Annotated in this window: 39 protein-coding genes, 1 tRNA gene, 3 rRNA genes and 1 pseudogene (2 of these 44 only partly in view); 27 read left to right on the forward strand and 17 right to left on the reverse strand. The window is 44.9% G+C overall.

The features are described 5' to 3' along the window. Positions 1-47, forward strand: partial view of a hypothetical protein gene (locus JJQ94_RS06755; RefSeq protein WP_099031169.1) — the final stretch only. The gene continues 616 nt to the left of window position 1, outside the view; 47 of the gene's 663 nt are visible here — the last part of the coding sequence; the start codon falls outside the window, past its left edge; it ends in the stop codon at positions 45-47. Here the strand turns inward: JJQ94_RS06755 and JJQ94_RS06760 are convergent. Beyond that, positions 24-515, reverse strand: a complete 492-nt coding sequence (locus JJQ94_RS06760; protein WP_236596556.1) for a hypothetical protein — start codon at positions 513-515, stop codon at positions 24-26. The genes JJQ94_RS06755 and JJQ94_RS06760 overlap by 24 nt on opposite strands. Positions 516-701: 186 nt before the next feature. On the opposite strand from JJQ94_RS06760, the gene JJQ94_RS06765 reads away from it, so the two are divergent. Beyond that, entirely contained in the window at positions 702-1,799 is a 1,098-nt protein-coding gene (locus JJQ94_RS06765) for an ISAs1 family transposase (protein ID WP_099030799.1), read from the forward strand. A gap of 375 nt (positions 1,800-2,174) precedes the next feature. On the opposite strand, the pseudogene JJQ94_RS06770 reads toward JJQ94_RS06765, so the two are convergent. Continuing rightward, positions 2,175-3,475: pseudogene (locus JJQ94_RS06770) on the reverse strand (IS5 family transposase). A 247-nt stretch (positions 3,476-3,722) separates the two neighbouring features. Between JJQ94_RS06770 and JJQ94_RS24420 the strand changes: the two are divergent. After that, positions 3,723-3,797, forward strand: coding sequence for a hypothetical protein (locus JJQ94_RS24420; RefSeq protein WP_442960337.1), 75 nt, complete (start codon positions 3,723-3,725; stop codon positions 3,795-3,797). A gap of 137 nt (positions 3,798-3,934) precedes the next feature. Here the strand turns inward: JJQ94_RS24420 and JJQ94_RS06780 are convergent, their stop codons facing one another. After that, entirely contained in the window at positions 3,935-4,303 is a 369-nt protein-coding gene (locus JJQ94_RS06780; RefSeq protein WP_099032059.1) for a nuclear transport factor 2 family protein, read from the reverse strand. Between the two features lie 470 nt (positions 4,304-4,773). Between JJQ94_RS06780 and JJQ94_RS06785 the strand changes: the two genes are divergently transcribed. Beyond that, positions 4,774-5,871: an ISAs1 family transposase gene (locus JJQ94_RS06785; RefSeq protein ID WP_201435445.1), complete on the forward strand. Its 1,098-nt coding sequence runs from the start codon at positions 4,774-4,776 to the stop codon at positions 5,869-5,871. Between the two features lie 1,238 nt (positions 5,872-7,109). Here the strand turns inward: JJQ94_RS06785 and JJQ94_RS06795 are convergent. Further along, positions 7,110-8,117, reverse strand: coding sequence for an extracellular solute-binding protein (locus JJQ94_RS06795; protein ID WP_201435446.1), 1,008 nt, complete (start codon positions 8,115-8,117; stop codon positions 7,110-7,112). A 129-nt stretch (positions 8,118-8,246) separates the two neighbouring features. On the opposite strand from JJQ94_RS06795, the gene JJQ94_RS06800 reads away from it, so the two are divergent. Together JJQ94_RS06800 and JJQ94_RS06805 are read left to right on the forward strand one after the other, a co-directional pair. Further along, positions 8,247-10,904: a putative bifunctional diguanylate cyclase/phosphodiesterase gene (locus JJQ94_RS06800; RefSeq protein ID WP_236596557.1), complete on the forward strand. Its 2,658-nt coding sequence runs from the start codon at positions 8,247-8,249 to the stop codon at positions 10,902-10,904. 141 nt (positions 10,905-11,045) lie between these two features. Further along, positions 11,046-11,876: an arylamine N-acetyltransferase family protein gene (locus JJQ94_RS06805; protein ID WP_099031887.1), complete on the forward strand. Its 831-nt coding sequence runs from the start codon at positions 11,046-11,048 to the stop codon at positions 11,874-11,876. 48 nt (positions 11,877-11,924) lie between these two features. On the opposite strand, the gene cysQ is transcribed toward JJQ94_RS06805, so the two are convergent. The 6 genes from cysQ to cysG are packed head-to-tail and all read right to left on the reverse strand — an operon-like array spanning position 11,925 to position 18,843. Further along, the gene (cysQ, locus tag JJQ94_RS06810; RefSeq protein WP_010376240.1) at positions 11,925-12,695 is read right to left on the reverse strand and encodes a 3'(2'),5'-bisphosphate nucleotidase CysQ; all 771 of its coding nucleotides are present in this window, start codon (positions 12,693-12,695) and stop codon (positions 11,925-11,927) included. A 3-nt stretch (positions 12,696-12,698) separates the two neighbouring features. Beyond that, a complete protein-coding gene (cysC, locus tag JJQ94_RS06815; protein ID WP_010607813.1) occupies positions 12,699-13,295 on the reverse strand; it encodes an adenylyl-sulfate kinase in 597 nt (198 codons plus the stop codon). An 11-nt stretch (positions 13,296-13,306) separates the two neighbouring features. After that, complete coding sequence (locus tag JJQ94_RS06820; RefSeq protein WP_172439990.1) at positions 13,307-15,031, reverse strand: SLC13 family permease; 1,725 nt, start codon at positions 15,029-15,031, stop codon at positions 13,307-13,309. 33 nt (positions 15,032-15,064) lie between these two features. Beyond that, positions 15,065-16,480, reverse strand: coding sequence for a sulfate adenylyltransferase subunit CysN (gene cysN / locus JJQ94_RS06825; RefSeq protein ID WP_099031885.1), 1,416 nt, complete (start codon positions 16,478-16,480; stop codon positions 15,065-15,067). Beyond that, complete coding sequence (cysD, locus tag JJQ94_RS06830) at positions 16,480-17,379, reverse strand: sulfate adenylyltransferase subunit CysD (RefSeq protein ID WP_010376235.1); 900 nt, start codon at positions 17,377-17,379, stop codon at positions 16,480-16,482. The genes cysN and cysD overlap by 1 nt, the downstream gene beginning before the upstream one ends. A 42-nt stretch (positions 17,380-17,421) precedes the next feature. After that, positions 17,422-18,843 (reverse strand): siroheme synthase CysG, encoded by a 1,422-nt coding sequence (gene cysG, locus JJQ94_RS06835; RefSeq protein WP_099031884.1) that lies wholly within the window; start codon positions 18,841-18,843, stop codon positions 17,422-17,424. A 365-nt stretch (positions 18,844-19,208) separates the two neighbouring features. On the opposite strand from cysG, the gene deoC reads away from it, so the two are divergent. The 18 genes from deoC (at position 19,209) to rrf (ending at position 43,610) form a co-directional block, all read left to right on the forward strand. Further along, positions 19,209-19,958, forward strand: coding sequence for a deoxyribose-phosphate aldolase (deoC, locus tag JJQ94_RS06840; RefSeq protein ID WP_099031883.1), 750 nt, complete (start codon positions 19,209-19,211; stop codon positions 19,956-19,958). Further along, positions 19,942-20,442: a hypothetical protein gene (locus JJQ94_RS06845; protein WP_099031882.1), complete on the forward strand. Its 501-nt coding sequence runs from the start codon at positions 19,942-19,944 to the stop codon at positions 20,440-20,442. Before deoC ends, JJQ94_RS06845 begins: the two co-directional genes overlap by 17 nt. 96 nt (positions 20,443-20,538) lie before the next feature. Continuing rightward, positions 20,539-20,615: transfer RNA gene (locus tag JJQ94_RS06850), tRNA-Trp, on the forward strand. A gap of 133 nt (positions 20,616-20,748) precedes the next feature. Then, a complete protein-coding gene (gene secE, locus JJQ94_RS06855; protein ID WP_010376231.1) occupies positions 20,749-21,126 on the forward strand; it encodes a preprotein translocase subunit SecE in 378 nt (125 codons plus the stop codon). Between the two features lie 4 nt (positions 21,127-21,130). Next, positions 21,131-21,688: a transcription termination/antitermination protein NusG gene (nusG, locus tag JJQ94_RS06860; protein WP_010376230.1), complete on the forward strand. Its 558-nt coding sequence runs from the start codon at positions 21,131-21,133 to the stop codon at positions 21,686-21,688. Positions 21,689-21,855: 167 nt separating this feature from the next. Then, on the forward strand, positions 21,856-22,284 hold the full coding sequence (rplK, locus tag JJQ94_RS06865; RefSeq protein WP_010376229.1) for a 50S ribosomal protein L11: 429 nt from the start codon (positions 21,856-21,858) through the stop codon (positions 22,282-22,284). 6 nt (positions 22,285-22,290) lie between these two features. After that, entirely contained in the window at positions 22,291-22,995 is a 705-nt protein-coding gene (gene rplA, locus JJQ94_RS06870) for a 50S ribosomal protein L1 (RefSeq protein ID WP_010376228.1), read from the forward strand. A gap of 337 nt (positions 22,996-23,332) precedes the next feature. Continuing rightward, the gene (gene rplJ / locus JJQ94_RS06875) at positions 23,333-23,827 is read left to right on the forward strand and encodes a 50S ribosomal protein L10 (protein WP_010376227.1); all 495 of its coding nucleotides are present in this window, start codon (positions 23,333-23,335) and stop codon (positions 23,825-23,827) included. Between the two features lie 71 nt (positions 23,828-23,898). Continuing rightward, entirely contained in the window at positions 23,899-24,261 is a 363-nt protein-coding gene (rplL, locus tag JJQ94_RS06880) for a 50S ribosomal protein L7/L12 (protein WP_010376226.1), read from the forward strand. A gap of 350 nt (positions 24,262-24,611) precedes the next feature. Further along, on the forward strand, positions 24,612-28,637 hold the full coding sequence (gene rpoB, locus JJQ94_RS06885) for a DNA-directed RNA polymerase subunit beta (protein WP_010607819.1): 4,026 nt from the start codon (positions 24,612-24,614) through the stop codon (positions 28,635-28,637). Positions 28,638-28,746: 109 nt separating this feature from the next. Next, complete coding sequence (rpoC, locus tag JJQ94_RS06890; protein ID WP_010607820.1) at positions 28,747-32,928, forward strand: DNA-directed RNA polymerase subunit beta'; 4,182 nt, start codon at positions 28,747-28,749, stop codon at positions 32,926-32,928. A gap of 350 nt (positions 32,929-33,278) precedes the next feature. Then, a complete protein-coding gene (rpsL, locus tag JJQ94_RS06895) occupies positions 33,279-33,653 on the forward strand; it encodes a 30S ribosomal protein S12 (protein ID WP_010367657.1) in 375 nt (124 codons plus the stop codon). A gap of 101 nt (positions 33,654-33,754) precedes the next feature. Further along, complete coding sequence (gene rpsG / locus JJQ94_RS06900; RefSeq protein ID WP_099031881.1) at positions 33,755-34,225, forward strand: 30S ribosomal protein S7; 471 nt, start codon at positions 33,755-33,757, stop codon at positions 34,223-34,225. A 27-nt stretch (positions 34,226-34,252) separates the two neighbouring features. Continuing rightward, positions 34,253-36,367: an elongation factor G gene (gene fusA, locus JJQ94_RS06905; protein WP_010607821.1), complete on the forward strand. Its 2,115-nt coding sequence runs from the start codon at positions 34,253-34,255 to the stop codon at positions 36,365-36,367. A gap of 57 nt (positions 36,368-36,424) precedes the next feature. Continuing rightward, the gene (tuf, locus tag JJQ94_RS06910) at positions 36,425-37,609 is read left to right on the forward strand and encodes an elongation factor Tu (RefSeq protein WP_201435444.1); all 1,185 of its coding nucleotides are present in this window, start codon (positions 36,425-36,427) and stop codon (positions 37,607-37,609) included. Positions 37,610-38,599: 990 nt separating this feature from the next. Next, positions 38,600-40,132, forward strand: a 16S ribosomal RNA gene (locus tag JJQ94_RS06915). A gap of 267 nt (positions 40,133-40,399) precedes the next feature. Next, a 23S ribosomal RNA gene (locus JJQ94_RS06920) occupies positions 40,400-43,378 on the forward strand. 118 nt (positions 43,379-43,496) lie between these two features. Continuing rightward, positions 43,497-43,610 (forward strand): 5S ribosomal RNA (gene rrf / locus JJQ94_RS06925). The 16S, 23S and 5S rRNA genes sit together here, the layout of an rRNA operon. Before the next feature lie 844 nt (positions 43,611-44,454). Here rrf and hemN read toward each other — a convergent pair. Together hemN and JJQ94_RS06935 are read right to left on the reverse strand one after the other, a co-directional pair. After that, entirely contained in the window at positions 44,455-45,825 is a 1,371-nt protein-coding gene (gene hemN, locus JJQ94_RS06930) for an oxygen-independent coproporphyrinogen III oxidase (protein ID WP_099029076.1), read from the reverse strand. A 109-nt stretch (positions 45,826-45,934) separates the two neighbouring features. Continuing rightward, positions 45,935-47,965 carry a methyl-accepting chemotaxis protein gene (locus tag JJQ94_RS06935; protein WP_099028922.1) on the reverse strand — a complete coding sequence of 677 codons (2,031 nt, stop codon included), beginning with the start codon at positions 47,963-47,965 and terminating at the stop codon, positions 45,935-45,937. A gap of 127 nt (positions 47,966-48,092) precedes the next feature. Here JJQ94_RS06935 and JJQ94_RS06940 point away from each other — a divergent pair, with 127 nt between their 5' ends. Beyond that, positions 48,093-48,875, forward strand: a complete 783-nt coding sequence (locus tag JJQ94_RS06940; RefSeq protein WP_099028923.1) for an NADP-binding protein — start codon at positions 48,093-48,095, stop codon at positions 48,873-48,875. Between the two features lie 6 nt (positions 48,876-48,881). Here JJQ94_RS06940 and hutH read toward each other — a convergent pair whose 3' ends face one another. The 3 genes from hutH to hutC all read right to left on the reverse strand — a co-directional run bounded on the left by hutH (position 48,882) and on the right by hutC (position 53,015). Next, positions 48,882-50,414: a histidine ammonia-lyase gene (hutH, locus tag JJQ94_RS06945; protein WP_099028924.1), complete on the reverse strand. Its 1,533-nt coding sequence runs from the start codon at positions 50,412-50,414 to the stop codon at positions 48,882-48,884. A gap of 2 nt (positions 50,415-50,416) precedes the next feature. Further along, positions 50,417-52,096 (reverse strand): urocanate hydratase, encoded by a 1,680-nt coding sequence (gene hutU, locus JJQ94_RS06950; protein ID WP_099028925.1) that lies wholly within the window; start codon positions 52,094-52,096, stop codon positions 50,417-50,419. Between the two features lie 157 nt (positions 52,097-52,253). Beyond that, on the reverse strand, positions 52,254-53,015 hold the full coding sequence (gene hutC, locus JJQ94_RS06955; RefSeq protein ID WP_010368955.1) for a histidine utilization repressor: 762 nt from the start codon (positions 53,013-53,015) through the stop codon (positions 52,254-52,256). A gap of 111 nt (positions 53,016-53,126) precedes the next feature. Between hutC and hutI the strand changes: the two genes are divergently transcribed. Together hutI and JJQ94_RS06965 are read left to right on the forward strand one after the other, a co-directional pair. After that, a complete protein-coding gene (gene hutI, locus JJQ94_RS06960; protein ID WP_099028926.1) occupies positions 53,127-54,350 on the forward strand; it encodes an imidazolonepropionase in 1,224 nt (407 codons plus the stop codon). Positions 54,351-54,374: 24 nt separating this feature from the next. Then, positions 54,375-56,159 (forward strand): EAL domain-containing protein, encoded by a 1,785-nt coding sequence (locus tag JJQ94_RS06965; RefSeq protein ID WP_099028927.1) that lies wholly within the window; start codon positions 54,375-54,377, stop codon positions 56,157-56,159. 43 nt (positions 56,160-56,202) lie between these two features. Here JJQ94_RS06965 and JJQ94_RS06970 read toward each other — a convergent pair whose 3' ends face one another. Both JJQ94_RS06970 and rraA read right to left on the reverse strand, forming a co-directional pair. Continuing rightward, complete coding sequence (locus JJQ94_RS06970) at positions 56,203-57,258, reverse strand: formimidoylglutamase (RefSeq protein WP_099028928.1); 1,056 nt, start codon at positions 57,256-57,258, stop codon at positions 56,203-56,205. Positions 57,259-57,276: 18 nt separating this feature from the next. Then, positions 57,277-57,671: the 3' portion of a ribonuclease E activity regulator RraA gene (gene rraA, locus JJQ94_RS06975; protein ID WP_010607046.1), read on the reverse strand. 109 nt of this gene lie beyond the right edge of the window; only the last 395 of its 504 coding nucleotides appear in the window; its start codon lies beyond the right edge, outside the window — the gene reads right to left on this strand; its stop codon occupies positions 57,277-57,279.

The raw sequence follows: 57,671 nt of genomic DNA on the forward strand, positions 1-57,671 counted from the left end.
CAGTGCCTGTATTTAACTGTGACTTACAAGTGATCTTTGCTGAGTGAGTTGATAACTCGCTGGGCTCGTGACACTTGCTGCAGGCCGAGTTTCACCTGTTTCGTGGCGGGAACAAATGGAGTAGGAGCCGTTTTCGAGCTCTGAATCACAGGATATTCATGAAGCAAATTAGCATACATGGACTGAGTACTCGGTTTCAGCAAGAAATCAATAAATAACTCGGCATTGTGTGCATTGGGTGAGTGCCTTGCTATCGCAACCGTGGTGGTAGAAATAGGTGTTTTTCCCGAGTGCATTTTCAGAAAGTGGATCTCTAGCTGTTCGGCAAGTGCCTTATCGCGCTTATTTTCGGAGTGCTGCATCATGCTCCAATAATAGTGATTCGCCAGCGCAAATTCACATTGACCTTGTGCAAGCGCTCGCAGTTGATCTCTATCTCCTCCCACAGGGCGTTTTGCTAAATCCGAAAAGTGCTCAGGCAACGGTGTATCGTGAGTTAAAATGAAACTAAACATTCAGGGGGGTTAATGCTTTCAGAGCGCTCACACTTATGCTACTAGCAGGCGTAAAGTAGCTCTCTGAGCGCTTTGAATATGTGCGCTTATTGCTCAGTATCGATTCAGGACGAGATCGTACTTTAAATTGACGAATATTGGTGTTTTATGATCTGATTGCGCATCGCAATTTTTTAAGTCGTTACAATGAGCATCATCACACATTTAGAGTGGATTGAAGATCCTAGAACTGATGTCAACATCAAACACAATCTTGTCGACGTCTTGTTTTTAACTTTGAGTGCCGTGCTTAGTGGCGCCGACGGATGGAAGTCAATTCAAGAGTTCGGTGAGTTGCAACTGGATTGGCTAAGACAGCATCGTCCTTTTGAACATGGCATACCCAAACGTCACTGCATTGCGAACATAATCAAAGCTTTAAATACAGATGATTTGCTTAAGGCTCTGCTAGATTGGATTAATTCTCGTCGTGAAGAAGCTCAAAAGCCACACATTGCGATTGATGGTAAAGTGCTTCGAGGTTGTTGGAAAGACAATGTGTACAATGCGCTAAATGTGGTTAGTGCATTTGATGTTGATAATGGCCTAGCCTTGTATCAACAAGCTGCGAAAAATAAAGGCCAAGAAGGTCAAATTACCCGTGATATCATTGACATATTAGCGTGTAAAGGTTGCATTGTGACGCTTGATGCTCTGCATTGCCAAACGAAAACGTTGGAGACGATTGTAAAGAATAAGGGCGACTTTATTATCCAAGTCAAAGCCAATCAGCGTAGTTTACACAATGCTATCGCTGAGCACTTTAAAACTCACTATGACAGCATGGGCTCACACGAAGAAGCACAAAGCAATGGTAATGCTCATGGCCGAGGTGAAAGTCGTCTAGTTATGCAGCTACCGATTAAATTACCACAGAAACTCAAAGAGAAATGGCCTCATGTCAAAACGGTGATTGAGGTTGCAAGAGGTCGTAAATTAGGCGACAAAACCAGTTATACCTCCCACTTCTATGTCAGTTCATTGGCGGTAGAGCCAGAGTTAGTGGCAAAAGTAATACGCGAACATTGGCACATAGAGAATCGACTTCACTGGGTCTTAGATGTTGTTTTCAAAGAAGATAAATTAAAGGTAGCAGACCCTGACGGGGCGGCACACATCGCTTTGTTCAACAGGGTATGCTTAAACATAATCAGGCAACATCAAGGTAAGAAAGACAGTTTAGCAGCGAAACGAAGAGGAGCAGCTTGGAACGGTGATTTTAGGACGGAGTTACTCTTTGGTTAATCTATAAGCAAAGTGGAATCCCACCCTGACCCCTTGCGAGAACGTGAAAGGTTAAGGGTAAATGTAAAAATGGCTAACTACTTGGAAGCTCTGAAGTGTAGTTATAATCATTATTAATGACGGATTCTATCATTTTGGAACTTATGGCTTGGCTTTGATTGCTTCTAAGAAAAACAGTGGCTACACTAAAGAAGAGCAGGATATATTGCGTAAGATAACTGATTTGATAATTCTAAAATCAGATTGGAAAAAGTTTATTTAAGTTTTTTGGGATGATAAATAGTCGGCCCTAAATATTGACGTTTTGATGCTCAGACTGGCTGAACCATATCAGTAATCAGTCCAGACTGAGTATTCTCTTTATCGACAGTTCTGTTATTGCACTGCGCTTTTTACCGCTAATAGCTGATATAAAATCCAGGCATAAAAAAGCCGCAGTTGGGCTAGAACTTTACGGCAGTTTTGGCCTACACCCGCAAGCACCGCATTCAGTTTGTCACCGAGCTTTCCTTTTAAGCAGTTAAGCCCTAAGTGACCGTCTTGTTTCATGTGCCCGATGATTGGCTCTATGGCATTGCGTCGCTTGAGCTTCTTTTTAATGCTCGGTGTCACACCGCGCTTTTGCCCTGCAATATACACATCATAACGTTCTGCAAAATGCCCGCGATAACCTCTATCTACAAAACAGCTGTATGGCCTTTTATCTGTGACGTTTTCTACTATTCTCAACGTTTCCCATAACGTGTCACCATCGTAGGGGTTACCGTGCATTGCATGAGCGCAGACCACAAACTGCTCTTTCAATGTTGTCGCGACACTCACTTTGACACCAAACTCATACGGGTTCGCGCTTTTTCCCTTGGAGATACATTCAACATCGGGTTCATGTAGGCTATAGAGTTTGTTTTTACTCGCTTTTTCTTGCTTTAACAGCCGCTCGGCCTGTTCTAGGGCATGGATAAACGCCTGGCTTGGCTGCTCAGTGATTTTTCTCAAGATGTCTTTCATCACCCGTCTGAGATAGTTTTTCTGTTTTTTTAATGTTTTCTTGATGCGTTTAAATTGCTTGGCATGGGCATAGCGCGCTACTTTTTGCGCGGTCTTAGGGCCAACTCGTTCATAACTTTGTCTAAGTCGAATACCGGCTTGCTTAGCGAAACCAACCAGTTTATCACGGCATTTTTCTAGTAGTTTACTGTCTGTTGGATGGGCGATATTTTTCTCCATGACAGGTGCTGTCTACGACTACTTCTCGCAAGCTTGATGGTATTACTTTTAAGGCCCGCATCTACCGTGAGTGACAGCATTAACTCAACCCCATCTTCGCCAATTCGCTTACGAAAGCGTGTCATTGAACTTGGGCAGCAAGGCGGTTCATGCGTAAAAAATTGCATGCCACAAAAATATTGCCAATACGGGTTTTCGCACCACATGGCTACCGTATTTTCGTCAGACAATTTGTGAATTTGTTTCAGGTATTCGAGGCCCGCAAGTAAACGGATAGGCTTGGCGCCAGCGCCTTTATCGCCATAATGCTGTTTAAATTCAACCTCTAGGCGCTGCCAATCAATGAGTTTTGCTAGCTTCACTAGCTCATGACGGGGTGAAACAATATCAATAAGCTCGATTTGAAACTGGTGCTTTTGTGGTGTTTGCGCGGTTGGTTTTGGTTTCATTTTTACACTCAAATTGCAATGTTTTGGTTGTGTGATTCAAAAGAGCTGCAATTAGAGGGTAGTAAGATCGTTTAGATCTTCAAGTAATTCAATAAATTAAATTGGTTTCAGGGGCGACTAAATAAGGTAGGGATGTTGCCTTAGCTAAGACCTTATTTCAGATAATAAGTGCGACACTCATGGGATCGCGTAGAAGAGGAAGCTCGAAACAGCCAGAGCAAACGGCCACACCCCATTCGACTATGTGATGTATTGCTTAAACAAATTAGCCCAGCTACAGTGCGATATCGACAGTTTACTGCCCTGGCATGTTAGCCTCTAGGTGTAGTTCGCTGCACGCTTACTGAGTTTTAAGCAGCCAGCTGTGGTATTCAAAGAAATGACGCAGGCTGCTTAATTTTGGAAAGAGTGTCGCACTTCAGAGTTGAATTCGGGAATAACTTAATACCAGAATCGTAATTATATGTTAGCGTTGGATGTGTGTATCTGATTTATTTTCCATCCTTCATTAATCTTTATCCAAATTTCGGAAAAGAATATTCGACGTATTGTAGAGTCTTTTGATCTAATCTCTCCAAGCCCTGTAATGATGCATGTATCCCCTAACTCTAGGATATCTAGGCTAACATCTGACGCATATACACTGCTTTTGAACCACCGACCGTCAGAAACTCTTTTATTTATAGTAGAGTATCTGGCATCTCTACATTCTATACCTAATTCATTTACAGCTTTAAATGAAGGCATTTCTATATCCTTTAATATTTCAACATCTCCTCTAAGAAAGGAATTATGCCAATTACTTCTAATTTCACTTAGTTGTTTCATAGTTTCGTCCAAATTTAGATTTATTTTTTGATATCTCTTCTGTAATTCGTGAAGCTGATAGAGCTTCGGCTAAAATAGAGAGAACTTTTTTAATATTCGAATCATTATTTAAACTGGTAATAGGCTCTCTTAATTCAGGATACATATGCATGTTATCACTCATTTCTTTTATTAGTTCGTAGATCTTTTTAATGTTTATAGAAAATGATATTAATATTGAAGGTGACTTGGCTGTTTCTACATTATGCCAGAATCAATTTGGTATATAAATAAACTCGCCCTCACTGATGGTTTTTTCCAATAATGGTTTTCCCGATGGTTTATTAAAAAGAAAACTCTTCTGATGCTTTGTTGGTTTTTGCACAGTAGGTTCGTATACCACGGCGGGATCACACTTTGTAAAAAGGCTTTAACACTCGGTCTTTTTCTGATCTAATAACGCCCACATTATCACTATCTACTTGTTAATTATGTCGTTATTTAGCCACCTTGAACTTGTTGAAGATAAGCGTTCTTCTATCAATCAACATCATGATCTTACTGATGTTTTGTTTCTTATCATCTCGGCGGTTTTATCTGGTTGTGAAGGCTGGAAAGATATCGAGGTGTTCGGGCACAGTAAACTGCCTTGGCTCAGGCAGTTCAGAGCATTTAAGCACGGTATTCCAATGCGACATAGCATTGCACGTATTCTTAAAACAGTAGAAACTGACTCTCTGGTTTTGGCCTTGTTCAGTTGGGTCAACGAACAGCGCTCTCAGTCTGGTAAGCCAATCATTGCGTTTGATGGTAAAACTCTGCGCGGTGCCAGTAAAAAGCGTGAGGATAACTTACATTTGGTGTCTGCTTTTGATTGCGAGTCTGGTTTAACTTTGTATCAGCGAACGGTAGAAAATAAGTCCAATGAGATACCGGCAGTTAGGGCCTTATTAGATGTGCTCGATATTTCAGATTCTATCGTCACACTAGACGCACTACATTGTCAGAAAGCGACACTTTCAGCATTGATTTCAAGAGGGGCTGACTATCTGGTTCAGGTCAAAGCAAATCAGAAAACACTCTATAAAGCAGTCACTTCATGTTTTGAAACAGCCTTTGAAGAAGAAAAGAATTTGCCTGAAGATGTACAAGTCAGCAATGGTCATGGACGTCAGGAAACACGCATCACTTATGTTCTGAAGGCCGACAATCTGCCTGAAGAGATAAGAGAAAAATGGCCTGGGCTTACTTCGCTGATCGCGGTTGAAAGACACAAAAAATCCGAGTCGATAACAAAAATAGACACGCACTTTTATGTCACTTCAGTTGAGCCTGATGCACAGATGTTACAAAAAGCTATCCGCCACCATTGGCACATCGAGAACCAGCAGCATTGGGTACTGGATGTGGTGTTTAAGGAAGATGCTTGCCAGATCAGTGAGCCGATTTCGGCGGAAAACATGGCGCTGTTCAGACGGGTCGTTCGCAACTTGGTAAAACAGCACACAGGTCGTAAAGATTCGATACGTGGTAAGTGCGTTCGGGCCAGTTTTGACGATGAATTCAGGGCAGAGCTTATCTTCGGTTAATGGTCGTTAACGAAGTATGCTCTCACCCTGGTTCGTATACGACCCAGTTTTTTCACCCAATACCTGATAAGCAATACCGTCTATACTGTCGAAGTGAAGGCCAAAGCTTGGGTTTTTGTCAGTAGAATAATAGAGGTTGGCATTGACTTTTTCAAAAAAAACACTCTCTATTTTCTTACACAAGTCAAAGATTTCCGGGAAAAAATGTTGACATCGATCTATTATCATCGTATTCCCGTCGTCCAATAATCTATTAATCATACGTATATTTAGTTGTGGAACGACGCCATTATGACCCTGAATTTTGTAATCTACGAAGCCTTTGAACCCTTTTGATAAGGGTACTCCTTCACCACAGAACCTTATTCTTGGGTAATCTAATAAATCACTTTCGAGCAAACGAAATAGCCTAGAACTTATAGTGCTTTTTAGTTCACATCCTATAACCTCTCCGAAATGGATAGAATCACGACTTTTTGAAATTGAGGAATTCGAGGCCGCGTATGCTGCGCCGAGGAGCACTCAGGAACTCACGCGCTTGATAACAGATATTCGGTCAAATACATTGCTAACATCATGAAAGCGGTGAGTTGTTTCATGTAACGGCAAGGTCTTCAATTACGGAGTGCCATGCATCGATGATATACAATGTCTCGGACGTCTTGCTTTGCAGGAGCCTCTCGGCGAAAGGACTGAATCACAAATGGGTAATGGGCATTACCTGTGTCCGTGTTCAAAAGTAGTGGCTATATTTCGCGATTGTAATGGACTTGTATACCCGAAAAAATCATAGGCTTGAGCCTGGGGGTTACATGACCGTTCAACCTATACAGATGGTCATAAGTGCAAGGGGAGTAAAGTCAGAGGTACTCATTCATCCAGGCTTTGGCACGTAATATCGTTCAAATCACTAGGTGGCGAAGGTGTTCCCCAATAAATGCTGAACTTCATATAACAAAATATAGTAACATAAGAGGAGCGCCAACTGGCCATGTTCACTCGCGACCAACGTTCCGAGGTACACGCTTCATAATAAGATAAGGCTTAATCTTTGCAGATAAAGTCAGACTAGAATATTGATGCTGTTTGGCTATCGATACACAGAGGCCTCTCAGTCATAAATCGAAAAGGGGCAGAAACTTGTTAGCTGAGGCATGATCTGGCCACAATCGCAGAGTACCAAAATGGTTTCCCGCCAGCAGCTTTTTGATGGACCAGTGCCAGTATTTAACTGTGACTTACAAGTGATCTTTGCTGAGTGAGTTAATAACTTGCTGGGCTCGTGACACTTGTTGCAGGCCGAGCTTCACCTGTTTCGTGGCGGGGACAAACGGAGTAGGAGCCGTTTTCGAGCTCTGAATCACAGGATATTCATGAAGCAAATTAGCATACATGGACTGAGTACTCGGTTTCAGCAAGAAATCAATAAATAACTCGGCATTGTGTGCATTGGGTGAGTGCCTTGCTATCGCAACCGTGGTGGTAGAAATAGGTGTTTTTCCCGAGTGCATTTTCAGAAAGTGGATCTCTAGCTGTTCGGCAAGTGCCTTATCGCGCTTATTTTCGGAGTGCTGCATCATGCTCCAATAATAGTGATTCGCCAGCGCAAATTCACATTGACCTTGTGCAAGCGCTCGCAGTTGATCTCTATCTCCTCCCACAGGGCGTTTTGCTAATAGCGTATTAGCTTGGTTGAGCCACGAGGAGTCATTGTTATTTGAAGAAGCATAGAGGCTCGATGCTAACGTCAAGTTATAACTATGAGACCACTGGCGAATGCAAAACTTACCCTGGTAAAGCGTTTTATCTAAATCCGAAAAGTGCTCGGGCAAGGGTGTAGAAACGCCTTTTTTACGGAATAATGCGCGTGTTCTTATCGAAACACTGATCCACCGCTTATCATCATCCTTGAGTTCATGATTTACTGCTTGCCAATTTGTGATCTTGTCGATAGGGCGCAGTAGTGTTTTGTAATCATGCAACTGAATTAGATCGGAGGTGAGCAACACATCGGCCTTTGAGTCGGCGCCATCGCTTTTGAGACGCTCAAGCAGTTGTGCTGATTTACCATTTACTAGGTTTACGGTGATCCCAGTCTCTTTTTCAAATGCCTGGAGGACAGGTTGAATTAATTCATATTTTCTAAATGAATAGACGTTTACTTGCGAGGTGTGGGGCTGCTTCGCAACCGCTTGACCAAAATGTACCCAAAAGAGCAAAAAAAGGAAAAGTTTACTTTTATTCATTGCAAATAAGAATTATTATCGAATGGGTGTAGCATACAATGTTCGATGAAGATGTCCAGAATTAAACGACGCGTTTTTACAAATGCCATTCTCCAGAGTACTCAACAGGTTTTTAAGCGAAGGCTTCCTGTGTTGGGGTTCATCTTGTTGTTCGCCTGTTTGATATATGTTGGTTTGATAGCGAATGTTTACTACCAAAACCAATCAGAAAGCAAAAGCGCCCAGGAGTTGACGCGGTTAGAGTACTTACTGGATAGTAAGTTGCAACACGTTGCCCACCTACTGTATTCGATAGACGCCTACCTCAACACTCATCAAGATGCAGACTTTTATAAGATAGCGCAATCACAGCTTACCACGGCGAATTTAGGGTTGAGTATGGAAACATACGCAGTGGTTTCACCTGAACAATTCTCCATATTAGAGAAAGTGCAGCGTGAAAGAGGGTATTTTGACTTTAAAGTTAGAGGCAATCTAGATAAACAGGCTAACCAATGGCTGGTGGTTACCCGTGCCGCACCTGTGTCTGAAGTTGGTCAGACCGTCGGGCAGGCGGAGGTACTTGAGAGAGATATTTTTGCAGAGCGGGATGAGAATGACTTAACGACCTATGTCTGGCCAAATAGGCAAAAACTCAGTGTATTGATTGAGCAACCGGGTTTTGGAGAGTTTAAAACGCTACTGGGATTAAGTTTTGAGTTACCTTTTTTATTGGATTCACTATTTGGCCAACTATATCAGCAGCGCAAGCAACACTTATTGGTCTCTTCAAAAAAAGAAATTATTTATAGCTCCGATTGGCAGAAGCGCTTCGACCTTCAGAGTTTAACGCCAAGTGCGGTACACACCATTAATTTTTATGGTTTGCCCATTACTATGCAGTTGTATGATGAGGCGTGTTTACATCCAAGTTGGTTAAATAACCATAGCGTGCTTATTGTACTCTTTTTAAGTATTTTGGCCGCCTGTATTTTATTGGTGTGGCTCCAGCTAAGGCAACTGAAAAACCGCAATGACACCGTCAATAATTTAGTTGTTGAAAGAACTAAAAGCTTAGAGGTGTCTAATCACAGGTTACAAGTCGAATCTAATAAGCGGTTAGGGGCTTTGCAGCAACAGGTTGCTGCAGAGCGTAAGTATAAAAGTTTATTCGTTAATAGTCATGAAGGTTTATTTGTACTAAATCGCCGGGGCTACATCATTGACTCCAACCCCGCTTTCAATGCGTTACTTTTTGGTGGGCGTATTCCTTCGCCAAATACAGACTTTAGTGCACTTATGCAAGACTCTGAGTGTCATGAGCAGTGGAACCAGATTGTTGCCACTAAGCAAGCTCACCAAGAAATGGAGTGGTTAGCAAAAGCAGAATCGGGAGAGCATATCTGGCTTAGACATTCTGGGCATTGGTTGCATCAACCGGATAGTTGCCTGTATGAGGGGAGAGTGACGGACATTACTCAGGCTAAACTGTTCCAAGAACAATTGCGATATAAAGCGCAACATGACAGCTTGACCGATCTGCTAAACCGTCAGAGCTTTGTGTCTTTGGTTGATAAGCTCCGTGAGCGTAAACGCGCCAAGTTTACTTTGCTATATATTGACTTAGACCGCTTTAAGCTAATAAACGATACCTTAGGCCATCAAGCCGGCGATAAGCTGCTTATCGAATTTGCAACAAGAATGCGTATGCTGCTTAGTAGCTATGCCGATGTTGCCCGGCTTGGCGGTGATGAATTCGCCGTCCTTATTTACGACGAGCATCTACATGAACCAATCGAGGGTGTGCTTGAAGATATTCTTGCGCGGATCCGAGCGCCATTTCTGTACCAGGGTAACAGTCATTGTGTAAGTGGTAGCGTTGGTGTACGTCACTTTACCGTTCCGTGTTTACATTGCGATGCTGAGAAACTACTGCATGATGCCGATATTGCAATGTATGAGGCAAAGAAGCGAGGCAAGAACACTTATCATATATTCACTAATGCAATCGCTTGCGAAGCAGGTCGAAAGATCCAGATTGAGCAAGCGCTACAGGCAATAGTCATGTCTCGCGAACTAAGCTTGAATTTGCAACCCGTTTATTGTCAAAAAGGGCAGAACCTAAAAGGGTTCGAAGCACTACTACGCTGGAATAGTCCAACGCTCGGAGAAGTAAGTCCCGCGGAATTTATTCCCATAGCAGAACAATGCGCGAAGATTTCAGAGCTTGGTCGCTGGGTATTTGATCAGGCGCTCAATTTTATCAATGCCGTAGGAGACAGCACCCTCTTTGTCGCGGTTAATGTTTCTCCGTTGCAACTCCAGTCGCAGGAATTTATCGATTGGCTAGTGTCTCGTTGTGAGGATGAAAATGTTGCGATGAAACAAATTAAGCTTGAGTTGACGGAGTCTGCAATGATGGCAGAGGAAAACATGCTTATTGGGCCGCTTGAGCAACTTCATCAAGCGGGATTTGGCATCTATATTGATGACTTCGGCACAGGTTATAGCAGCCTTGCTCGGCTCAATCATCTTCCTGTGGATGGCATTAAAATTGATAGAGCTTTTATGTCCGGCATTGAACAGGGCGGTAAGGCAACGCAACTCATTGAAGCGATTTGCGCGATTGCGCACAGCTTTAACCTTGTAGTGACAGCCGAGGGCATTGAAACGGCAGCGCAGCTGGATACGTTATCAAGGCTTTATTGTCATCAAACGCAAGGCTATTTTATGTCGAAGCCACTTGTTGTGGCTGAAGCCAAACGCCTCGTTTTGCCGCACAAAAAAGTACATCAGTTATTTGCCTAGTTAAAAAAATAACCAGAGGTTTGGATAACAAAGTGACATCTTATTAGGTGATAGAAATAATGGCTGAAAAAGTAAAAATACCTATTGACCTTAACATGGGTTGAGGTTTTAACCTGCCTCCATCAACTTTAGGAGTCAGTCATGGAATTAGAAGCGAATATTAATCAATATCTTAGCAGCTTATCGTTACAGCACTTTGCTGGGGTTGAGCTGATCACCGAGTTACAACAAAAACACCTCTCTCGCTACGCCTTCTCAAGTATTAATGCCATGTATGGTGAGCGTCTGTTGCTTGACCCGTTACCACTATTTAGCCGTTTAGTGACCAACAAACAAGGAGGCTACTGCTTTGAGCATAACAAGGTGGCATTTATAGCACTGCAACAGCTTGGGTTTACAGTAAGGCCGGTTCTTGCGAGAGTAATGCTAAATGGTAGCCTCTCCAATCCTCGTTCTCATCGGATGACATTGCTTAACTTGGACGGCGAGCAGTATTTGGTTGATGTGGGGTTTGGAGTGAAGTCTCCTCGTGTACCGATTAACATCAATCAGGCCTTAACTATCCAAGGCCGGCAGACTTATCAGGTACAAAAAACAGCAGACACAGTCAAAGTGACTTTGTTAGAGGAGGGAGAAGCACCGCTCACTTTATATCATGTCGACCTTGCTGAAGTGTTCGAATCCGATTGTGAAGTGGCACACTTTTATTCTCACCAACATCCTGATGCGGCGTTTGTGAATAACTTAGTGGTCTCTCGCATTACAGATTGCCACCGTTATTTACTGCGTAATCAGAGTTATTTCGAATGGCACGAATGCGATGGCAGTGTTACTGAAACTAAAGTGGAGAGCTTTGCTCAGCTGGAGCAGTTAGTAAAAGAGACATTTTTGCTTGAAACGCCAAGAGCGGTTTTAAAAAGCGTACACGATAAAGTCCTAACTCGTGCCGCAAATAAACCAGTCGAACGTTAATTCGACTGGTTTTATGTGAATTAGTTTACGGTATTACCACCTTCTAGCTTAATCTTCCAACCTAGAAACCACAAAATAGGGGTTAAGATACTCGGCTTTTTGATTGTAGCGCAGAGGCTCGCCATTCACTTGGCTGACCTTTGCCCCAGCGATACTCGCCACTGCGTGTCCGGCTCCGGTATCCCACTCTGAAGTTGGGCCAAGGCGAGGGTAAACATCGGCTTTACTTTCTGCCACTAAGCATAACTTAAGTGAACTGCCTTTAGGTACCATGTCGACTTGCTCGAAGCGGGTAAGGTACTCCGCTAAATCTGGTGAAGGGTGTGAGCGCGAGCCAACTACTTTGATTAAACCTTGATTGGGCTTGGTGGTGACTTTTAGTTCTATGCGAGCTTCACCCGTTTGCTTGAACGCGCCAATACTTTTTTCTGCAAGGTAGCTTTCATTAAGTGCTGGAGCATGAACAACACCAAGAATGGGTTCACCGTTATTGATAAGTGCAATATTTACCGTAAATTCGCCATTTTTCTTGATGAATTCCTTGGTGCCATCAATGGGGTCAACCAGCCAATATTCTTGCCATTGTTGGCGCTCTTGCCAATCTATTCCCGCGCTTTCCTCGCTTAATATCGGCATTTCGGGAGTGAGGGTTTTAAGGCCTGCAACAATAATTTTATGTGCAGCGAGATCTGCCTCAGTGACGGGACTTTCATCTTCTTTATATTCAACATTAAAGTCCTTGGCATAAATCTCCATAATCGCTTCACCAGCGCGAATACTCAGATTTAATACTTCTTCCAGCAGATCCGTATGATTCATGACTTACCCTATTAAATTCTTTGACAGTAGATAGTGTATTAGCTGCTGGACAGATTCTTCCAGCGACTGCTCGGAAGTATTTAAACATATTTCTGGGCTAATTGGGGGCTCATACGCCGAATCAATACCAGTAAAATGTTTTATTTCTCCAGCACGCGCTTTTTTATACAAACCTTTAGGGTCTCGTTGCTCGCAAACTGCAAGCGGCGTATCTAGATATACTTCAATAAACTCGCCGCTTGCGACTAAATTACGCACCATGTCTCGTTCTGCTTGAAAAGGAGAGATAAAAGCAGTGAGTACCATTAGCCCCGCATCGACCATGAGTTTGCTGAGTTCACCCACTCGACGAATGTTTTCGACGCGGTCTTCATCGCTGAACCCTAAGTCTTTACACAGTCCATGCCTGACATTATCCCCATCAAGGAGGTAGGTATGTATGCCTTTTGCTTGCAGTGCATGCTCAAGTGCATTGGCCACGGTGCTTTTACCTGAGCCTGAAAAGCCTGTAAACCAAAGCACGCAAGGCTTATGACCTTTTAATTCGCTACGTTTTGTTTTATCTACGGCATAGTTATGCCAAACAATATTTTCGTCCATACTTTGCTCTATTAAAATGGAAAGACAAATGGAATAACAGTCAGTACCGTCGCTGAATAAATCAACGACAAGGGCAGTCCCATGGTGACGTAATCACGAATTCGATAGTTGCCTGCGCTATACACCATGAGGTTAGTTTGATAGCCAAAAGGTGAGATAAAGCTCGCGGATGCGCCAAAGGCTACCGCCATTACAAATGGCAGTGGATTTACATCAAAACCACTTGCCAGCGCATAAGCCACTGGGAATGAAAGTGCTGCCGCGGCATTGTTAGTGATGAGCTCGGTAAATATCACAGTCATCACAAAAATGGCGATAAATGCGCCGTAAGGACCAAAATCCCCTAACAACCACAATAAGCTCGAGGAAATCTCTGCTGCCAGTCCGGTTTCAATCATTAACTTAGCCAGTCCTATCGCACTGCCAACAATAGCGACAAGCTCAATAGGAAAGCGACGTTTCATCTCAGGGACTTTGATTGTACCAAGCACTACAAGTGCGGCGAGTAACACAATTAACCCTTTTACCAGCGGCACAACCCCAAAGATGCTAAGGCCAACTACTGTCGCAAAACTCGCAAGTACCGTGTTGGACTTATTGCGAGATAGATGTGTTTGTAAATCTAGGCCCGAGATATACACAAATTCGCGTTTGAGATTGGGGAGTGCATAAAAATCGCTGCTTGGGGCTAGTATTAAAGAGTCGCCCGCTTGTAATTCGACCTGACCTATCCCACCTTGCAGGCGATCATGACCACGACGTATCGCAATAATAGCGGCATGAAACTGCTCTCTAAAGCGGATCTCTTTAATGGTTTTTCCAAGAAAGCGCGAAGACTGACTGACGACCACTTCCACCAAGTGCTCAACGTCTTTCTCGTGTTTATCATGGACTATCTTTAATCCATCGAAACGCTGTAACAGTGGCACTGAGTTGATGTCGCCCACAAATAGCAGAACATCACCAGCAAGAATTTCTTGTTGTGGCGTTACGGCGCAGATCCGTCGTTCACCGCGAATGATTTCAGCAAGAAATAAGTCTTTGAGGTCGCGTAGGCCGTTTTCTTCAACCGTGCGACCAACTAGCTTGGAGCTTGGCTCAACTTTTCCTTCTAAATAGAACGGCACGACCTCATCATTATTTTTGCCGTTGTCGGGCAAATATTTGAGCATAATCGTGATGGTCAATAAACCAACACTCAGGACGGCGAGACCAACTAAGGTAAAGTCAAAAAAGCCCAGCGGCGCCATCCCTGCTTCTACGGCAAAGCCATTAACAATAAGATTGGTAGAAGTACCTATCAACGTTAACGTACCACCTAAAATAGCGGTATAAGAAAGCGGTAATAGCAGTTTAGAAGGCGCATGTGTTTTGCTCTCTTTAACGGTCGTGATCAGCGAAGCAACCACCGCCGTGTTATTGGTAAAAGAAGACAAAAAGGCAGTGGATAAGCCCAGTTTAATTACGGCTTTTGCGAGACTACCTTGTGCCATTGAGTGGGCGAGTTTTTTGACTAAGGTTGTTTTTTCAATCGCAATGGAAACTAGGATAAGTAGCACCAGCGTGATTAAAGACGGGTTCGCATAATTCACCAACATCGATTCAAGATCGATGAGGCCAGTCAAATAACTGGTGGCGATTGCGCCTGTGAATAGCCATGCAGCGTTAATGCGTGTGGCAAAAAGACACACGACTAACGCTAGCATAATGCCTGTTAAAATGACTTGTTCCATAATGACGTCATACCTCGACTAACAGGCTAAATTGCATTATTTTAACTTCGAAATATCAAGCGCTTGCCAATGAGGGAAGTGCTTGCGAACTAATGCATTAAACTCAATCTCAAATTCACTAAACTGACTTGAGGACGTTGCTGTTGCTGCTTGAACCGTTTCCACCATACCCGCACCTATGGTTAGGTTAGATAGGCGATCAATTAAGATAAATGAGCCAGTTTCACGATTATTTAAATACTCATCCGCAACGACATTTTCCGTAAGCTCGATGGTCACGATAGCAATTTCATTTAGTGACAATGAATCGGCTTGGCCGTGCTCAAGTGTATTTACATCGATTGTGTGCTCGATATTTTTCACGATTGCCGCAGTTTTCTTGCTACCCAATTTAAGGTTATAACTTTTACCCAGCTGGAGTGGTGTTTCGTGCATCCATACCAGCTTAGCAGTGATCTGATTCGTCACCTGAGCAGTAGACTCTGCAGGCACAATCACATCGCCACGACTCACATCGACTTCATCTGCTAGGGTGATAGTGAATGCTTGTCCGGTTTCCACTTGGGTTAGATTGCCATCAAAAGTCACGAGTTCTTTAATGGTTGAAGTCTTACCTGATGGCAATACTTTAACCGCTTGGCCAACGCTTAAACTACCAGAGGTTAATGTGCCTTGGAAACCGCGAAAGTCTAGGTTAGGACGCACCACATATTGCACCGGGAAACGCGCTTCAAAACCATGGTTAGGCTCTGCTGCAGGAGAATCCTCCAGCAGTTCCAGCAATGGTTTGTCTTGATAATAAGGTGTTTTTTCTGAGCGGTTTACAACATTGTCACCTTTAAGTGCTGACATTGGCACAAAGCGAATATCTTGTACATTCAGTTGCTCAGCAAACTTCAAGTAGTCGGCCTTTATGCGCTCAAATACGGCCTCATCAAAGTCGACAATATCCATCTTGTTTATCGCGACAACGAACTGTTTGATACCCAGTGAATCACAGATAAAGCTATGGCGTTTAGTCTGAACTTGAACACCATAACGGGCATCGACAAGGATAATAGCCAAATCACTGGTCGAAGCTCCCGTAACCATATTTCGTGTGTATTGCTCGTGTCCCGGCGTATCGGCAATAATAAATTTACGCTTCGCTGTCGAGAAATAGCGGTAAGCCACATCAATGGTAATACCTTGCTCACGCTCCGCTTGTAAGCCATCAACAAGTAACGCTAAATCAAGATCTTCACCCGCATTGCCGACTTTTTCATTGTCTTTGTGTAGCGCAGCTAATTGGTCTTCATAGATTTGATGACTATCGTGTAGCAAACGGCCGATCAGCGTTGATTTACCATCATCTACGCTGCCGCAGGTCATCATACGCAACAAGCTCTTGTCTTGCTGACGCGCTAAGTAGGTTTCTATGCCTAATTCTTTCACTTCATTTGCTGTTGACATTAGAAATACCCCTCGCGCTTTTTCTTCTCCATTGATCCTGATGAATCATGATCAATCACTCGTCCTTCACGTTCTGACGACGTAGATAACAACATTTCTTCGATAATTCCAGTGAGCGTATCGGCTTCTGATTCAACTGCACCCGTTAGTGGGTAACAGCCAAGCGTTCTGAAGCGTACAGATTTCATTTCAGGCACTTCACCTTCAGCAAGTGGCATACGGTCATCATCGACCATAATTAACGTTCCGTTACGCTCGACAACCGGTCTTGGCTTCGAGAGGTAGAGCGGCACTATCTCAATACCTTCTTGGTAGATATATTGCCAAATATCGAGCTCTGTCCAGTTTGATAACGGGAAAACTCGAATGCTTTCGCCAGGGTTCACTTGGCCGTTATACGTATTCCATAACTCCGGACGTTGGTTTTTAGGATCCCAGCGATGGTGCTTATCTCTAAATGAATAAACCCGTTCTTTCGCGCGAGATTTTTCTTCATCACGGCGCGCACCACCAAAGGCCGCATCAAAGCCATATTGATCTAACGCTTGCTTAAGGCCTTGTGTTTTCATGATATCGGTATGCTTAGATGAACCATGAACAAATGGACTTATGTTCATCTCTAGTCCTTCTGGATTTTTGTGCACAAGCAGTTCAAATCCATACTCTTTTGCTAATCTATCGCGAAACTCGATCATTTCTCTAAATTTCCAATTGGTATCAACGTGGAGTAGAGGAAACGGGATCTTCGCAGGGTAGAAAGCCTTACGAGCAAGGTGAAGCAGTACCGACGAGTCTTTACCAATCGAGTACAGCATTACCGGGTTTTCAAACTCTGCGGCAACCTCTCGGATGATCTTTATGCTCTCAGCTTCGAGTTGCTGGAGATGGGTTAAAGCCATGATTAATGTCCTACTTATAAATTTAACTATCTTGTACTTTAATTACGCGACTTGCGTAATAGGTTGAGCGAAGCTACTGATTTGATTATTCTTATTAAACCAAGCTAATTGCTCATGTAATGCTGCCACTTCACCAATAATCAATAGTGCTGGCGACTGAATATCATGCGCAGTAATAGTCTGTGCAAGTTGATCTAATTGTGTTCTTACGACACGCTGAGATTTGCGCGTGCCATTCTCAACAATTGCTACAGGTGTATTCGGCGAGCGCCCATGAGTGAGTAATTGCGCCTGAATATGCGGCGATTTAATCACTCCCATGTATACAGCAAGCGTTTGATTCGCCTTAGCTAAGCCTTCCCAGTCGAGTTCTTGTCCATCTGGCTTGCAATGCCCAGTAACGAATTGAATAGCTTGAGCATGATCTCTATGAGTTAATGGAATACCAGCGTATGCGCTGCATCCTGCTGCTGCAGTAATGCCAGGAACAATTTGATATTTCACGTTATTTTCGGCCAATACTTGTACTTCTTCGCCACCGCGACCGTAAATAAATGGGTCGCCGCCTTTTATCCTACAAACCTTTTTACCTTGTTTGGCTAAATCAACCAAAATCTCATTGGTGTGTTCTTGTTTAACACTATGATTACCGGCTTTTTTGCCCACGCAGATTAAATCAGCGTCACGACGTACAAGATCCATGATTTCGTCAGATACCAGATAATCATACACTACCACATCGGCTTGTTGCATTAGTTGTAATGCCTTAAGCGTCAGTAGCTCAGGGTCGCCTGGACCTGCACCGACTACATAAACCTCGCCTTCAGGTGAAGGAGTGCTTTCTAGCATGGCTTCAAGTTGAATTTGTGCATTTTCATTGTTACCAGCTTGTACTTCACTTACCACATTTGAATCAAAGACGGATTCCCAAAACTGACGGCGGTCAGCAAAGTGTTTAAAACGTGCTTTCACTTTATGTCTGAATTGACCAACAAGCGTTGCCAGCGGACCAATATGCTGTGGAATAAGGGTTTCTAACTTCTCTCGTAATCGTCTTGCAAGGACGGGCGCAGTTCCAGCACTAGATATGGCAATCGTTATAGGGTTTCTATCCACGATTGAAGGAAAAATAAAATTACACTTTGGTTGGTCGTCGACTACGTTAACGAAAAGGTTACGCGCTTCAGCAAGCTCTGCCACCTCTGCATTTACTGCTTCAATATCCGTTGCCGCAACGACTAACATGGCATTGTATAGGTCTGATACGTCAAATGGCTTATGTCGAAGTGCAACGCTTGAATCTGCTGCTAGTGATAAAAGCTCAGCGCAAAACTCAGGTGAAACCAAAGTGACTGCTGCATTGGCTTTTAAAAAGGCGCGGCACTTTCTCAGCGCAACCTCACCACCACCTACAATCAATACAGGTTTATTTTCTAGTTTGGTAAAAATTGGCAAGTATTGCACGATAACCTCTGCTAAACATCACGACGGTTGATATCAATATTGATTGATATCAATATTGATTGATATCAGTAATAGAGCGCAGCATATAGAGTTGCAAATGTGGGAAAAAATAATTTAAACCGCCCCCATATAACCAAAAGTTATAAAGAAGGCGGGTAAATATCAGTTTCTTTTTATTTCATGGGGTTAACTTAAGTTTTTGCTGTGATTTGACGATTATAGTGTTTGGTTATGAGATATTCATTTAATGAACAATAGTAAAAACCGTATCCGACAGGTAATTGTATGCGGACATTTGTCCTATTGTTGGTCCTGCTGTATGCATTTAACTAGGCTTATTACATAGAGTGAAAAGGAACACGGTAATGACTTTACAATCTGATGCTCGGTTGTCGCTGAGTTTAATGGATTTGACCTCTTTGAAAGAGGACGATACGCCGGCAAGTATTCTCGCGTTATTGAATAGCATTAACCCTGATATCGGACTACCAGCGGCTATTTGTGTGTATCCGCAATTTGTGACGTTAGTAAAAGAAGAGTTGGAAAAGCGTGAGTGGTCGCAGATAAAAGTAGCCACGGTGACCAACTTCCCATCTGGAGAGCAAAAGCTCCAGCAAGTCCTAACACAAACTCATTCAGCAATCGCGGATGGTGCCGACGAAATTGATCTTGTGCTTCCTTATCAGCAGCTGATGGCGGGTGACCCAGATACGCCTTGGCAATATGTGCATTCGAGTAAGCTTGCTTGTCAAGGTAAAGCAAGACTCAAGGTCATCATCGAAAGTGGTGTATTGGCCAAGCCAAAGCTCATTGCGGAAGCCGCGCAGCTTGCCATTATGGCGGGCGCGGACTTTGTTAAAACAAGCACAGGAAAGGTTGCTGTCAATGCTACACCAGAAGCTGCAGAAGTTATCCTTAAGACAATCAAAAGCAGCGGTAAATCGGTTGGATTTAAAGCGGCCGGTGGAGTAAAGTCAGTAGTTGAAGCGCAGCGATATTTACGATTGGCTGAAGAAATTATGGGGGCTGAATGGCTCAATGCCAAGAACTTTAGATTCGGTGCTTCAAGCCTATTGAGTGATGTAGCAGTGGTTGTGAATGGACAGAGCGAGTGAAGCAGAAAAAATAAAACTTGAGCATGACGCGGCTAAACTGTTTTTACGTAGTTATGAAAAGCAGTTTGCAGTGCATATGCGCCATATTTGGCACAATGAGCCCAATAAACCAGACGTCAGTTGCTATCAGGGAGAAATACAGCTGGATATAGAAATAGCCCATTTTTATGCCAGTGAGAAAGAAGCCATGGCTGTGCTTGGGCGTCCGCTGTCTCTCTCCACGCAAAGAGAGTTGGCAGTAATGAGTCAAGCCGCTGACTCCGATCAACTGAGTATCGGTTTGCAGCGGCTGCTCAATCAAAAAGCCAAAAAACACTATGATTCACAACGTGTTTGGTTGTTAATTCGAAATGCCAGCCCCATTTATCATCTTGACGATTTTAAGCGCTTAAAAGCGACTTGGGAGATCCCTGATTGTCACCCATTTGAGCAAGTTTGGGTGCTTTGTGATTTTTATCACGGAGATTTATTGCGTCTTTTCTGAAGACGTCGCAAAACCAAGTTTAGACAAAATGTTACTTTGCATATCTTTTACACTTGTTTTCGTTTGCTTCGTCAGTATAATGGGCATCCACTTTGCAGGGGCGTAGTTCCAATTGGTAGAACAGCGGTCTCCAAAACCGATGGTTGCGGGTTCGAGTCCTGCCGCCCCTGCCAATTCAGCAACAAGTCCACATTTAAAATAACGTGACCCAAAACCACTTAAGTCGCTTATTTGTAAATTTGGATTGAATGGATTTACCCTGTTCTATGCAGGGTCGTTGTGTCTGTATTTAAGGTAAAATTGATTATGAGCACTAATGTTGAAAACTCGTCAAGCTCGATGGACACGGTAAAGTGGCTAGCTGCTATTGCACTTCTAACTGGTGCCGTAGTTGGTAATTATCTATATGCCGATTTATCTGTTTTAGTACGCGCTGTTGGCGTAGTTGCAGCTATCGCTGCGGCTTTGGGCATTTTGGTAACGACTGAAAAAGGCCGTACCTTTATCGCTTTTGCTAAAGAATCGCGTATTGAAGTACGTAAAGTTATCTGGCCAACGCGTCAGGAAGCGACTCACACTACTTTCATCGTGATCATTGCAACGGTGATTATGGCATTAATCCTATGGGGATTAGATGGTATACTTTTCCGTGCAGTAGGCTTTTTAACTGGATTGGAGATCTGATCCCATGTCGGATGAGAACAAAGAAAAGAAATTACGTTGGTACGTGATCCAAGCGTTTTCAGGTTTTGAAAAACGCGTAGCACAAACCATTATCGAGCATATTAAAATCGAAGGGTTAGAAGACCTATTCGGTGAGATCCTTGTGCCGACTGAAGAAGTGGTTGAAATGCGTGCAGGTCAGAAACGTAAATCTGAGCGTAAATTCTTCCCTGGCTATGTATTAGTTCAAATGGTGATGGACGATGCGTCTTGGCACTTGGTAAATAGCACACCTCGTGTAATGGGCTTTGTTGGTGGTACGTCAGACCGTCCTGCACCAATCAGTCAAAAAGAAGCGGATCGTATTCTTAACCGTCTGCAAGAGAATGCTGAAGCACCGAAACCTGCTACTTTATTTGAGCCGGGTGAAGTGGTTCGTGTTACAGATGGTCCATTTGCTGACTTCAACGGTGTGGTTGAAGAAGTGGATTACGAAAAGAGTCGTCTGAAAGTTTCGGTACTTATTTTCGGTCGTTCAACACCTGTAGACCTAGAGTTTGGTCAGGTTGAGAAAGACAAATAAATTCTAACTTGAAAAAGTTGTCAAAGGCCGCTGATTAATCTATAATCAGCGGCCTTTTTGTTGTAAGCAAAAATATGCGGCAAAAAGACTGAATTTTTTAACTGGGAAGCCGTTTGAGTACGCGTCCTCGCGCGCACGAGGCAAAGACCCACAATTGAGGTATTATCATGGCTAAGAAAGTTGAAGCTCTAATCAAGCTACAAGTTGCTGCTGGTATGGCTAACCCTAGTCCTCCAGTAGGTCCTGCACTAGGTCAACACGGTGTAAACATCATGGAATTCTGTAAAGCGTTCAACGCACGTACAGAGTCTATCGAAAAAGGCGCACCTGTTCCTGTTGTTATTTCTGTTTACAGTGACCGTTCTTTCACTTTTGAAATGAAGACTCCACCTGCGGCATACCTTCTTAAGAAGGCTGCTGGTATCAAGTCTGGTTCTGGTCGTCCTAACACTGAAAAAGTTGGTACAGTTACTCGTGCTCAACTTGAAGAGATCGTTGAGACGAAACGTCCAGATCTTACTGCTGCTGATATGGACGCAGCTGTACGCACGATTGCAGGTTCTGCACGTGCAATGGGCTTGAACGTAGAGGAGTAATTGAGAATGGCTAAATTAACTAAGCGTATGCGTACTATCCGCGAGAAAGTGGATGCGACTAAAGAGTACGAAATCAACGAAGCTGTTGCTCTTCTAAAAGAACTTGCTACTGCTAAGTTCGTTGAAAGTGTTGACGTTGCTGTAAACCTAGGTATCGATGCTCGTAAATCTGATCAAAACGTACGTGGTGCAACTGTACTACCTCACGGTACTGGTCGTGATGTGCGCGTAGCGGTATTCACTCAAGGTGCAAATGCTGAAGCTGCTAAAGAAGCTGGTGCTGATTTAGTAGGTATGGAAGACCTTGCAGAGCAAGTTAAGAAAGGCGAAATGAACTTTGACGTTGTTGTTGCTTCTCCAGATGCAATGCGCGTTGTTGGTCAACTAGGTCAAATCCTAGGTCCACGTGGTCTTATGCCTAACCCTAAGACAGGTACTGTAACACCTAACGTTGCAGAAGCTGTTAAGAACGCTAAAGCTGGTCAGGTTCGTTACCGTAACGATAAGAACGGTATCATCCACACTACTATCGGTAAAGTAGACTTTGACGCTAACCAACTTCAAGAAAACCTTGAAGCGCTAATCATCGCGCTTAAGAAGGCTAAGCCTTCTACTGCAAAAGGTACTTTCGTGAAGAAAGTAAGCATCTCTACTACGATGGGTGCTGGTGTTGCTTTAGACCAAGCTACTCTAAATACTCAAGTAGTATAATTTAGAGTTTAGCGTTTACATGGCGTAAAAATTAGACTATAATTTTGCGCCATTTTGTAGAGAAGTGTGCTTCTTTGCAAAGTAAAGAATTCGGGTTGAAGCGCATAATTTCGAAAATTGTTTCCATCATGGTCTACAATGAATCGATAAATTGCGCTTCCGTCCAAGACCGTAGGTGGCTTCGGCCTTAATCGTCCTACGTAGACGGTGTGAATCCCAGCTAGATTTTCCTAATCTTCTGGCTCTCGCCGTAAAAAGCATCTCTGCTAAAGTTTTTAGCAGGGTAGAGTAGAACTGAAAAACATGTTTGTTTTTCTATAAACCAGGAGTAACACCCATGGCTTTAAATCTTCAAGACAAAAAAGCAATTGTTGCTGAAGTCAACGAAGCTGCCAAAGGTGCTCTTTCAGCAGTTGTTGCTGATTCTCGTGGTGTAACAGTAGGTGCAATCACTGCTCTTCGTAAAGAAGCTCGTGAAGCTGGTGTATGGATGAAAGTTGTTCGTAACACCCTAGCTAGACGTGCGGTTGAAGGCACTGATTACGAATGCCTTAACGAATCACTAGTTGGTCCAAGCCTAATCGCTTTCTCTTCAGAGCACCCTGGTGCTGCTGCGCGTATCTTTGCAGATTTCGCGAAAAAGAACGAAGCATTTGAGCTTAAAACTGCTGCATTCGAAGGCAAAATCGTTGACGTAGATATGCTTGCTAAGCTACCTACTTACGACGAAGCTGTTGCACGCTTAATGAGCGCTATGAAAGAAGCGTCTGCTGGCAAATTGTGTAAAACAATTGAAGCGGTACGTGTACAGAAAGCTGAGCAAGCTGCTTAATCTAAGCAACGCTCCTTTCTTTAATAAATTTTTTGAACCGCATGGGTTCGTAAATAATTAGGAAATTTGAAATGTCTGTAACTAAAGACCAAATCCTTGACGCTATTGCTGAAATGTCAGTAATGGAAGTTGTTGAACTAGTTGAAGCTATGGAAGAGAAGTTCGGTGTAACTGCAGCTGCTGCTGTTGTTGCTGCTGGTCCTGCTGAAGCTGCTGAAGAAAAGACTGAGTTCGACGTAATCCTAGCTGCTGCTGGCGGTAACAAAGTTGCTGCAATCAAAGCGGTACGTGGCGCAACAGGTCTAGGCCTTAAAGAAGCTAAAGCGCTAGTTGAGTCTGCTCCTGCACCTATCAAAGAAGGTGTATCTAAGGAAGAAGCTGAAGCGCTTAAGAAAGATCTTGAAGAAGCTGGTGCTCAAGTTGAGATCAAGTAATCTAGCTCCCGCTAGGTTCGCTGCCTGAGAAATCAGGCAAGGGCTGGTGATTATTTAATCACCGGCCCTTTTGCGCTATAGAGATATACATTTCTATAGTGCATAAACCTTCGAATTTCACTGTAATTTTCAATAACTTAGAAGTTTTTGTTGAAAATCGCAATGGCATTTGAAGTAACACTGATTTGATGACATTAACGATTTGAATATAGCCTGAATTGTGCTCATTTAAGCCGTTACTTAAGCAAGTTAGTGTGACAATTTAGATGTTGTTATCATGGCTTAGATGCCAGTGAAGTCTGTTCAATTTTGGACAGGTTGGGTCAAAGATCAGCAAGCTGAGGAACCCCATGGCTTACTCTTATTCTGAAAAGAAACGTATCCGTAAGGATTTTGGTAAACGTCCACAGGTTTTGGACATACCTTTCCTACTGCAAATGCAGTTGGAATCGTTCGATAAGTTCATTGCGCCTGATGCCGATGGCGATACTGGATTGGAAGCTGCTTTCCGTTCTGTATTCCCTATCAAGAGCTACTCGGGCAACTCTGAACTTCAATACGTCAGTTATCGTATTGGCGAGCCAGTATTTGACGTTAAAGAATGTCAAATTCGCGGTGTGACATATTCTGCTCCACTTCGCGTTAAACTACGTCTTGTGCTAATGGACAAAGATGCACCTGGCACAGTCAAAGACATAAAAGAGCAAGAAGTTTACATGGGCGAAATCCCGCTCATGACAGACACCGGTACTTTTGTAATCAATGGTACTGAGCGTGTTATCGTTTCTCAGCTACACCGTTCACCTGGTGTATTCTTTGATAACGACCGTGGTAAATCACACTCATCTGGTAAAGTGTTATATAACGCACGTGTGATCCCTTACCGTGGTTCATGGCTTGACTTTGAATTCGACGTTAAAGATAACCTTTACGTTCGTATTGACCGTCGCCGTAAACTACCAGCATCTATCATCTTACGTGCACTAGAGTTCACTTCAGAAGAAATCTTGGCACTATTCTTTGAAACGACAAGTTTCGAAGTTAAAGATGGCAAAGTGTTGATGGAACTTGTGCCTTCACGCCTACGTGGTGAAACCGCTGCATTTGATATTAAAGATGCAAACGGTGACGTATTGGTTGAAAAAGGCCGTCGTATTACTGCACGCCACATTAAGAGCATCGAAAAGCAAGGCATCGACACTCTTGAAGTACCGCATGAGTACATCATCGGTCGTGTTGTTGCTAAAAACTATATCGACGAATCAACAGGCGAAGTGATTGCAGAAGCGAACACTGAACTATCACTAGAGCTTATGGCTGAATTGGTGAAAGCGGGTCACTCAAAGATCGATACGCTTTACATCAACGAAGTAGACAGCGGTGCGTACATGTCAGAGACATTACGTGTTGATTCTACTAACAATCGCCTAGAAGCATTGGTAGAAATCTATCGCATGATGCGCCCTGGTGAGCCACCAACAAAAGAAGCTGCAGAAGCGTTATTTGATAACCTATTCTTCTCTGAAGAGCGTTACGACCTTTCAACGGTTGGTCGTATGAAGTTCAATAGCCGTGTTGGCTATGATTCAGACGAAGGTGACGGCACGCTATCTAAAGAAGATATCGTGAGCGTGATGAAGGTATTGATCGACATCCGTAACGGTAAAGGCGATGTTGATGACATCGACCACTTAGGTAACCGCCGTATCCGTTCTGTAGGTGAAATGGCTGAAAACCAATTCCGTGTAGGTCTTGTACGTGTTGAGCGTGCAGTACGTGAGCGTCTAAGTCTTGGTGACCTAGATAACGTTATGCCACAGGATTTGATCAACGCTAAGCCAATCTCTGCAGCAGTAAAAGAATTCTTTGGTTCTTCACAGCTTTCACAGTTTATGGACCAGAACAACCCGCTTTCAGAAGTAACGCACAAGCGTCGTATTTCTGCATTAGGTCCGGGTGGTCTAACTCGTGAGCGTGCTGGCTTCGAAGTACGTGACGTACACGTAACGCACTACGGTCGTGTTTGTCCTATCGAAACGCCTGAAGGTCCAAACATCGGTCTAATCAACTCGCTATCTACTTACGCGCGTACAAACGACTATGGTTTCTTAGAGACTCCATACCGCAAAGTAGTAGACGGTATCGTTACTGACGATGTTGATTACCTATCAGCAATTGAAGAAGGTCAGTTCGTTATCGCACAGGCGAATACAACGCTAACTGATGACAACCAATTTGCTGAAGAATTGATTCCATGTCGTTTTAAAGGTGAATCAACCTTTATGCCAAGCGACAGCATCCAGTATATGGACGTATCTCCACAGCAGGTAATCTCTGTGGCGGCAGCGCTTATCCCATTCCTAGAACACGATGACGCGAACCGCGCATTGATGGGATCGAACATGCAACGTCAAGCTGTACCTACACTACGTGCTGATAAGCCGTTAGTTGGTACTGGTATTGAGCGTACACTAGCGAAAGACTCTGGTGTAACAATCGTTGCTAAGCGTGGCGGTATCGTTAAGTATGCTGATGCGAGCCGTATTGTTGTTAACGTTAATGAAGATGAGCGCATCCAAGGTGAAGCGGGCATCGACATCTATAACTTAACTAAGTACACACGCTCAAACCAAAACACTTGTATCAACCAGAAACCAACTTGTATGGTTGGTGAGCCGGTGGTACGTGGTGACGTGCTTGCTGATGGTCCTTCAACAGACCTAGGTGATCTAGCACTTGGTCAGAACCTACGCGTAGCGTTCATGCCTTGGAATGGTTACAACTTCGAGGATTCAATCCTACTTTCAGAGAATGTTGTAAAAGAAGATCGTCTAACGACTATCCACATTCAAGAGCTTCAGTGTATTGCTCGTGATACTAAGCTTGGTCCAGAAGAAATCACTGCGGATATTCCTAACGTAGGTGAGTCTGCACTAGGTAAGCTTGACGAATCAGGCGTTGTATATATCGGTGCTGAAGTGAAAGGCGGCGACATCCTTGTAGGTAAAGTAACGCCTAAAGGTGAAACGCAGCTAACACCTGAAGAAAAGCTACTACGCGCTATCTTCGGTGAAAAAGCGTCTGACGTTAAAGACAGCTCACTACGTGTACCAAACTCTGTATCTGGTACGGTTATCGATGTACAAGTGTTTACGCGTGACGGTGTTGAAAAAGACAAACGTGCACTAGAAGTTGAAGATATGCAGCTTCGCGAAGCGAAGAAAGACTTCAACGAAGAGTTCAGAATTCTTGAAGGCGGTATCCTGACTCACGCTCGTAACCTACTGATTAAATCGGGTATGAGTGAAGAGCAGCTTGCTGGTTTTAACACGGAGAAGCTACTAACTCAAAGCCTTGCTGATGAAGAGCATCAAGCAGAGCTTGAGCAACTAGCTGCACAGTATGACGAGCTTAAAGCTGACTACGATAAGCGTTTCGAGAACAAGCGTCGTAAGATCACTCAAGGTGATGACCTAGCGCCTGGCGTACTTAAGATTGTTAAAGTATACCTAGCTGTTAAACGTCGTATCCAGCCTGGTGATAAGATGGCGGGTCGTCACGGTAACAAGGGTGTAATCTCAACTATCGTTCCTGTTGAAGACATGCCTTACGATGACAAAGGTCGTACTGTAGATATCGTACTTAACCCGCTGGGTGTACCATCTCGTATGAACATCGGTCAGATCCTAGAAACTCACATGGGTCTAGCTGCTCGTGGTATCGGTGAACGTCTTGAAGAAATGATGAAAGAGCAACGTGAAATTCACGAGCTACGCGAATTCATCAAGAAAGCTTACGAAATCGGTGACTGCCGTCAGAAAGTAGATATTGCTAACTTCTCTGATGATGAAATCCGTCGCTTGGCAGATAACCTTAAAGGTGGTCTTCCAATCGCAACACCAGCATTTGATGGTGCACGTGAAGCTGAAATCAAAGACATGCTAGAGCTTGGTGGTTATCCAAGAAGTGGTCAGGTAACGTTATATGATGGTCGTACTGGTGATGCATTTGAGCGTCAAGTAACAGTAGGCTACATGTACATGCTGAAACTGAACCACCTTGTTGATGACAAGATGCACGCGCGTTCAACAGGTTCTTACAGCCTAGTTACTCAGCAGCCGCTGGGTGGTAAGGCACAGTTCGGTGGTCAGCGTTTCGGTGAGATGGAGGTATGGGCACTAGAAGCATACGGTGCTGCCTACACACTACAAGAAATGTTGACAGTGAAGTCGGATGACGTTAACGGTCGTACTAAGATGTATAAGAACATCGTAGACGGTAACCACAAGATGGAACCGGGTATGCCAGAGTCGTTCAACGTACTGTTGAAAGAAATCCGCTCGCTAGGTATCAACATCGAGTTGGAAGAAATTTAATCCGACCGCCGCAGTGCGCTGCGGCGTTGCATAACTGCAACCGGACTGAAAAGAATGTAGGGGCAAGCATGGCTTGCCCTCAAGATTAACCTCCGACAGGAGAGCTAAGGTGAAAGACTTACTTAAGTTTCTGAAGCAACAAAATAAGACCGAAGAATTCGATGCAATTCGCATTGGTCTTGCTTCGCCAGACATGGTGCGTTCATGGTCTTACGGTGAAGTAAAGAAACCTGAGACAATCAACTACCGTACTTTCAAGCCTGAGCGTGATGGCTTATTCTGTGCCCGTATCTTCGGCCCAGTAAAAGATTACGAGTGTTTGTGTGGTAAATACAAGCGCTTGAAGCACCGTGGTGTTATCTGTGAAAAGTGTGGCGTTGAAGTAACGCTAACAAAAGTACGTCGTGACCGTATGGGCCACATCGAGCTGGCTAGCCCAGTTGCGCATATTTGGTTCTTGAAATCACTTCCGTCACGTATCGGCCTAATGCTAGATATGACACTTCGTGATATCGAGCGCGTACTTTATTTCGAATCATTCGTGGTAACTGAGCCAGGTATGACTACGCTTGAGCGCGGTCAACTACTAGGTGAAGAAGAATACCTAGATGCACTTGAAGAGCACGGTGATGAGTTTGAAGCGAAGATGGGTGCAGAAGCTGTACTTGATCTACTTCGTGACCTAGACCTTGGTCAGTTAATCGCTGAAATGCGTGAAGAGTTGCCAACAATCAACTCTGAAACTAAGCGCAAGAAAATCACTAAGCGTCTTAAACTAATGGAAGCGTTCCATCAATCAGGTAACAACCCTGAGTGGATGGTAATGAGCGTGCTACCGGTTCTTCCACCAGATCTACGTCCTCTAGTACCACTAGACGGCGGTCGTTTTGCGACTTCAGATCTGAACGACCTTTACCGTCGTGTGATCAACCGTAACAACCGTTTGAAGCGTCTTCTAGACCTAGCTGCACCAGACATCATCGTACGTAACGAAAAGCGTATGCTTCAAGAAGCGGTTGATGCGCTACTTGATAATGGTCGTCGTGGCCGTGCAATTACGGGTTCTAACAAGCGTCCACTGAAGTCGCTTGCTGACATGATCAAAGGTAAGCAAGGTCGTTTCCGTCAAAACCTTCTAGGTAAGCGTGTTGACTATTCAGGCCGTTCTGTTATCACCGTTGGTCCTACGCTGAAACTACATCAGTGTGGTCTACCTAAGAAGATGGCACTTGAGCTATTCAAGCCATTTATCTACGGTAAACTAGAGCGCCGTGGTATGGCGACAACCATCAAAGCTGCGAAGAAGATGGTTGAGCGTGAAGTACCAGAGGTTTGGGACGTACTAGACGAAGTTATCCGTGAGCACCCGGTTTTACTTAACCGTGCGCCAACACTTCACCGTCTAGGTATCCAAGCATTCGAACCTGTACTTATCGAAGGTAAAGCGATTCACCTGCACCCGTTAGTGTGTGCGGCGTATAACGCTGACTTCGATGGTGACCAAATGGCTGTTCACGTACCACTGACGCTTGAAGCACAGTTGGAAGCGCGTGCATTGATGATGTCTACCAACAACATCCTAGCACCAGCTAACGGTGAGCCAATCATCGTTCCTTCACAGGACGTTGTACTAGGTCTTTACTACATGACTCGCGATCGCATCAACGGTAAAGGTGAAGGTTTAGTATTTAAAGATGCTAAAGAAGCTGAAAAAGCATACCGTGTAGGTGCTGCTGAGCTTCACGCTCGTGTTAAAGTGCGTATCACAGAAGTGACTATCGACGAAGAAACACGTGAGCGCGGCACTTTAACTCACCTAGTAGATACGACAGTAGGTCGTGCAATCCTTTCATTGAATATCCCTGAAGGCTTGCCGTTTGAACTGATCAACAAACCACTAGGTAAGAAACAAATTTCTGGTCTTCTTAACGAGTGTTACCGTCGTCTAGGTCTTAAAGATACTGTTATCTTTGCTGACCAAGTGATGTATACCGGTTTCCACTACGCGATGAAGTCAGGTGTTTCTATCGGTATCAATGACATGGTAATCCCACCAACTAAAGGTGAGATCATCGATCGTGCGGAAGCTGAAGTTGCGGAAATCAACCAACAGTTCCAATCAGGTCTTGTAACTGCCGGTGAGAAATACAACAAAGTTATCGATATCTGGTCACGTGTAAACGAAAACCTTTCTCGCGAGATGATGGCTAACCTTTCAAAAGAAACGGTTATCAACGCTGAAGGCAACGAAGAAGAGCAACCGTCATTTAACTCAGTGTTTATGATGGCAGACTCAGGCGCTCGTGGTAGTGCTGCTCAGATCCGTCAGCTAGCGGGTATGCGTGGTCTAATGGCTCGTCCAGATGGTTCAATCATCGAAACGCCAATCACAGCTAACTTCCGTGAAGGTCTAAACGTACTACAGTACTTTATCTCGACGCACGGTGCGCGTAAGGGTCTAGCGGATACGGCACTTAAGACAGCGAACTCGGGTTACCTAACTCGTCGTCTAGTAGACGTAGCACAAGATTTGGTTATCAATGAATCAGACTGTGGTACCGAAGAAGGTCTAGTAATGAAGCCGCTAATTGAAGGTGGTGATGTTGTAGAGCCGCTTCGTGAGCGCGTACTAGGTCGTGTTGTTGCTGAAGACGTGGTTAAGCCTGGTACAACAGAAGTACTGGTTGAACGCAACGTAATGATTGACGAAAAACTGTGTGACCTTCTAGAAGAGCACTCAGTAGACGAAGTTAAAGTACGTTCTGTAATCACCTGTCAAAACGACTTTGGTGTGTGTGCACACTGTTATGGTCGTGACTTGGCGCGTGGCCACATCATCAACCCTGGTGAAGCAGTTGGTGTAATCGCGGCACAGTCAATCGGTGAGCCGGGTACACAGCTTACGATGCGTACATTCCACATCGGTGGTGCGGCATCACGAGCTTCTGCAGAGAACAGTGTTCAAGTTAAGAACAATGGTAATCTGAAACTTCACAATGCGAAGTTTGTAATCAATGCTGATGGCAAAATCGTTATCACATCTCGTTCAACTGAGATCACGATAATCGATGAGCACGGTCGTGAGAAAGAGCGTTATAAAGTTCCTTACGGTGCAGTATTAACTGTACAAGATGGTGCTGACGTTAAAGGTAACGATATCGTTGCTACTTGGGACCCGCATAGCCACCCAATCATCATTGAACATGAGTCAAAAGTATCGTTCAGCGATATCGATGATTCAAACACTGAAGCACAGACTGATGAGTTAACTGGTCTAACACGTGTGGTTGTTAAGGATCTTGCGAAAGTAAACGCGAAAGAGCCTAAACTAATCATTGAGAACGAAGAACGTGGTCTTCAAGAGATCCGTCTACCTTCATTCACAACGATTGAAATCACAGATGGTGCAACAGTACTACCTGGTTCGGTATTGGCCCGTATTCCACAAGAAGGTTCGAAGACTCGTGACATCACGGGTGGTCTACCTCGAGTTGCTGACCTATTCGAAGCGCGTAAGCCAAAAGATCCTGCAATTCTTGCAGAAATCACAGGTACCGTTAGCTTCGGTAAAGAGACTAAAGGTAAGAAACGTCTTGTGATCACACCGGAAGAGGGTGATGCATACGAAGAGATGATCCCGAAATGGCGTCAGCTTAACGTGTTCGAAGGTGAGCAAGTGGCTAAAGGTGAAGTTATCGCCGATGGTCCAGAGTCTCCGCACGACATCCTACGTCTACGTGGTGTTACTGATGTATCTAACTACATCACTAACGAAGTACAAGAAGTATACCGTCTACAGGGCGTAAAGATTAACGATAAGCACATTGAGACTATCGTTCGTCAGATGCTTCGTAAGTGTATCATCCTTGATGGTGGTGACAGTGAGTTCCTAGTAGGCGAGCAAGCTGAGGTTGCACGTGTAAACATCGCTAACCGTGAACTAGAAATGCAAGGTAAGATCCCAGCTAAGTTTGAAATCCAACTAATGGGTATTACTAAAGCGTCACTTGCGACTGAATCGTTTATTTCTGCGGCATCGTTCCAGGAAACAACACGTGTTCTAACCGAAGCTGCGGTTAACGGTAAGAGCGATGAGCTACGTGGTCTGAAAGAAAACGTAATCGTGGGTCGTTTGATCCCTGCGGGTACAGGTTTCGCATACCATGAAGAACGCATCAACCGTCGTAAGCAAGGTGAAGCAGCTGTTGAAGAGCAAACAGTAAGTGCTGAAGAGGCAACTCAAGCGCTAACAGACGCACTAAACGCTGATTTATTAGGTGGCAACGAGTAATCCTCGCCATTTAGCGAATTAATTGAAAAACCGCTGTGTGAATACAGCGGTTTTTTTATGCCTTTTCAACTCGCTGGTCGAATTGCCATCAAAGCGTCACATCAATATGTATACTGCAACAAAGGTTTTTCAATGCAATCGCTAACTTTTGTTAACTTTCAATAGCTTCGCAGACAAAACCATCCGAATTGCATGCATTTACTTAGCGCTGATGACGACTTTTGGTTGACAGGTTAAACTTTGGTCATTAAAATTCGGCCACCCATTTTAGTCGTTCAAGAAAATTGGATTTGACCTAAATGGTAAGATTTTATTTTTCAGTAGTAATTTATTAATTCAGGAGCTATTTAATGGCAACTATTAACCAGCTAGTGCGTAAGCCACGTCGTAGCAAGGTTACAAAGAGCAACTCTGCTGCTCTTAAAGCTTGTCCACAAAAGCGTGGTGTATGTACTCGTGTATATACAACAACACCTAAGAAACCAAACTCTGCATTACGTAAAGTAGCGCGTGTACGTTTAACTAACGGTTTCGAAGTAACTTCATACATTGGTGGTGAAGGTCACAACCTACAAGAGCACAGTGTAATCCTAATCCGTGGTGGTCGTGTTAAAGACTTACCAGGTGTGCGTTTCCATACTGTTCGTGGTGCACTTGACTGTGCAGGCGTAAACGACCGTAGACAGGCTCGTTCTAAGTACGGTGCAAAACGTCCTAAGGGCTAATGGTTCTCCGTTAGTAAGGCCAAGCACTTAAGTTTTAAATTTTTATATATTGTTTTGGGAATCCGTGTTTAGCACGGACCTGAAGATACCGGAGAAAGAAAATGCCTAGAAGACGCGTAATAGGTCAACGTAAAATTCTTCCAGATCCGAAGTTCGGATCAGAGCTTCTTGCTAAATTCGTTAACGTAGTAATGCTTGACGGCAAGAAATCTACTGCTGAAAAAATCGTATATGGTGCGCTAGACGTGGCTGCTGAAAAATCAGGCAAGTCGCACCTAGAAATCTTTGAAGCTGCACTTGATAACGTTCGCCCACAGGTAGAGGTTAAATCTCGCCGTGTTGGTGGTTCAACGTACCAAGTACCAGTTGAAGTACGTCCAGTGCGTCGTAACGCACTAGGTATGCGTTGGTTGGTTGAAGCTGCACGTAAGCGTGGCGAAAAATCAATGGGTCTTCGTCTTGCTCAAGAGATGATCGACGCTGCTGAAAACAAAGGCACTGCGGTTAAGAAACGTGAAGACGTTCACCGTATGGCTGAAGCGAACAAAGCATTCGCTCACTACCGTTGGTAATCTGCTAACACCCTTTAAGAGGATATTATGGCACGGACAACTCCGATTGAGCGCTACCGTAACATTGGTATATGTGCTCACGTAGATGCGGGTAAAACAACTACGACCGAGCGCGTACTTTTCTATACTGGTCTTTCTCATAAGATTGGTGAGGTACACGACGGTGCCGCAACTATGGACTGGATGGAGCAGGAGCAAGAGCGTGGTATCACGATCACTTCTGCTGCAACGACGTGTTTCTGGAAAGGGATGGATGCTCAGTTTGATGAGCATCGTGTAAACATCATCGATACTCCAGGACACGTAGATTTTACTATCGAAGTAGAGCGTTCATTGCGCGTACTTGATGGTGCTGTTGTTGTGTTATGTGCTTCATCAGGTGTGCAACCGCAAACTGAGACCGTTTGGCGTCAGGCAAACAAATACGAAGTACCACGTATGATTTTCGTCAATAAGATGGATCGTACGGGAGCAAACTTCTTGTCTGTTGTTGAACAAGTTAAAAAACGTCTCGGTGCTACACCTGTGCCTATTCAGCTACCAATTGGTGCTGAAGATGAATTTAAAGGTGTTATTGACCTTATCAAGATGAAAGCGATTAACTGGAATGAAGAAGACCAGGGGATGACTTTCAACTATGAAGAGGTCCCTGCAGATCTTCTCGAGCTTGCTGAAGAATGGCGTTCTCACCTAATTGAGAGCGCTGCAGAAGCTTCTGAAGAGCTAATGGAAAAATATCTTGAAGATGGTGAGTTGAGCGAAGAAGAGATTAAATCAGCCCTTCGCCAACGCACATTGGCCAATGAAATTGTGCCAATGACGACAGGTAGTGCATTCAAAAACAAAGGTGTTCAGGCTGTGCTTGACGCTGTGATTGAATTCATGCCTTCGCCTACTGAAGTAAAAGCTATCCAAGGTGTCTTAGAAGACGAAACCGAAGATACGCGTGAAGCTGACGATAATGCACCGTTTGCGGCGCTTGCATTTAAGATCGCAACCGATCCATTCGTTGGCACACTTACTTTCTTCCGAGTTTACTCTGGTAAAGTTAGCCAAGGTGATTCGGTACTAAATCCTGTTAAAGGTAAAAAAGAGCGTTTTGGACGTATTGTTCAAATGCACTCAAACTCGCGTGAAGAGATTAAAGAAGTTCATGCGGGTGACATCGCGGCTGCTATCGGCCTAAAAGATGTGACTACTGGTGATACACTTTGTGCTCAAGATGCCCCAATTACGTTAGAACGTATGGAGTTCCCTGAGCCTGTAATCTCGGTCGCAGTAGAACCTAAAACAGTAGCTGACCAAGAAAAAATGGGCGTTGCGCTTGGTAAACTTGCAGCAGAAGATCCTTCATTCCGTGTAGAAACGGACGAAGAATCAGGTCAGACGATTATCTCTGGTATGGGTGAGCTTCACTTAGATATCATTGTCGATCGTATGAAGCGTGAGTTTAACGTTGTGTGTAACGTTGGTAAGCCTCAGGTTGCATACCGCGAAACTATCCGAGCTTCTGTTGAAGCTGAAGGTAAGTTTGTGCGTCAATCTGGTGGTCGTGGTCAATATGGTCACGTTTGGTTGAAGCTAGAACCAATGGATGTCTCTGATGATGATGCGCCAATATACGAATTCGTTAACGAAATCGTAGGTGGTACAGTACCAAAAGAGTATATCCCAGCGGTTGATAAAGGTATTCAAGAGCAGATGAAGCAAGGTGTTCTTGCCGGTTATCCGCTATTGGGTGTTAAAGCTACCTTGTTTGATGGCTCGTTCCATGATGTTGACTCAAACGAGATGGCGTTTAAGATCGCAGGTTCGATGGGCTTTAGGAAGGGCGCGCTAGAAGCAAGTCCAGTTCTACTTGAGCCTGTCATGAAAGTAGAAGTAATCACCCCTGAAGAAAACATGGGTGATGTAGTAGGCGACTTAAACCGTCGTCGTGGCATAATTGAAGGCATGGAAGAAGCATTTGGTGGCTCGAAGCAAATTAATGCTCAGGTACCGCTTTCTGAAATGTTTGGTTATGCAACAGACTTACGCTCCGCTACACAAGGGCGCGCATCATACTCTATGGAATTCCTAAAGTATGCTGAAGCGGCTAAAAACGTAGCTGATGCAATAATTGCAGCTCGCGCTGTTAAGTAATTTTAGTTCGGTCCGGTCTTAGGGCTGGACTTTAATTTCTTTATAGGAAATTTGAAAATGGCAAAAGAAAAGTTTGAACGCGTAAAACCGCACGTAAACGTTGGTACTATCGGCCACGTTGACCACGGTAAAACTACACTAACTGCAGCAATCACTAACGTACTTGCAAAAGTATACGGTGGTACAGCAAAAGACTTCGCATCAATCGATAACGCTCCAGAAGAGCGTGAGCGTGGTATCACAATCTCAACTTCACACGTTGAGTATGACACACCAACTCGTCACTATGCACACGTAGACTGTCCAGGACACGCTGACTATGTTAAAAACATGATCACTGGTGCTGCACAGATGGACGGCGCGATCCTAGTAGTTGCTGCTACTGACGGTCCTATGCCTCAAACACGTGAGCACATCCTACTTTCTCGTCAGGTTGGTGTACCTTACATCATCGTATTCATGAACAAATGTGACATGGTTGACGACGAAGAGCTACTAGAGCTAGTAGAGATGGAAGTTCGTGAACTACTTTCTGAGTACGACTTCCCAGGTGATGACCTACCACTAATCCAAGGTTCAGCGCTTAAAGCACTAGAAGGCGAAGAGCAGTGGGAAGCGAAGATCATTGAGCTTGCAGAAGCACTAGATACTTACATCCCAGAGCCAGAGCGTGACATCGATAAGCCATTCATCATGCCTATCGAAGACGTATTCTCAATCCAAGGTCGTGGTACAGTAGTAACAGGCCGTGTTGAAGCTGGTATCATCAACGTGAACGACGAAGTAGAAATCGTAGGTATTAAAGAAACTACGAAGACAACTTGTACGGGTGTTGAGATGTTCCGTAAGCTACTAGACGAAGGTCGTGCGGGTGAGAACATCGGTGCACTACTACGTGGTACTAAGCGTGATGAAGTTGAGCGTGGTCAAGTACTATGTAAGCCTGGTTCAATCAAGCCACACACAAAATTCACTTCAGAAGTATACGTACTTTCGAAAGATGAAGGTGGTCGTCACACTCCTTTCTTCAAAGGTTACCGTCCACAGTTCTACTTCCGTACAACAGACGTAACTGGTGACATCCAGCTACCAGACGGCGTAGAAATGGTAATGCCTGGCGACAACATCAAGATGACTGTTGAGCTAATCGTACCAATCGCGATGGACGAAGGTCTACGTTTCGCTATCCGTGAAGGTGGCCGTACAGTAGGTGCTGGTGTTGTAGCAACAATCGAAGAGTAATCTGTAGATTGTCGTAACACACATAAAAAAGGTCGCTTTGGCGGCCTTTTTTAATGCCTTGTAGCAGCGATTTTATATCGCGACAAATGAAAAGGGTCGTTCTCTGACAGGAGTTCGGCCTTTTTTAATGCTTTGTAGCAGCGATTTTATATCGCGACAAAGGAAAAGGGTCATTCTCCGATAAGGAGTACAGACTTTTTTTATTATTACGCTCTAAAAGATGAACTCTTTGTCGAAGCAGTGACTTTACGTCGCGATTTCAAAGATAGAATTTTTGTGGTGGGAGCGAGTTTACCTCGCGATAAACTCTTTGTCGTAGCAGCGATTTTATATCGCGATCAACAAAAAGAGTCATTCCTAGCAATTCAATAACTATTCTCGAACCTTCTTAAGTGATATCCCCACTTATAGAATAGTGCCTTAATCGTGTTGATAACACGCGGTACTACACATAAACGGTATACACCCCCTCTGTTTTGTACTCTTTTTATACTGTTAAGTGTCAAAAATAAGCGTTTCGCTTCATTTTTGCTCGAACAAACGTTTTTTCGCAATTTTCTTTAAAAAAAGGGTTGCACTAAAATCGGATCGCCCTATAATGCGACCCCACTGACACGGGGCGCTACGCTGAAAAGCAAAGCAGCAACGAGTTGGCGTCAAGTAAAACTTAAATTAGAAGCTTCTTCTAAAGAAATTCAAAATTAAGTGTTGACAAAAAATCGGGAGTGCTTAAAATGCACGTCCCTCGAAACAGCGAAATGTTTCGAAACGTTCTTTAAAAATATGAAGCAATCATCTGTGTGGGCACTCGTACAGATTGAGTTCTAACAGCAGATTCTAGTTCGCTAGATGACGCAAACAAATTTAGAGTCTCAATTGAGCTGAGTGACCAACGGAATAAACATAGTTTATTCAGCACAGTCAATTCGATACCGAAAGGTATCAAAATCAGAATTCAATGAGCACGAAACTTAGGTTTCAAAAAACTTTTAATTGAAGAGTTTGATCATGGCTCAGATTGAACGCTGGCGGCAGGCCTAACACATGCAAGTCGAGCGGTAACATTTCTAGCTTGCTAGAAGATGACGAGCGGCGGACGGGTGAGTAATGCTTGGGAACATGCCTTGAGGTGGGGGACAACCATTGGAAACGATGGCTAATACCGCATAATGTCTACGGACCAAAGGGGGCTTCGGCTCTCGCCTTTAGATTGGCCCAAGTGGGATTAGCTAGTTGGTGAGGTAAAGGCTCACCAAGGCGACGATCCCTAGCTGGTTTGAGAGGATGATCAGCCACACTGGAACTGAGACACGGTCCAGACTCCTACGGGAGGCAGCAGTGGGGAATATTGCACAATGGGCGCAAGCCTGATGCAGCCATGCCGCGTGTGTGAAGAAGGCCTTCGGGTTGTAAAGCACTTTCAGTCAGGAGGAAAGGTTAGTAGTTAATACCTGCTAGCTGTGACGTTACTGACAGAAGAAGCACCGGCTAACTCCGTGCCAGCAGCCGCGGTAATACGGAGGGTGCGAGCGTTAATCGGAATTACTGGGCGTAAAGCGTACGCAGGCGGTTTGTTAAGCGAGATGTGAAAGCCCCGGGCTTAACCTGGGAACTGCATTTCGAACTGGCAAACTAGAGTGTGATAGAGGGTGGTAGAATTTCAGGTGTAGCGGTGAAATGCGTAGAGATCTGAAGGAATACCGATGGCGAAGGCAGCCACCTGGGTCAACACTGACGCTCATGTACGAAAGCGTGGGGAGCAAACAGGATTAGATACCCTGGTAGTCCACGCCGTAAACGATGTCTACTAGGAGCTGGGGTCTTCGGACAACTTTTCCAAAGCTAACGCATTAAGTAGACCGCCTGGGGAGTACGGCCGCAAGGTTAAAACTCAAATGAATTGACGGGGGCCCGCACAAGCGGTGGAGCATGTGGTTTAATTCGATGCAACGCGAAGAACCTTACCTACACTTGACATACAGAGAACTTACCAGAGATGGTTTGGTGCCTTCGGGAGCTCTGATACAGGTGCTGCATGGCTGTCGTCAGCTCGTGTTGTGAGATGTTGGGTTAAGTCCCGCAACGAGCGCAACCCCTATCCTTAGTTGCCAGCGATTCGGTCGGGAACTCTAAGGAGACTGCCGGTGATAAACCGGAGGAAGGTGGGGACGACGTCAAGTCATCATGGCCCTTACGTGTAGGGCTACACACGTGCTACAATGGCAGGTACAGAGAGCAGCGAGCTAGCGATAGTGAGCGAATCCCTTAAAGCCTGTCGTAGTCCGGATTGGAGTCTGCAACTCGACTCCATGAAGTCGGAATCGCTAGTAATCGCAAATCAGAATGTTGCGGTGAATACGTTCCCGGGCCTTGTACACACCGCCCGTCACACCATGGGAGTGGGTTGCTCCAGAAGTGGATAGTCTAACCTTCGGGGGGACGTTCACCACGGAGTGATTCATGACTGGGGTGAAGTCGTAACAAGGTAGCCCTAGGGGAACCTGGGGCTGGATCACCTCCTTATACGATTTAGAACTTATTTGTTCGAAGTGTCCACACAGATGATTGTTGCTTGGCCTGATGGCTAAGTGATATTGCTCTTTAAAAATTTGGAAAAGCTGAAAAATTAAATTCTGATAGATAACGTAAAGTTATTTATCGAGTTTTCGAAAGAAAATGCCGATTAATCATTTGATGATTAATTAGCGTCTACTTTAGTATTCAATATTAACTTCTGGCGAAGTTAAATCAGTCTTTGACAGTACAACTTAAAACTATTTTGGGTTGTATGGTTAAGTGACTAAGCGTACACGGTGGATGCCTTGGCAGTTGGAGGCGATGAAGGACGTACTAACTTGCGATAAGCCTAGTCAAGCCAGTAAGAGGCGCTTGAGACTAGGATTTCCGAATGGGGGAACCCACCTGCTTGCAGGTATCGTTAACTGAATACATAGGTTAACGAGGCGAACGCGGAGAACTGAAACATCTAAGTACCCGTAGGAAAAGAAATCAACCGAGATTCCGAAAGTAGCGGCGAGCGAAATCGGACCAGCCCTTAAGCTTTAGTGTAGTTAGTGGAAGATGTTGGAAAGCATGACGAAACAGGGTGATAGTCCCGTACACAAAAACTTATCTAAAGTGAAATCGAGTAGGTCGGAGCACGTGAAACTTTGACTGAATATGGGGGGACCATCCTCCAAGGCTAAATACTCCCAACTGACCGATAGTGAACCAGTACCGTGAGGGAAAGGCGAAAAGAACCCCTGTGAGGGGAGTGAAATAGAACCTGAAACCGTGTACGTACAAGCAGTAGGAGCCTACTTGTTGGGTGACTGCGTACCTTTTGTATAATGGGTCAGCGACTTATATTCTGTAGCGAGGTTAACCATTTAGGGGAGCCGTAGCGAAAGCGAGTCTTAACTGGGCGCTTAAGTTGCAGGGTATAGACCCGAAACCCGGTGATCTAGCCATGGGCAGGTTGAAGGTTGAGTAACATCAACTGGAGGACCGAACCCACTAACGTTGAAAAGTTAGGGGATGACCTGTGGCTAGGAGTGAAAGGCTAATCAAACCGGGAGATAGCTGGTTCTCCCCGAAATCTATTTAGGTAGAGCCTCGGACGAATACTTACGGGGGTAGAGCACTGTTAAGGCTAGGGGGTCATCCCGACTTACCAACCCTTTGCAAACTCCGAATACCGTAAAGTAATATCCGGGAGACACACGGCGGGTGCTAACGTCCGTCGTGGAGAGGGAAACAACCCAGACCGTCAGCTAAGGTCCCAAAGTGTATGTTAAGTGGGAAACGATGTGGGAAGGCTAAAACAGCTAGGAGGTTGGCTTAGAAGCAGCCACCCTTTAAAGAAAGCGTAATAGCTCACTAGTCGAGTCGGCCTGCGCGGAAGATGTAACGGGGCTAAACATACCACCGAAGCTACGGCTGCGAATATACCACCCAAACTATTTTAAGATTAACGTTGATGCACGAAGTGCCCAACGGTCAAGCGGTCAACACGTTGAGTTGGCAAGAGATAGTTTCGGGGTATATTCGCGGGGTAGGGGAGCGTTCTGTAAGTGGCTGAAGGTGTGCCGGGAGGCATGCTGGACATATCAGAAGTGCGAATGCTGACATGAGTAACGACAAGAGGAGTGAAAAACTCCTCCGCCGGAAGACCAAGGGTTCCTATCCCATGTTAATCAGGGTAGGGTGAGTCGACCCCTAAGGCGAGGCTGAAGAGCGTAGTCGATGGGAAACGGGTTAATATTCCCGTACTCGGTATGAATGCGATGGGGGGACGGAGCAGGCTAGGCAAGCATGGCGTTGGTTGTCCATGTGAAAGGCTGTAGGCTGGTGACTTAGGAAAATCCGGGTTGCCAAGGCTGAGAGTCGAGACGAGCCACTAAGGTGGTGAAGTTGTTGATGCCCTACTTCCAGGAAAAGCCTCTAAGCTTCAGTTCATACTGAATCGTACCCTAAACCGACACAGGTGGTCAGGTAGAGAATACTAAGGCGCTTGAGAGAACTCGGGTGAAGGAACTAGGCAAAATTGTACCGTAACTTCGGGAGAAGGTACGCTCTTGTTTGTGAAGGACTTGCTCTGTAAGCAAACGAGAGCCGCAGTGACCAGGTGGCTGGGACTGTTTATTAAAAACACAGCACTGTGCAAAATCGTAAGATGACGTATACGGTGTGACACCTGCCCGGTGCCGGAAGGTTAATTGATGGGGTTAGCTTAGGCGAAGCTCTTGATCGAAGCCCCGGTAAACGGCGGCCGTAACTATAACGGTCCTAAGGTAGCGAAATTCCTTGTCGGGTAAGTTCCGACCTGCACGAATGGTGTAACCATGGCCACGCTGTCTCCACCCGAGACTCAGTGAAATTGAAATCGCAGTGAAGATGCTGTGTACCCGCGGCTAGACGGAAAGACCCCGTGAACCTTTACTACAGCTTGGCACTGAACATTGACCCTACATGTGTAGGATAGGTGGGAGGCTTTGAAGCAGAGACGCTAGTTTCTGTGGAGCCGACCTTGAAATACCACCCTTGTAGTGTTGATGTTCTAACTTAGGCCCCTGAATCGGGGTTGAGGACAGTGCCTGGTGGGTAGTTTGACTGGGGCGGTCTCCTCCCAAAGAGTAACGGAGGAGCACGAAGGTTTGCTAAGTACGGTCGGACATCGTACGGTTAGTGTAATGGTAGAAGCAAGCTTAACTGCGAGACAGACACGTCGAGCAGGTACGAAAGTAGGTCATAGTGATCCGGTGGTTCTGAATGGAAGGGCCATCGCTCAACGGATAAAAGGTACTCCGGGGATAACAGGCTGATACCGCCCAAGAGTTCATATCGACGGCGGTGTTTGGCACCTCGATGTCGGCTCATCACATCCTGGGGCTGAAGTCGGTCCCAAGGGTATGGCTGTTCGCCATTTAAAGTGGTACGCGAGCTGGGTTTAGAACGTCGTGAGACAGTTCGGTCCCTATCTGCCGTGGGCGTTTGAGAATTGAGAGGGGCTGCTCCTAGTACGAGAGGACCGGAGTGGACGAACCGCTGGTGTTCGGGTTGTGATGCCAATTGCATTGCCCGGTAGCTACGTTCGGAACTGATAACCGCTGAAAGCATCTAAGCGGGAAGCAGGCCTCGAGATGAGTTCTCACTTTGACTTAGAGTCAACTGAAGGGCCGTTGAAGACTACAACGTTGATAGGCGAGATGTGGAAGTGCTGTGAGGCATTAAGCTAACTCGTACTAATTACCCGTGAGGCTTAACCATACAACGCCAAAGTGGTTTATAAGCGACAGAAGTTAATAGACTAAAGTAGACAAAAGAATTTAATAAGCTTTTTCCGGATTTACATTGATGAGGGAGACTTCATTGATGAACAGAATTTCCTGGTGACTATAGCGTTTTGGACCCACCTGACCCCATGCCGAACTCAGAAGTGAAACAAAACAGCGTCGATGATAGTGTGGATTACCCATGTGAAAGTAGAACATCGCCAGGGCCAAATAAGAGAAACCCGTTGCAGCAATGCGACGGGTTTTTTGCTGTTTGTGATTTAAAAACCTCGCGAGGTAAACTCGCTCCCACTCCCACCACAGTATCAGCACAGTACAACACGGTAGGAGATGGTTTACCCGCTGATGGGTTGCAATGAAGTTCCAGCAAAAAAACATGTACATCAAAACCCGTTTCAGCAATGTGATGGTTTTTTTGCTGTTTGGGATATAGAAAATCTCGCGAGGTAAACTCGCTCCCACCACCGTATCAGCATAGTGCAACATGGTGGGAGGCGGTTTATCCGCCGATGGGTTGCAATGAAAGTTTCGGCTCAGAAATAATGTGGAACACCCATGTGCATCAAAACCCGTTTCAACAATACGACGGGTTTTTTGTTGTTTGGGATATAAAAAACCTCGCGAGGTAAACTCGCTCCTACCACAGTATCAGCACAGTGCAACATGGTAGGAGGCGGTTTATCCGCCGATGGGTTGCAATGAAAGTTTCGGCTCAGAAATAATGTGGAACACCCATGTGCATCAAAACCTGTTGCAGCAATGTGATGGTTTTTTTGCTGTTTGGGATATAAAAAACCTCGCGAGGTAAACTCACTCCCACCACAGTATAAGCACAGTGCAATATGGTAGGAGGTGGTTTATCCGCCGATGGGTTGCAATGAAAGTTTCGGCTCAGAAATAATGTGGAACACCCATGTACATCAAAACCCGTTTCAACAATACGACGGGTTTTTTGCTGTTTGGGATATAGAAAATCTCGCGAGGTGAACCCGCTCCCACCATAAACACAGTATTGTGGGAGGTTGTGGTAACTTAGAGAGAGTAAGATGGTTAAATAACGCGAGAGAAGCGGGTGTTTTTGACTTGGTTTTGTAAGTAGGCATCAAAGCACATGCAAATGATGCGAATAAATAAATTACCGCTACTTGTGACTCGGATAGATTGCTCACTTAGTTCTACTAAGCCATCGCGGGCTAGAGGCTCAAGAGCGTTAAGTGTTTGAACGAAATATTCGTCAAAATTTATATCATAGCGTTGCTCGAACACCTTTTTATCTAACTCAAAATGACAAATAAGTTGTTTGATAACAGCCGCGCGTATTTCATCATCACCACTTAAAGTTATCCCTTTAGTGATCGCACATCTTTTATCACTTAAAGCCTGATAATAAGGTTTTAACTCTTTTTCATTTTGCAAAATCATGTGACCAATTTGGGAAATAGACGACACACCAAGACCTAATAGGTCGCACTCGCCATGAGTGGTATAGCCTTGAAAATTACGGTGTAGATGCCCTTCATTTTGTGCCATAGCCAGTTCATCGTCTTTTTTGGCGAAGTGATCCATACCGATGAATTGATACCCAGCGGTGGTCATCTGTTCCAGTGTTTGCTTAAAGATCTCAAGTTTTTCTCCCGCACTTGGCATGTCGGCTTCTTTTAGTTTTCGCTGTGCTGCAAATCTATCCGGAAGATGGGCATAGTTAAATACAGAGACTCTATCGGGAGAAAGTGCGATAAGTTGCCCAATCGTTTGCTTGTAGCTCTCTACCGTTTGAAATGGTAGCCCATAGATCATATCCATATTAATAGATTTAAAACCGAGCGTTCTCGCTTCAGTTAAGATAGCCAGCACTTCGTCTAGATGCTGTGGACGGTTTACCGCAGCTTGTACTTCATCATTAAAATCTTGTACGCCAAAAGACACACGATTAAATCCGAGATCGTGTAGATGGCGCATCATATTTGGTGCAAGTGATCTTGGGTCTATTTCAATACCACGCTGTGCACTCTGAGAGAAATTAAATGCACTATTCAGCATTTCGATTAGACGTGTCATTTGCTCGGTAGTTAAGAAAGTTGGTGTACCACCGCCTAAATGAAGTTGTTCTACACGATACTCAGAAAATAGCGGCGCTTTTGCTGCGATTTCTTGTGCTAAGTAATCTAGGTAAACGTCAGCTTTGGATTGATGACGAGTAATGATTTTATTACAGCCACAGTAGTAGCATAGTTGATGACAAAAAGGGATATGAATATACAGCGAGAGTGAGCGAGATTCAGAGCCAGTAATAGCCGCTTGTAACTCTTTTTGGCTATAACCAGACTCAAGCGATAAGGCCGTTGGATATGAGGTATATCTAGGACCAGATATATTGTACTTGTTGATAAGGGAATCATTCCAAATAGGTAAATTAATCACGATACGCACTCTCGAGTTTTATTAAGAGTGTCAGTGTACTTTTTACCGCCTGGGTTAGATTTGCCTCAGATCAAAACACGCCGCGATTGCGACGTGTTTTAGTGTGTGATTAAAGCTTAAACTGGTTGACCGTTGAGTTAAGCGCCTTGGCTAAATCGTTCAAGTCGCGGGCTTCATCTGCCAGTACATTGGCGTGGTTGGCCGTGCTATTAACGAGCTCATTAATTTGGTTAAGGCTATTGTTAATATCTTCTGCAACAACGGTTTGTTGCTCTGTTGATGTGGCAATTTGATGACTCTGGTCTTGTACTGTCGTGACCGACTCTGTGATTTCTTTCAAGGCATCAAGCACGGCTTGAGTTTCCTCTACGGTCCCCTCTGCGCGGTCTTGACCTTGTTGCATCATCACTGAAGCTTGTTGGGCAATTTGCTGTAAACGAGAGATCATATTGCGAATGTCATCGGTAGACTCTTGCGTGCGGCTTGCAAGCGACCTTACTTCATCAGCAACCACCGCAAAGCCTCGACCTTGCTCGCCCGCTCTGGCGGCTTCTATGGCGGCATTGAGTGCCAGTAAGTTCGTTTGTTCAGCAATACCGTTAATCACATCGATAACGGCACCTATGTTACTGGTTTCTTGTTCAAGTCCGGCAACCACTTTTGCGGCCTCACCAATATGAAGTGCAAGTTCAGTCATGACTTCTTGGGCTTGTGATGAACGTCCCGCACCTTCATTCGTAATACGTTGCACGACATCAGCGGCTTGGTTGGTCTCTTGTGCATTACGTGAGATTTCAGTCACAGTAGCTGCCATCTCGGTCACTGCCGCGCTTACGCTATCCACCTGTTCTTTTTCGCGCTGAATCTCACTGTTAGTATTGTTTGATACTTCACGTAGTTGAGCGGAAGCATTACTTAATTGCTCGGCTTGCGCAGCGGTATCGAGCATCATTGCTCTAAGTTTGTCGATGAAGGTATTCATATGAAGTGCGAGTTGACCGACTTCATCTTTACTGGTGATATCGATACGTCTAGTCAGGTCGCCTTCACCCGATGCGATGTCTCGCATGGTTTCGGTAAGCGCTACAATCGGTTTGGTGATCATTTGCGTGGCGAGCAAGATCATTGCCACGATAATGGCTAAGATAATAATCAAGGCTGTGATAGTGCTCATTACGGCGTCATTCACCGGCGCGTCGATCAGCGACACCGGAATAAGTAGGCCAACGTGCCAATCCAATAGGGGGTTGTCTAATTTCACATTGTCATAAACAACATAATACGCTTCCCCTTTGAACGTGACCGTACTATTGCCAACGGGGTTACGCTTGATAGCGGCATTTAGAGCGTCAAAGCCTGATGTATTGGCAAACTGGGATTCAAGGCCATCTAAACCTTCTTTGCCTTTCTCGCCTTCATCTGTGGTAGAGAGCGAATGACCAGTACGCTTGGATAAATGCACAACATTTAAATCACCATCGAGCAAAAAGCCAAAACCTTTATCTTGAAACTTGATACGTTCAACCATATCGTTCAATTTATTGATCTGTAAGTCGACGCCACCCATGGCGACGAGTTTGCCGCCGTTATTGTAGATAGGTTGACGGATCACAGCAGACACCGCACCGGTATTGATATCGGTTGCAATTGGACCAACATACAATTTACCTACATCAAGCGTATCCTGCCACCATGGGCGCTGATAGGCGTAGTAAGGTCGACCATCCGAATATGCTGATGTACGATCATTTTCTTTAAAATATTCACCGGTGTTTGCTGAGGCAATAAAGGCTGAGAGAATATTTTCGTCGCCTTTGGCGATCCTAACCAAGTCTTCATTGACCTCTTGATAGTCTTTATCTTTAGTCAGATCGGCGCCACGGGTATTATAATTTTCAAACCAATGAATGTTATGAGGCGTAGAAACAAAGGTTTCAACTACTTTGCCGTATTGGCCAAAGAATGCTTCCATCGCCAATTTTTCGGCTTGAATATAGCTTTGCGTTTCTCGCTCAATACCATCTCGAGAGAGCGTTGCAATATGGCTGACGAAAAAGCTTGATGCAATAATTAATAATACGGAAATGGTGCCGCCAATTAGCAGCAATATTTTCTTTCTAAGGGATAAATTCTCAAGCATGACACTTCTTATTTTTAGCTTATGCAAACGGTAATCAAACCATAGATAACTGGAGAACGCCACCGTTTGCGTTAACTTCTTTTACATAGATAATACAAGGTAACTTCTTGGTTAAGGTAATATTCATATGAAAGTATTAAATCGCAGTCTGGTCGTACTGGGCGCGGGTTGGCTCGGTGAAGCGTTGTGTCACAAAGCCGAGTTGCAAGGGTGGCAAATAGAAGGCACCAGAACCCAAGCTAACGAGATGCATAGCTGGTCAAGGCAGCTGGTCTTAACTGAAAACGGCACCTTAGCGCACTCAATTTCTTTACACAACGCGTATTGGGTGTGTGCGATTCCACCAAGAGCTAGGCATGTCGATAGTAACTATTTAGAAACGTTAGAACAGGCATTGTTACTTGCAAAGAAGATGTCAGCAGCAGGCTTCTTATTGTGTTCGACTACTGGTGTTTATAGCACCGAAAATGGTGAATATGATGAACAAGGTAAGTTAGCGGATAAAGCCAACAGGCGTGTTGATATACTAAGAACTGCTGAAGAGATGGTGCTTAACGCAGGCGGCAAGGTTGTACGCTTAGCTGGCCTTCAAGGTCCCGATAGGGAACCTGGGCGATTTGTAGTAGGAAAGGCTTTATCTAGCTCAGCGAATGGTAGAGTGAATATGGTTCATCGGGGCGATGTTGTTACTGCAATCAATACCGTGATCGCGCAGTGGCAGGACGCTGCAGACATTTATAATGTTTGCTATCCAGCACACCCCACGAGACAGGCGTTTTATCAATATCACTGTGAAAAATTAGGGACTGAGATGCCAAGTTTTGCTTCGTCAAAAGAGGAAGCGCGTATTATCAAAGCCGAGCGTATTACTGAACTCGGCTTTGCCTACCATCATCCGATTGTTAATTAATCTGAGTTAGGCTGAAGGTAAGAGTTGTGCTGGTAGCAGATGCGCCAGTGCAGCTTGACCCAATAACGCATTGGCGCTTTCAATATCAGGTGCAAAATACCTATCTTTGTCATAAAAGCTCACGACAGCTCGTAATATTTGCTGAGCTGCAGCCACTTTGTCAGACGGCTTAAGCGGTGCTCTAAAATCTAACCCTTGCGCTGCAGCAAGATATTCAACTGCGAGTACACCTTGGGTGTTGTCAGCCATTTCCTGTAAGCGCCTTGCCGCAAAGGTCGCCATGGAAACATGGTCTTCTTGGTTTGCCGAGGTTGGGAGGCTGTCAACACTGCCTGGATGTGCGAGTGTTTTGTTTTCAGAGGCCAGTGCTGCAGCGGTAACTTGTGCAATCATAAAGCCTGAGTTTACACCGCCATTGTTAACTAAGAAGGGAGGCAGTTTTGATAAGCTCGAATCAATAAGCAGCGCGATACGACGTTCAGCCAATGCACCAATTTCAGCAATGGCAAGCGCTAGGTTATCAGCCGCCATCGCGATAGGTTCTGCATGGAAGTTGCCGCCAGAAATAATATCTCCAGCATCAGCAAATACCAGTGGATTATCTGTTACCCCATTGGATTCTACGAGGATCACCTCAGCGGCCTGGCGGATCTGAGTTAAACAGGCGCCAAGCACCTGTGGTTGACAACGTAAGCAATAAGGATCTTGTACTTTTTCACAATCAACATGAGCATCACTTATTTCTGAGCGAGTTTGTAAGATATCTCTAAACGCCAGTGCGGTGTCGATTTGTCCTTGCTGGCCACGGACTTCGTGAATACGAGCATCAAACGGCGAGCGGCTGCCCATAGCCGCTTCAATGCTCATTGAACCAACGACACAACTTTGCGCATAAAGATCTTCAGCTCTGAATAGGCCTTGCAGTGCAAAAGCTGTAGATGCTTGTGTACCGTTAAGTAGTGCGAGACCTTCTTTTGCAGCTAAAGTAAGTGGTTCAAGTCCTGCTATTTTTAAGCCATCGATGGCATCGATAAGCTCGCCACGATAGCGAACCTGACCTTCGCCAAGGATCGGTAAACACATATGCGATAGTGGTGCGAGATCGCCAGATGCCCCGACCGAGCCCTTCTTGGGCACACAAGGATAGACTTCGGCATTAACCAAGGCCGCTAAGAACTCGATCACATCTAAGCGGATCCCAGAGAAACCACGAGAGAGTGAATTGATTTTTAGCACCATCATTAGTCGAACGGTACTATCATCCATTAACTCGCCAATACCGGCTGCGTGCGACAGTACAATAGAGCGTTGTAGCAACTCTAATTCGTCTTTTGCAATTTTGGTGTTGGCCAGCAAGCCAAAGCCCGTATTAATGCCGTAAACGGTGCGTCCTTCTTTGATCACTTGCTGAACTGTGTCTGCACTGTTAGCAATAGCGGCTTTCGCTGATTCGTCTAAGCTGAGATGAACAGGCTGTTGATTGATTTGTCGTAACGTGTTTAAAGTCAGTTGGCCTGGGATTAAATTTAGTGAGTACATACTTACTTTCCTTCCAGCATAGGTAAATCTAGTTTTTGTTCTTTTGCACAGTCTTTGGCTATGTCATAACCGGCATCGGCATGACGCATTACACCGGTACCTGGGTCATTCCATAGTACGCGAGATAAGCGGGCGTCAGCTTCGTCTGTGCCATCTGCCACAATAACCACTCCCGAATGTTGACTGAAGCCCATACCAACGCCACCGCCGTGATGCAGCGAGACCCAAGTTGCACCGCCAGCCGTGTTTAACAAGGCATTGAGTAACGGCCAGTCCGATACTGCATCTGAACCATCCATCATCGATTCCGTTTCACGGTTTGGACTGGCGACAGAGCCTGAATCTAAGTGATCACGACCAATCACAATCGGCGCTTTGAGTTCTCCATTTTTGACCATTTCATTGAATGCTCGTGCTAAACGCGCTCTGTCCTTCAGTCCAACCCAGCAAATACGAGCAGGCAAGCCTTGGAATTGAATGCGCTCGCGCGCCATATCTAACCAATTGTGAAGGTGTGGGTCGTCTGGGATAAGCTCTTTAACTTTCGCGTCTGTTTTATAAATATCTTCAGGATCGCCAGACAGCGCAACCCAACGGAATGGACCTATACCTTGGCAAAACAGTGGACGAATATAGGCTGGAACAAAGCCTGGGAAATCAAAGGCGTTATCAACCCCTTCTTCTAAGGCCATTTGGCGAATGTTATTACCGTAGTCAGTTGTTGCAGCCCCGCGCGATTGCAGCGTTAGCATGGCTTGTACTTGCACCGCCATAGATTGTTTTGCGGCTTTTACAACTGCTTGTGGATCGCTTTCGCGAAGCGCGGCTGCCTGAGCCATAGTCCATGTTTGCGGTAAGTAGCCGTTTAATGGATCGTGCGCAGAAGTTTGATCGGTTACTACGTCAGGAGTGATATTGCGCTCAACCAATTCAGCATAAACATCCGCTGCATTGCCCAACAGGCCAACTGATACCGGTTGCCCAGCAGCGTTAGCTTCATCAATGATAGCTAACGCATCATCAAGTGTGGTTGCCTTTCGGTCAACATAGCGTGTGTTAAGACGAAAATCGATTCGTGACTCATCACACTCAACAACGAGGGCGCTAAAGCCTGCCATAGTTGCTGCGAGTGGTTGCGCGCCACCCATGCCGCCAAGGCCACCGGTTAAGATCCACTTGCCTTTTGCCTCACCATTAAAGTGTTGCTTTGCCATTGCGACAAAGGTCTCGTATGTGCCTTGTACTATGCCTTGTGAGCCAATATAGATCCAAGAACCAGCGGTCATCTGGCCGTACATCATCAGGCCTTTTTTATCGAGTTCGTTGAAGTGATCCCAGTTAGCCCAATGTGGTACTAAATTTGAGTTAGCAATTAAGACGCGAGGAGCGTTGCTATGAGTTTTGAATACGCCAACAGGTTTACCTGATTGCACCAGTAAGGTTTCGTCTTCTTCTAAGCGGTCTAACGTTTCAACGATTTTATCGAAGCATGACCAGTCGCGAGCGGCGCGGCCAATACCGCCATAAACTACTAGTGCATTGGGGTGCTCCGCAACTTCAGGGTCAAGGTTATTCATCAACATTCGCTTTGCGGCTTCAGTAAGCCAGTTCTTTGCGGTAATGTCTGCACCTCGTGGCGCGCGGATCTCGCGGCTAGGGTCTAATCTTGGGTTGTCACTCATTCTGCTCTCTCCTGTTGTATATACAACCTAAGTGAAACGTCTAGTTGTTGCGATTGCTTAGTTTCGCTAGGTTGTTAGCTTATTTGTATTGCATGGCAACCTAGGCCGCCATGTCGTTTTGATTTATCTGCCGCGATGTTTGGCGACACTTTATGTGTTACGACCTTTGCTTAAAGGTGAGATGACCACCTAAGCGATATTTACTGCCAGGCGAAATTAATCTTGCGAAGCTAACAATGCCTTTTGCAGACCAAGTTCGGCGGATCATTTGTAAACATGGCTCTTCATTATAAAGCCCAAGCCACTGGCAAACCTCTCGTGATGGCATAACTGCTTCAACGGTGTGTCTAGCCTCTGTGAGTGGCGCGACTTGAGATAAATATTCATGAGGGGTAGTCAGTTCAAAGTTTTGGTCTAAATACTCCGGTGCCAACTGTGGATTGACAAAGCGCTCTTCGACTTGCAGTGGTTGTTCATTTTCATTATGCACAATTACGCTTCTATAGACTGGCGCGTCCGCTTCTACACCTAGTGCAATGGCGATAGGCGCTACTGCAGCAATAAGTTCAAGCGTTAGTACGGTGCAAGAGTATTTGCCATTGCGAGCGTTGACCTCGTCGGCAATATTGCGGATCTCAAGTAACGAAGACTGAGATTTAAAACTGGCAACAAAAGTACCTAGACCTTGGCTACGAGTTAAAATTCCGGCTTCAGTTAGCTCGCTTAGTGCTCGTCTTGCGGTCATTCGGCTAACATTAAATTGGTCAGCTAACTCATTTTCCGACGGCACGCGCTCGTTTTCGAGCCAGCGCGCGGCGCGAATATTATCGATAATATATTGTTTTATCAGCGCAAATTTAGGAAGCTCAGGCACAATTGTTGTCTCGAGTTCATATTTATGTAAATAAAGATGGCACACTTCCCTTGTATATACAAGTATCCCTGATAGACTCAATGAATAAATCTCGCAGTGAGCGAGTTTATTTTAATGTGTTGGCATATGGATTTGATTTAGATTAGGACAAGTATGATGTTAGAAGCCGATTTGCTTATTATCGATGTCAATATTGCAACTATGGATCCCAATTTGGATACCCCTTATGGTGCGATAGAAAATGCAGCGATCGCGATTAAAGATGGCAGAATTAATTGGTTAGGCCCTCGTAGTGAACTACCTGAGGTTGATGCCATTGCAACACCTATTCATAAAGCCAATGGTCAATGGTTGACCCCTGGGTTAATCGACTGCCACACGCATATTTTATTTGCGGGTTCTCGGGCCAACGAATTTGAGCAACGATTACTGGGGGCGTCATATCAAGAGATTGCTGCGCAAGGTGGTGGTATCGCAAGTACCGTTAAGGCGACACGATTAGCAGACAGAGAAACGCTGTATGTTAACGGTAAGAACCGTTTGAATAGTTTACTCAAAGAAGGGGTTACCACGGTTGAAAGTAAATCGGGTTACGGCCTAGATGTTGAAAACGAGCTTAAACTGCTAGAAATTAATCAACTACTCAATGAGCATCACCCGATTGATGTGCATAGCACGTTCTTGGGCGCGCATGCATTACCCCCAGAATACAAAGACAATAGCCAAGCCTACATTGATTTAGTCTGTGATGAGATGCTGCCACAAGTTGCTTCGCGCCAATTAGCAACGGCTGTTGATGTATTTTGTGAGAACGTGGGATTTACCTATCAGCAAACTGAGCAAGTATTTACTCGAGCACAACAGTTGGGATTACAGGTTAAATGTCATGCTGAGCAGCTATCTAATCAACATGGCAGCGAGCTTGTGGCTAAGTTTAAAGGGCTTTCAGCGGATCATATTGAATATCTTGATGAAGCTGGTGTGGAAGCGATGGCTAAAGGGGATGTTACTGCGGTACTTTTACCCGGCGCTTTTTATTTCTTACGAGAAACGCAATTGCCACCAATTGATTTGCTCAGAAAGCACAAAGTAGCAATGGCACTCGCTAGCGACTTCAATCCAGGTACTGCCCCTATGTGCTCACTGCGATTAATGCTGAATATGGCGTGCACATTATTTAGAATGACACCAGAAGAAGCGCTTAGTGGTGTTACGGTTAATGCTGCGAAAGCCTTGGGGTTGAGCGACCGTGGTGTATTGAAAGTTGGAACGCGCGCGGATTTAGCTTTATGGGACATTACACATCCTGCACAGTTAAGTTATCAATTTGGTGTAGCGGACCTGTCAAATTTGTGGATCTTAGGTAAACTTAATCAGTAATGATCCTTTTATAAGCAACAAATTATGCTTTCAATTTCAACAGCTAGTGGCGGAGCCACAGAATTATTGCTGTCTGAAGGAATTGCGATACTAATTACACCAATGATGGCTGGCATGGCCGGAGCCATTGTAATGGGGGCGTTAGCATTAATGCTGCAGCGCCCCTCTGGTATGCTCAAGCTGGCTCACCTTAGCAGTGCAACACTTGCAATACTGCTCGCCTTTACGGACAATATCACTACATTACATTTACTTACTTTGACGATACTCCTTTATTTGTTCCATGGCTTACAGGAGCACAAAAGTGGCTTATTGTTGATAAGTGCTGCGGCGATAATCACTTTGGTAATGTGGACGGTGTCTGAATATTTATGGACATTTCCTGCCCAGCATGGCGCAATTGTCATTGTGTTTATGTATATTCTTTTCCTTGCCTATCAATCGTATAGCAGCGCAAATGAATTTGAATTGAAAGAACACGATGATGACCACACCGAGCATGAAAGTTTGGGGTTACCTGGTCGGCAAAGCTTTAAACGTGCTTTTAATGAATATCGCCAAACGGAAGGGAGCACTTGTATGCTCGTGCTTGTCCGTCTCATGGGTTTCGAGCAGGTGAATTTTCATTTAGGGCGTGAGTTTGGTGACTTGCTGTTGGCTCAATCGGCTAATCGTATTGCGCAATGTTTGCAATCAGGCGATGTTATGGCTATCACTCATGGCAATGAAACTACGAAAATGGCGCATCTAGGTGGTCTTAACTTTGCGTTTGTATGTTCGCTAAAGCATGGTAAGCACTTTCATGAGCAGCTGATAGAGGAAATATCAAATAGTACTTTAAAGCCATTCAATGTTGGTAGCTGTACGTTAGAGATCATGATGCGTGCGAGTTATGTGAATTGCGATGAAGAAATGGGGCAGCTTGAGAACCTGATTTCTTGCGTGTTTTTAGCGCTGGATACACAATCAGAAGCGCATCAGCATAGCCATCAACAGGTCGTGCCGTATCAACAGCGTATGCAAATTCATCGACTGGAGCAACAGGTTAGGTTGTCGGAGTTAGCTAAAATCAACTTCAGATCTGAATTTGAGCTCTATTTTCATCCAGTCGTTCGTCATGAAGATAACAGCATTGAGTTTGTGGAATTACTGTTGCGCTGGCAGCATCCAAAGCAAGGGATTTTAAGTGCCAATGAGTTTATTGATGATATTCGTTTAGTTGGACTTGCCATTCCCGTTGCTGAATATGTATTAGAGCGTGCATGCGAAATCGCATTGGCGCTGAAAATGGAAGGGATCAGTGTTCCCATCAGTATTAATGTCTTTGGTGCTGAGCTGTTGAGCGAAAGCTTTATCGAGTTTATTGACTATACCATGCTCAACCATCAGTTAAGCCCTGGGGCCATTATCATCGAGTGTCCAGCTAGTATGCTTGCCGAACTAGATGAGCAAGAAATTGCGATGATCAGTCGTTTGAAGAACCTGGGTGTAAAAATGTGCGTCGATAGTTTTGGTGATGCGCCACTGGTGCTCGCTAAATTACCGGCGCTGCGTTTTGAGTACGTGAAACTGTCGCGCAATATGACGCAAGAACCTGAGTATATGGGGCATACCAAATCCTTGGTAAAAGGCATTGTAGAGATGCATCAAGAAAAGCACTGTCGCGTGATTGGCGAGGGCATTGAATCTCTCGGGCAACTCGAGTTTGTAAAAAGCATTGGCACGGTGGCAGCGCAAGGGTTTTACTTTTCTCGGCCACAGAACAGCAATATTTTGATCAGTTGGCTGAAACAAAGGCTGCCTCAATAACTAGGAGCGCCTTACCTTTACATAGGTTTGGCTGTGACAGTGTTTAGCGCCTCAGTTGACGGGTACTTAAATAAGCGTTCGCAAGGTTCGTTAGTATTTGGCCACAATGTTCGATACCCGCCTGCTCACCAAGTGGGTGTCTAGCCGGGGCTGCTTCACATAAGTGCAAATATTTAGCATGTCGAACCTGAGCCATTCGGTAAACAAAATATTCGGCATCGCTACTTGTGAAGCCTTGATAGGTCAGGGCGCTTGCGGGCATGCCGACGATGGCATCAACGTCTAACTCTACGCCTAATGGAATGCCGCTTGGCATTGTTGCCAACGCTTTGTCGAGTGATGCTGATAAGCTCTGATTTTGTCTCGTTTTTATCGCTTGATAACTTGAAAATCCGAACCCAGCGCTTTGCAATTGAGTAAGGATTGTTTGGTTATTTTTGTGCTCGTGCAAGCCGATGACATGATAATGCGACAAACTACCAGCTTGATGCGCGTAACTGAAGCCATTACCGCTATGTCTACCTTCACAAGCTCTAAAGTCAGCGTGAGGGTCAAAGTTGATGGCACCAGCGGCACGCTTGCTGGCCTCAAAATGTGCCTGCAAAATACCAAAAGCATTATTGTGACCACCACCGATGATGATCGGCTCCAAGCCTGCAGCAAAGATAGGTGCTAGGGTTGCAATAACTTGGTTGTCTAGGTCAGCACAGAGAGCGCGTAACTGCGCTAGCTGTTCGCTATTAGCGTTATCGAGCGATAGTGCGCGCGTTTGAATAGCCTGGGTATCCACCTCGCCTAGCAACAAAATCTTATCGCCCGACAAAAACTGGTTATCGGGCTGATTTAAAAAACGTTTTAAGAAGGCTCGCCAACCAAGCTCGGCGCCGCCTTGCCCGCAATTGGCGCGCGGACCTATATCTTCGGGGATCCCCAACAACACATAACGGATCCCAAATTGGGCCGCATCTCTAAGCGAAGCTGTGTAGTCATGATCACATTGTAAAAAGCTTATGCTTTGCCAAATTCTGGTTTCACCGGCTCTTGCACTGACAAAAGTGGCAATATCACTTTCATCATATATACGGACTGCTGTACTCATGACTGTTACTTCTAGCGCTTAATTGTCTTCGTTATCATCTTCTAAAATTAACTCTTCCGCAGAGATGATAATACCCGTGGAGTCAGCGTAAACAAAATCATCTTCGTAAAAGGAGACACCTGCGAAATTAACGGGAATGCCAACTTCACCGCTGCCACTGCTATCTGCTGCCACTGGGATAGAAGCGATAGCTTGAATGCCAATATCGCTTTCTTCTAGTTCATCAACATGGCGCACCGCACCGTAAACGATGATGCCTTGCCAGTTGTTCTCGACCGCCAGCTCAGCTAAATCAATATCAACCAGTGCACGACGAGTTGAACCACCACCATCAACGAGCAGGACACGACCAGTACCGTCTTGTTGTAGTACATCTTGGATCTGCTCATTGTTTTCAAAACATTTGACGGTAG

It is taken from the genome of Pseudoalteromonas sp. GCY (assembly GCF_016695175.1).
Lineage (GTDB): Bacteria > Pseudomonadota > Gammaproteobacteria > Enterobacterales > Alteromonadaceae > Pseudoalteromonas.

Bases quoted from the DNA above. Each gene is read 5' to 3' on its own strand.
- JJQ94_RS06760 (WP_236596556.1), bottom strand. From the start codon at position 515: ATGTTTAGTTTCATTTTAACTCACGATACACCGTTGCCTGAGCACTTT.
- JJQ94_RS06765 (WP_099030799.1), top strand. From the start codon at position 702: ATGAGCATCATCACACATTTAGAGTGGATTGAAGATCCTAGAACTGAT.
- JJQ94_RS06780 (WP_099032059.1), bottom strand. From the start codon at position 4,303: ATGAAACAACTAAGTGAAATTAGAAGTAATTGGCATAATTCCTTTCTT.
- JJQ94_RS06785 (WP_201435445.1), top strand. From the start codon at position 4,774: ATGTCGTTATTTAGCCACCTTGAACTTGTTGAAGATAAGCGTTCTTCT.
- JJQ94_RS06795 (WP_201435446.1), bottom strand. From the start codon at position 8,117: ATGAATAAAAGTAAACTTTTCCTTTTTTTGCTCTTTTGGGTACATTTT.
- JJQ94_RS06805 (WP_099031887.1), top strand. From the start codon at position 11,046: ATGGAATTAGAAGCGAATATTAATCAATATCTTAGCAGCTTATCGTTA.
- cysQ (WP_010376240.1), bottom strand. From the start codon at position 12,695: ATGAATCATACGGATCTGCTGGAAGAAGTATTAAATCTGAGTATTCGC.
- cysC (WP_010607813.1), bottom strand. From the start codon at position 13,295: ATGGACGAAAATATTGTTTGGCATAACTATGCCGTAGATAAAACAAAA.
- cysN (WP_099031885.1), bottom strand. From the start codon at position 16,480: ATGTCAACAGCAAATGAAGTGAAAGAATTAGGCATAGAAACCTACTTA.
- cysD (WP_010376235.1), bottom strand. From the start codon at position 17,379: ATGGCTTTAACCCATCTCCAGCAACTCGAAGCTGAGAGCATAAAGATC.
- deoC (WP_099031883.1), top strand. From the start codon at position 19,209: ATGACTTTACAATCTGATGCTCGGTTGTCGCTGAGTTTAATGGATTTG.
- JJQ94_RS06845 (WP_099031882.1), top strand. From the start codon at position 19,942: ATGGACAGAGCGAGTGAAGCAGAAAAAATAAAACTTGAGCATGACGCG.
- secE (WP_010376231.1), top strand. From the start codon at position 20,749: ATGAGCACTAATGTTGAAAACTCGTCAAGCTCGATGGACACGGTAAAG.
- nusG (WP_010376230.1), top strand. From the start codon at position 21,131: ATGTCGGATGAGAACAAAGAAAAGAAATTACGTTGGTACGTGATCCAA.
- rplK (WP_010376229.1), top strand. From the start codon at position 21,856: ATGGCTAAGAAAGTTGAAGCTCTAATCAAGCTACAAGTTGCTGCTGGT.
- rplA (WP_010376228.1), top strand. From the start codon at position 22,291: ATGGCTAAATTAACTAAGCGTATGCGTACTATCCGCGAGAAAGTGGAT.
- rplJ (WP_010376227.1), top strand. From the start codon at position 23,333: ATGGCTTTAAATCTTCAAGACAAAAAAGCAATTGTTGCTGAAGTCAAC.
- rplL (WP_010376226.1), top strand. From the start codon at position 23,899: ATGTCTGTAACTAAAGACCAAATCCTTGACGCTATTGCTGAAATGTCA.
- rpoB (WP_010607819.1), top strand. From the start codon at position 24,612: ATGGCTTACTCTTATTCTGAAAAGAAACGTATCCGTAAGGATTTTGGT.
- rpsL (WP_010367657.1), top strand. From the start codon at position 33,279: ATGGCAACTATTAACCAGCTAGTGCGTAAGCCACGTCGTAGCAAGGTT.
- rpsG (WP_099031881.1), top strand. From the start codon at position 33,755: ATGCCTAGAAGACGCGTAATAGGTCAACGTAAAATTCTTCCAGATCCG.
- fusA (WP_010607821.1), top strand. From the start codon at position 34,253: ATGGCACGGACAACTCCGATTGAGCGCTACCGTAACATTGGTATATGT.
- tuf (WP_201435444.1), top strand. From the start codon at position 36,425: ATGGCAAAAGAAAAGTTTGAACGCGTAAAACCGCACGTAAACGTTGGT.
- JJQ94_RS06935 (WP_099028922.1), bottom strand. From the start codon at position 47,965: ATGCTTGAGAATTTATCCCTTAGAAAGAAAATATTGCTGCTAATTGGC.
- JJQ94_RS06940 (WP_099028923.1), top strand. From the start codon at position 48,093: ATGAAAGTATTAAATCGCAGTCTGGTCGTACTGGGCGCGGGTTGGCTC.
- hutH (WP_099028924.1), bottom strand. From the start codon at position 50,414: ATGTACTCACTAAATTTAATCCCAGGCCAACTGACTTTAAACACGTTA.
- hutU (WP_099028925.1), bottom strand. From the start codon at position 52,096: ATGAGTGACAACCCAAGATTAGACCCTAGCCGCGAGATCCGCGCGCCA.
- hutI (WP_099028926.1), top strand. From the start codon at position 53,127: ATGTTAGAAGCCGATTTGCTTATTATCGATGTCAATATTGCAACTATG.
- JJQ94_RS06965 (WP_099028927.1), top strand. From the start codon at position 54,375: ATGCTTTCAATTTCAACAGCTAGTGGCGGAGCCACAGAATTATTGCTG.
- JJQ94_RS06970 (WP_099028928.1), bottom strand. From the start codon at position 57,258: ATGAGTACAGCAGTCCGTATATATGATGAAAGTGATATTGCCACTTTT.